Raw genomic sequence first — 56,972 nt, 5'->3', positions numbered from 1 at the left:
AGACCTTTCTTATCTGCTCGATCCCCTCGATCGATGTGGAGCGTCTGGCTGCAAGCACCGTCATCTCCAACATGCCGGCAGAACTGTTGAACAAGTATGACAGCCTGTCGATGCTGCGCTTCAGCACCGGCGTGCGCCGGCTGCGTGAGACGACGACGCCGTTCCAGGTCACGCTCGCAGACTGGGAGGGCGAGGGCGGCAAGCCGGAATCGGCGGCCGAATATATCGCAATGCTGCGCGAAAACGGCATCTTCCAGGCGAGCTACTTCCCGGTCCACGATGCCGAAGGCGGGCGCGGTGCTGTCATCTTGATGGGACCTCTGGTCGAGCTGCCGATGACGGTCACCATGGAACTGCAGATGATCGCGATCCATGTCTACAACCGTCTCGCCGAGATCGGCTCCGTATGGAAGAGCAGCGGTGCCGCCCTTTCGGAACGCGAGATCCAGTGTTTGAGCTGGACGGCCGCCGGAAAGACCAGCGCCGAGATCGCCGGCATCCTCGGGCTCTCCGAGCATACGGTCAATCACTACCTCAATCACGTGACCAAGAAGCTTGACGCCGTCAACCGCACCCAGGCGGTCGTGAAGGCGATGAAAAAGGGCTACATCAGCTAAGCCCCAAGGTTCCCGCTTTCGCCGTTGCCTCGGCGACGGCCGGGCCGATTGCCGTGCGGCTGTGCAGTTGCGATGCAGGTCGCGCGCCAGCTCTATTCTGGCGCGTCCCGTTCTCATGGTGAAACGACCGCGAGCGAAAGGTTTTCCCGCGCTCTCAGTGCGTTCAGAACGAACGCGCGATGTGGCGAAATGCTCCAAAGCTGAGCGATTTCTCAGGCGATGCTCAGAAACTGGGCACCTATTGTCAGCGCCGGGCCAGAGCCTAGGCAGGCTATCTGATTGAATCTTCTATCTATATCTGTGTTCAGCGAAGTTGGCACGCATCCTGCATTTCTATTGGCATGTCCAGAGGGGACTAAAAAGAAGACAGCGCCCACGAAGGTCGCGAAGAAAAGGGCCACTGCTCGCCTCCAGGTGATCCCGGATGTACGGACACCAGGGCGAGTGGTGGCCCTTCCTTTTTCCGTTATGTCGCATTGGCGAAGCGCCCCGCCTCGACTATCTAAGGAATTAAGAAAAGAATGAGAGGGCGCGATGCCGGAAGTCACCAGAGAAGTGGTTCTTGAGAAGCTGCGGGCGGTTCGCGGCCCGGACATGGAAGGCAACATTGTCGACCTTGGGCTCGTGTCGGACGTCTTCATTTCCGACGGCAAGGCCTATTTCTCGATTACCGTGCCGGCCGACCGCGCCAAGGAACTGGAGCCGATGCGGGCCGCGGCCGAGCGCGTGGTGCGCGAAATCCCGGGAATCACGGCGGCCATGGTGGCATTGACCGCCGACCGCAAGGCGGCTCCCGGCGGCGCGCCGGTCCAGCGTCCGCAACCCTCGGCGCCATCTCATGCCGGCCACTCCCATGCCCAGCGTCCCGCAGGCGGGCCTCCCGCCAAGGCCGGAATCCCGGGTGTCGGTGCGATCATCGCGGTTGCTTCGGGTAAGGGGGGCGTCGGCAAGTCGACGACGTCGGTCAATCTGGCGCTGGCGCTGAAGGCAAACGGCTTGAAGGTCGGTTTGCTCGATGCCGATATCTACGGCCCGTCGATGCCGCGTCTGTTGAAGATTTCCGGCCGGCCGCAGCAGATCGAAGGCCGCCTCATCCGCCCGATGGAAAACTACGGCCTCAAGGTCATGTCCATGGGCTTCCTCGTCGACGAGGAGGTGGCGATGATCTGGCGCGGCCCGATGATCCAGTCGGCGCTATTGCAGATGCTGCGCGAAGTCGCCTGGGGCGATCTCGACGTCCTGGTTGTCGACATGCCGCCGGGTACCGGCGACGCACAGTTGACCATGGCCCAGCAGGTCCCGCTTGCCGGTGCCGTCATCGTCTCGACGCCCCAGGACCTGGCGCTGATCGATGCCCGCAAGGGCCTGGCGATGTTCCGAAAGGTTGAGGTTCCGGTTCTCGGCATCGTCGAGAACATGAGCTACTTCATCGCCCCGGATACGGGCAACCGCTACGATATCTTCGGCCATGGCGGCGCCCGCAAGGAGGCCGAACGCATCGGCGTCCCGTTCCTCGGCGAAGTGCCGCTCACCATGGGCATTCGCGAAACATCGGATGCGGGCACGCCCCTGGTCGCATCGGATCCGACTGGCGAAGTCGCGCGGGTCTATCGGGATATCGCGTCCAAGGTCTGGGAACAGCTGTCTGCCCAGCAGCAAGACAAGAGCCGCGCGGCACCGACCATCGTCTTCGAATGATCGCCCCCGCGGCGATCCTTATCGGCGTTGCTCGGCTCGATTCGTTTTGCCCTTGAATCGGTTTTGATTTAAGCGAACATGGGATAGGGTGGCGGCGGAGCGGCCGTGTGCGCCCGCGTGTCGACAAGCAAGAGGGCATTGATTTTGCGTCTGCGTTGCGCCATATGCCTTGCCTCACTTACGAAGGTGCCCAACCTCACGCCTTCTCGCCGGAGATTTCGGCCTCTCGCGATGACTGAGTTGAAGACTTTGTCCTGACTGGCGGAACGCTGCATCCGATGGATTTCTATTGTGGGTATTTTGTGGCGCACGACCTTTCGCCTTCGCTGTTCGGCACTAAGGTTTGCATGACGAGGACGGTTGCATGATCACCGGCTATTGCGCCGATGGGACTGCCGTCGCCCCGCCGACCCTGGTTGCCTCGGTCTATGGCATGAACTTCCGCGTCATGCCCGAACTGGAATGGCAACGCGCCTATCCCTGGGCACTCGCGGCGATGCTGACATCGGCTGTGATCCCCTTCTTCTTTTCCGCTGGAAAGGCTGGCTTTGATGGCCAGTAGGTTTGCATGACCCAATCGCATGCCCCCTCTCACGAGCCGAAGGATCTGCGCCGCCTGCTGATCCTCGGGCTTGGCTCGATCGGTGTCGTCTACGGCGATATCGGCACCAGCCCGCTCTACGCCTTTCGCGAAGCGCTGCGCCCGGTTTCCCATGACGGCTTGACCGACGTGGAGATCATCGGCCTGATCTCGCTGATGATCTGGACGCTGACGATCATCGTCACGATCAAGTATGTGCTGTTTCTGTTGCGCGCCGACAACCAGGGGGAGGGTGGCACGCTGTCGTTGCTCGCTCTTCTGATGAAGTCCGCCAACGGACACGCATCGATCCTCTTTTTCATGGGCATCGCCGGTGCAGCCCTCTTCATCGGTGACGCGATGATCACACCGGCTCTGTCGGTTCTTTCAGCCGTCGAAGGTCTCAAACTGGTGACGCCAGCGCTATCGGAATATGTGGTTCCAATCGCGGTGGTGATCCTGCTCATGCTCTTTGCCGTGCAGTCAAAGGGAACGGCGGCCGTCTCCAACTTCTTCGGGCCGATCACGCTCGTCTGGTTCCTGGTGATGGGCGGCATCGGCCTCGTCCACATCGCCGACGACATGGCGATCTTCAAGGCCTTCAACCCCTACTATGCCGTGAGCTTCATGCTGACCGAAGGCTATGTCGGCATCATCGTGCTCGGCGCCGTCTTCCTGACGGTGACGGGGGCCGAGGCGCTCTACGCCGACCTTGGCCATTTTGGTCGCCGCCCGATCCAGTGGGCCTGGTTCCTGATCGTCTTTCCGGCGCTGACGCTCAACTATCTCGGTCAGGGCGCCTTCGTGTTGAGGAACCCGGAAGCCATGTCCGATCCGTTCTTTCTGATGTTCCCGAAATGGGCGCTGTTGCCGGTGGTTATTCTGGCGACGGCGGCGACCATCATCGCCAGCCAGGCCGTGATTACCGGCGCCTTCTCGCTGACACGTCAGGCGATCCACCTCGGCTTCCTGCCGCGCATGGCGATCTTCCATACATCCGAAACCCACACCGGCCAGATCTACCTGCCCAACGTCAACACGCTGTTGATGTTCGGCGTCATGGCGCTGGTCTTCGTCTTTGGCTCTTCCGAATCGCTGGCGACCGCCTACGGCATCTCGGTGACCGGCGCGATGGTGGTGACGACCGTGCTTTCCTTCGAGTTCCTGCGCATGCGCTGGAACTGGTCGGCACTTGCGGCAGCGGCAGTGCTGGTGCCGCTTTTTGCGCTGGAGTTCATCTTTCTTGGCGCCAACATGCTGAAGGTCCACGACGGTGGTTATGTGCCGGTGCTGATCGCCGCCACATTTATCATCATCATGTGGACCTGGAGGCGCGGCACCGAGATCCTGCACGCCAAGACCCGCCATATCGACATACCGCTGGCGAGCTTCATCAAGTCGATCGAGCGCAAGAGCGAACACGCGCCGGTCGCTGTGCCCGGTACGGCAGTGTTCCTGACGAGCGATCCGGAATCGACCCCGGCGGCGCTCTTGCACAACATCAAGCACAATCACGTGCTGCATAATCAGAACTTCATTTTGACGATCCGCACGGCGAATACCCCGAAAGTGCCGAAATCAGAGCGGGTGAGCATGCAGCCCCTATCGGATCGCTTCACGCTGCTCGAAATGCGCTTTGGTTTCATGGAGACGCAGAACGTCTCGCAGGCGCTTGGCCTTTTCCGCAAGTCGGGTCTGAAGTTCGACATCATGTCGACGTCGTTCTATCTCGGGCGCCGCAAGCTCGTGCCGGATGCCGAATCCGGTATGCCGCACTGGCAGGACCGGCTGTTCATCGCGCTTGCCAATGCCGCGATCGATCCTTCGGACTATTTCCGACTGCCGACCAACCGCGTCGTCGAACTCGGGTCGCACGTCATCATCTGACGTCGCAACGCCGATCATCGGGCAGGGCGGCCGACAATCGCTTTCAACGGGGCCGCTTCGAAACCGAGGCGGTCCCGTTTGCATTTGCGAGGCAGGTGTTCTTCAGCCAGGCTGCATTAACCAAACATCAAGGTTAATGCTTCATTTTCAAGGCTCGAACGGAGCGGTGCCGGCGGAGTGTCCGGCTGCTTGATTGTCTAAGCTTCCCCGCGCGGAATCCCTGACGCTGGCCTCTCGCCGGCGCTGGCGAAGCCGTGCCGCCTGTTAGCGTTGCGTGGAGTCGGTTGGTGCGTAAGAGTCGGAACCTGCGTCAAAAGTCTCGCCTGAACGTTTCTGCGTGGACGGCGCCTGCGATCATCGGTCTTGCCCTTTATCTCGGGTTTCCCTCCGTTGCCGCCTATGCGGACCTCGCAACCTTTCTGTCCGGGATCAATCGTGGCGGCGAGCGCTGGCGCATGTACATGACGCCGTCGCCGGCAGGCTCGATCCACGAGGTCGAGATGGTCTTTTCCGACCCGATCACCACAGGCGCGCTCGATGGCGGCGCCGGCATCAACATGCCTGATGGCAGCCGCGTGGCCCTGACCTCCGAAACCAAGCATTCGGGCACCCCTGATGAGGATCGCGTCAACCGCAATGCCAAGAAGGGCCGCATCGTCGCTGTGACCCCAGTGACGCCGCCCAAGGATTTCACCGCCGGCTCCATCCTGCAGCGAACGAGTTCCTTGACGGAGCCGCGCTTCGAGGAGGGGGAGAAGATGGTTTTTGCCAAGTCCCGCCTCAAGGGCAAGGAGATCGAGATCGCCACGGCCTTCTATCGGAAGAAGCCGCCAAAAGCAGATCCCGGTGTTTCACCGATGCTGGCCAAGCTCGTCACCAACGACAGGCCCGACATTCTTGCGACTGCTTACGTCCGGCCCGAGCCGGACTATGCGCGTGAATCGCCCTTTGATTCGATTCTGCGCGAAGACAAGAACGCCGGCCGCTTCATCCCCGAGATCGCGCCGGACGATCACGCCTGGGCCGCCACCCCGCTGCCGGCGTCGGCTTTCAGCAAGGAAGAACAGACCTGCCTCGCCGAAGGCATTTATTTCGAAGCGCGCAGCGAGCCGCTCAAGGGCCAGGCCGCGGTCGCGCAGGTGATTCTCAATCGTGTCCGCAACCCCACCTATCCAAAAAGCATCTGTGGCGTCGTCTATCAGAACAAGAGCTGGCGCAACCGCTGCCAGTTTTCCTTCGCCTGCGACATGATCCGCGACCTCATCTATTCGCGCTCGCACTGGAAGACGGCCAAGGAAGTGGCTATGGCAGTCACCGCCGGCAAGATCTGGCTGCCGGAAGTGGGCTCGGCGACCCATTACCACGCAACCTACGTCAATCCGCCCTGGGCGAAGACGATGAAGCGTGTCGGCAAGATTGGCCTGCACATCTTCTACCGGACCTATGGCGGCGGCTGGAGCTGATCGGCGTCCGACGCGATTCCGCCGTCTTTCGTTTCTTCTGAGCGAATGAAGATTCCCGCCGGCCAAATGGCAGGATTCCTGCGCGGAGCATGCGCCGGAACAGGTGGAATGAGCATATCCATTTGAATTCATTGTAAAATATTGTCCACGCTCAAGCGGTCCGCATGCCTTGACTATGCGGGTGCCTAAAACTATGTTGCGCGCGACTTCAAATGGGGCCGAAACGTGGCTTGAACGGCAGCTTATTGTGTGGCCGAAATCGCGGTCGAAGACCCCGGTGAGGACGACAAGGGAGTAGCCACGTGGCGGAGAAACCTGAAGACAGTCTGGAAGCACGGCTGAAGCAGCTCGGCGATAAGATTGAGGCCAAGAGGCCTCATGCGCCTGATGTAGCGGAGGCACGAGCCGCCGAAAGCCGCAAGGGCTATGCGGCGGCGATGAAGCTCTCGAGCGAGTTCATCGCCGGCATCGTTGTCGGGGCGTTTCTGGGCTATCTTTTGGACCACTTTGCGGGTACAGGGCCGTGGGGCATGATCATTTTCCTGCTCCTTGGCTTTTGTGCCGGTGTGTTGAATGTACTGCGTTCGGCGGGGATGGTGGCAACACTCGACTCGGTCAAGCGCAGTTCAGGAAATGACAAGACGGACGGAGATGACGCCTGAGGCGTCGCCCGAAAAACACGGTATCCGCTCTCAAGGCGGGCAGAACGAAAGAGAAGCGCGGTGTCAAACGATCCGACCCACCAGTTCCTGGTCAATAAGATTGTCCCGATCGAAATTGGCGGAATTGACTTTTCCTTCACCAATGCGTCGCTGTTCATGGTTGCGACCGTGGGTGCCGCGGCCGGTTTCCTCTACCTGACGACATCGCAGCGCGGGCTGGTCCCGACGCGCCTGCAGTCGGTTTCGGAAATGTCCTATGAATTCATCGCTTCGATGCTGCGCGAAGGTGCGGGCAACGGCGGCATGAAGTTCTTCCCGATGGTGTTCTCGCTGTTCATGTTCATCCTGACGGCGAACCTGCTCGGCATGTTCCCTTACTTCTTCACCATCACCAGCCAGATCATCGTTACGTTCGCGCTTGCGCTGTTCGTCATCGGTACGGTGGTGTTTTATGGTTTCTACAAGCACGGCTTCGGCTTCCTGAAGCTCTTCGTGCCTCACGGCGTGCCGGGTGTGCTGTTGCCGCTGGTCGTGGCGATTGAAATCATCTCGTTCCTTTCCCGTCCCATCAGCCTCTCGGTCCGTCTCTTTGCCAATATGTTGGCCGGCCACATCACGCTGAAGGTTTTCGCTGGCTTCGTCACCTCGCTGAGCGCTCTTGGAGCGCTGGGTATCGGTGGTGCGATCCTGCCGCTCATCATGACCGTCGCCATCACCGGTCTTGAATTCCTCGTCTGCTTCCTCCAGGCCTATGTCTTCGCGGTACTGACCTGCATGTACCTCAACGACGCTGTGCATCCCGGAAGCCACTAAGGAATAACAGTCGCTTGCTTCCGGCCGGCTCTCCGCCGGAAGCACAATCCTAAGCCGCAACACCATTCGAAGGAGTTCAATCATGGAAGCGGAAGCAGCAAAGTACATCGGCGCAGGTCTCGCTTGCCTCGGTATGGCCGGCACGGCTCTCGGCCTCGGCAACATCTTCGGCAGCTACCTGTCCGGCGCACTGCGCAATCCGTCGGCTGCTGACGGTCAGTTCGGCCGCCTCGTATTCGGCTTCGCCGTTACGGAAGCTCTGGGCATCTTCTCGCTGCTCGTAGCCCTGCTCCTCCTCTTCGCCGTCTAATAACGGCTGGAGTTTCGGCCGCGGCCCGTCAAAAGGCCGCGGCCGCGCATATTCTTGAGTGCACCTGGAGGTGAGCATGTTTGTGACCGCGGCCTATGCCCAGCAGTCAACCACCACTGAAGGCGCCGAAGCACACGATGCCGCTGCGGCCGGTGAGGTGCACACCGAAACGGGTGTGGCCCACGAAGGCGAGGCTGGCTCCGGCGTGTTCCCGCCCTTCGATTCGACCCATTTCGCATCGCAGCTGCTTTGGCTCGCGATCACGTTTGGCCTCTTCTATCTTTTGATGTCGAAGGTCATCATTCCGCGTATCGGCGGAATTCTTGAAACCCGTCACGACCGGATCGCTCAGGATCTCGACGAAGCGTCGCGCCTGAAGGGCGAAGCCGACGCCGCCATCGCATCCTATGAGCAGGAATTGGCAACGGCCAAGGCCAAGGGTCATCAGATTGCCGACGGTGCGCGCGAGGCTGCCAAGTCCAAGGCTGTCGCCGATCGCAACGCTGTCGAAGCCGATCTTTCCAAGAAGATCGCCGCTGCGGAAGACCGTATCGCCGACATCAAGACCAAGGCACTCGCGGACGTCGGCGCGATCGCCGAGGAAACTGCGACCGCCGTCGTCAAGCAGCTCATTGGCGGCACCGTCACCAAGGCTGAGATCGTCGCTGCCGTCAAGGCATCGGCCGGTAACTGAGGAGCACTGAACCATGCATCTTGATGCGACCTTCTATGCCCTCGTCGGCTTGATCCTGTTCTTCGTCCTGATCGCCTATCTCAAGGTTCCGGGCATGATGGGCAAGGCGCTAGACGCCCGTGCCGACAAGATCACCAACGAACTGGCCGAAGCCAAGCGCCTGCGCGAAGAAGCCCAGGCCCTCGTTGCCGAATACCAGCGCAAGCGCAAGGATGCCGAAGCGGAAGCTGCCGGTATCGTTGCCGCCGCTCAGCGCGAAGCCGAAATGCTGACCGCAGAAGCCAAGCAGAAGACGGAGGAATTCGTCGCCCGCCGGACCGCGCTGTCGGAGCAGAAGATCAAGCAGGCCGAAAGCGACGCGATCAACGCCGTTCGTTCGGCCGCCGTCGATCTGGCTATCAGCGCTGCCGAAAAGGTTGTTGCCGCCAAGGCTGACGCCGGTGCCCAGAGCGAATTGTTCAAAAAGGCGCTTGGCGAAGTCAAGGCACGCCTGAACTAACAAATTCGGACATTCCGATTGAAGAGCCCCGCCTTGCGCGGGGCTTTTTGTTTGTAGGTCGACCCGTGCGAGGGGTGCGCTTTCTGTCGCGCTGAAGCGGCAAAACGCCGTGGCGCTGTGGAAAGTCGCGTTGGCAGGGCCGCAGAGCATACGGCGCGACGTCCGCGCGGCGGATCGAAAACTACCTTCAAGATTTGGCGCTGTACGGTTCCTGCAGCGTTCTGCGTGCACGTGAAACCACCGGCCGCGGAAGATGGCCAGGCACACCGAGCATCCCTAGGTGCGCTTATAGGAACGCTCGGTGCTTCAGTCCTGGCGTAGGGGCCGGAAGCTCATGCGATGGAGTGCGCAGGGCCCTTGAGCCTCAATGGCGCGGCGATGCGTCACCGTCGCGTAGCCCGCATGCAGCGCGAAGCCGTAGCCCGGATGCGCCAAGTCGGCGCGCGCCATCATGCGGTCACGCGTCACCTTGGCCACGATCGACGCCGCGGCGATCGACAGCGAGCGAGCATCGCCCTTCACGGCGGCTTTGGCGCGGAAGGATCGCCTAGGCACACAGTGCGTCCCTTGGTGCGCTTATAGGAACGCTCGGCGCTTCAGTCCTGGCGCAGGGGCCGGAAGCTCATGCGATGGAGTGCGCAGGGCCCTTGGGCCTCAATGGCGCGGCGATGCGTCACCGTCGCGTAGCCCGCATGCAGCGCGAAGCCGTAGCCCGGATGCGCCAGGTCGGCGCGCGCCATCATGCGGTCACGCGTCACCTTGGCCACGATCGACGCCGCGGCAATCGACAGCGAGCGAGCATCGCCCTTCACCACGGCTTTGGCATGGCAGGACAGTCCCGGCGGCACGTCGCGGCCGTCAACGAGCACGAAGCGGGCGGTTGAGGGGAGGCCGGCCACGGCGCGGCGCATCGCTTCCAGGCTTGCCTTGCGAATATCGGTGGAATCGATCGTGCCGGCCGAGGCCGACGCGATCGACACATCCGCAGTGGCAAGGATTTTCTCAAAGAGCGTCTCGCGGGCCTGAGAGCTGAGCTTCTTGCTATCGTCGAGCCCGTCCGGAATGGCATCTGGATCGAGAATGACAGCGGCGGCAACGACCGGCCCCGCGAGCGGTCCGCGGCCGGCCTCATCAGCGCCGGCGACCGGCCAGAAACCGTCGCGCTTGGCCGAAAGTTCAAAACTGAAATCGGGCGCTTCGATGATATCGGGAAAAAGGGGAGAATCGGGCGATCTGCGAGACATACGTCAAATTCGCACGATCGACCGATTCTCTTCAAGCCCCCAAGTCCGAGTGCGGCGGCGGACGGGGGGATGGCCGGTGCCCTGAACGGGGGACGGGGCACCGGAACTGCGATATGGCTTCAGACACTTTGGGCCAGCAGGCCTGTAGGTGATCTCACGTCGCCGTCGGCATATCCTGCTTCTGGCCGGTCACGCGCTTCGGCAGCCTTGCGTGGCCACGCGGGGAAGCTTTCAAAGAAGCGAGAGCTGCACCCCCGTTCCAAGCGGCGGCACGAACAGATCGTCACGCAACTGCCGGCGTGTCGGATTGAAGCCCAGCCGCTTGACCGCCAGATCGAAGCGGCGTCCGATCTGCCAGGCATAGGGACCGGCACCCTTCATGCGCTTGCCGAATTCGGCGTCGTAATCCTTGCCACCGCGCATCGAGCGGACGAGCGACATGACATGCCGGTAACGGTCCGGGTAACTGCGCAGCAGCCAGTCGCGAAAGAGTGGGCTCACCTCCAGCGGCAGCCGCAAAAGAACGTAGCTCGCCTCCGTCGCGCCGGCCGTCCTTGCCGCTTCGAGAACCCTTTCGATCTCGTGATCGTTCAGCGCCGGGATGATCGGAGAAACGAGAACGCCGGTCGGGATGCCGGCCTCGGCGATTGCACGCATGGCATCGAGTCGCTTGGGCGGGGTCGCCGCGCGCGGCTCCATGGTCCGAGCCATCTTCCGGTCGAGCGTCGTGACCGAGATGCCGACCCGCACCAAGCCCTTTTCAGCCATCGGCGCCAGGATGTCGATGTCGCGGGTGACCATCGCTGACTTGGTGACGATCATGACCGGGTGATTGGCGTCCCGCAGCACCTCAAGGATCTGACGCATGACGCGCCATTCCTTCTCGATCGGCTGGTAGGGGTCGGTGTTGGTGCCGATGGCGATCGGCCTCACCTTGTAATCCGGCCGCGCCAGCTCGCGCTCCAGGAGCCGCGGGGCATCCGGCTTGGCAAAGAGCTTCGCTTCGAAGTCAAGTCCGGCGGACAGGCCCATATAGGCGTGGGTTGGCCGGGCGAAGCAGTAGATGCAGCCATGTTCGCAGCCGCGATAGGGGTTGATCGAACGGTCGAAGGAGATATCCGGCGACTCGTTCCTGGTGATCACCGAACGTGGTTTCTCGACCTGGACTTCGGTTTTGAACGGCGGCAGATCCTCAAGGCTTTCCCAACCATCGTCGAAAGTTTCGCGCGATTGCGGTTCGAACCGGCCGGACATGTTCATCCCGGCGCCGCGTCCCCGGCGACGGTCGATGTCGATCCGGAGGCCCGTTGCGCTCATCATCGCTTCGGCCACATCTGCCGTGTTGGCGGGCGCAAGCGCGCCCTGCCTGATCTGAGACAGCTCGGTCATTGGAATCTCCCCGGAATCAGATATCTGATCCCGTTTTGTTCTGATTGTTTTCCTATCGCGAAAACGAGAACAATACAAGAACAAAAAATGAGTCTTCGGCCCTGTGCCGTCTTTCGAGCTGCGCGCGCGGAGCGGGAGGGGCGAGGATGTAGCAATCCCGGCCTTGATGCGGTAGGAGAGACCATGCTGACCATCATCATGGAAACACGGGACAACGAAGCCGAGCTGGCACAAACGCTTTCGGTGCTGGTCGCCGGTGCGGTGGAGGGGCTCGTCAGCGACGTGATTATTCTTGATCACGGATCCAAAGACGGCTCATCGCACGTCGCGGACGCGGCCGGATGCCGCTTCTGTCAGGATTGGGACCTGGCTGACGTGGTCCGTTCTGCGCGTGGTGAATGGGTGATGTTGCTGGAGCCGGGCGCCCGCCTGCTCGGCCGTTGGGTCGACGAACTGGCCGAATATGTCTCGCTCAACAAGGCCCCGGCACGCTTCTCCCATTCCAGAATGCACCGAAAGCCGTTCCTCCGTCGCCTGGCGGGGCGAAAGAAGCCGTTGGAGACTGGCTTCCTCATGCACAAGCACGATGCACTTGCGGCGGCACGCGGCAACATGTGCCTTGGTGACATGACGAATGTTCGGGCGGTCCGCAAACTTTCGACCGAGCTCGTTCCGGCTTGGGTCGCGCTTGAGGGCAGACAGGTGGCAGTGCGCTCCTGAGCGCATCGACAAACAAAAAAGGTGCCAGTCCGGGGACGGCACCTCCAAGCGGCTCTCAAATCACTTTGTTTGATAGATTTCTTGCCGGGCAGCATTCTGGCTGCACGTCGTATCCTACAGTTCTCCCCGCTTAGGGACATAGGCGGAAAGGCGTCTTTGCAGTGCGAAGAGTGGATGGTGCGGCGTTGGTTCTTCGCTGGCTGACGGTCAGAAGCTAACGGGACGAAAAGCAGCTGTCAGTTACAAAGGTAACAGGGACGGCTGCGCCAGAATGCCTGCCATCATCAGCCGCGTTTCAGGTGTTCGTCGAGCCTCGGCATGATCTCGACGAAGTTGCAGGGCATGTGCCGGTAGTCGAGCTGCTGTTTCAATATGCCGTCCCACGCGTCGCGGCAGGCGCCGGGTGAGCCGGGCAGAACGAAGATGAAGGTGGCGTTGGCAACGCCACCGGTCGCGCGCGACTGAATGGTCGAGGTGCCGATCTTCTCGTAGGAGATCCGGTGAAACACCTCGGAGAACCCGTCCATGCGTTTTTCGAAGAGAGGTTCCAGCGCCTCCGGTGTCACGTCGCGGCCGGTAAATCCCGTGCCTCCTGTGGTGATCACCACGTCGATGGCCGGATCGAGCGTCCAGGCCTTCACCTGATCATGGACCTTGGTTTTGTCGTCGGGAACGATCGTGCGCGCCTCCAGCCGGTGTCCCGCGTCGCGGACCCGCGCTTCCAGCGTGTCGCCGGATTTGTCGTCGGCAAGCGTGCGCGTGTCTGACACGGTGAGGATGGCGATGCCGACCGGAATGAAGGAGCGGTTCTCGTCGATGCCAGCCATTTTATGCTCCTTTTCCTGTCGTCTTGCAGGCGAGAACGTACCATCCGGGATGTGCGACAGAAAGAGCGCCCGCCGCGCGCTCAGCGCCTTCGTCGTTCTCGAAAATGCCGAAGCACGTGGCGCCCGAACCGGACATCCGCGCGAGCGCTGCACCGGTTTCCCCGAGGGCCTGGCAAACCGCCCCAATGACGGGCTCCAGGCTCTCGGCTGGTGGCTGCAGGTCGTTGCGCATCGAGGCCATGGCAGAGAGCCATTCGCTTCCCGTCTCTGGAGCGCGGGGCAGGGCGAGCCGTGGGTTGGTCTTGTTCTTGAGCGTCCGGAAGACCACGGGCGTCGAGACTGCGACCAGCGGATTGACGAGGACCATTGCCAGCGAGGGAAAGTCGCTGAGCGGGGAAATTTCTTCGCCAATCCCTTTCGCCAGAAGAGGGCTGCCGTTGAGGCACATCGGCACATCGGCCCCAAGTCTCAGCGCGATAGCATCGAGACGCGAAGGTTCGATCGCCGCTCCCCAGAGTTCAAGAAGCGCGCGAAGTGTCGCTGCCGCATCGGCAGAGCCGCCGCCGATGCCCGAGGCGAGAGGCAGGTTCTTTTCCAGATGCAAATGGACGGGGCCGGCGGCTGCCGGATCAAGCAAACGCAGCTCCGCGCGCAGCAGGTCCCGGGCCTTCAGAACCAGATTGCCGCCTTGGGCGCTGGCATCCAATGGCAGCTCGGCCGCAAAGGGTCCGGACACCGTGAAGCGATCCGCGACGGCCGGCGAAAGGCCGATCCGGTCGCCGCGATCGGCAAACGTGACGAGACTTTCGAGAAGATGGTGGCCGTCGGCCCGCTGGCCGACGACGTGCAGTGCCAGGTTGATCTTGGCGGGTGCTGCGCGCGTCAGCGCGAAGCCCGCAATGCCGCCTTCCGACATGGGATCGTCAGGACTTCTTGTCCGGTGCGGGGGCTTCCGGGGTCACTTTCTTCGGCGCCGTCTCCTTGGCGTCGGCCGAGGCAGGAACCGTTTCCTTCAGCGGCGGCAGACCGTTCTCGATCTTTGCCTTGATCTTCGGGATCTCAGCTTCCTCGGGCTTCAGCTCAAGCGTCTGGGTCCACTGGAACACGGCCTCGAGCTTGCGGCCCACACGCCAGTAGGCATCACCAAGGTGATCGTTGATCGTCGGATCGCCGGCCATGAGCTCGGCCGCCTTTTCCAGCTCAACGACGGCCTCATCGAAGCGGTTCATGCGGAAATAGGCCCAGCCGAGCGAATCGACGATGTAGCCGTCATCAGGCTTGAGCTCGACCGCCTTGCGGATCATCTCGAGGCCTTCGTCGAGATTGGTGTTCATGTCGACCCAGGAATAGCCGAGGTAGTTCAGCACCTGCGGTTGGTCCGGGTTGAGCTCCAGCGCCTTGCGGAAGTTCGGCTCGGCCTTCTCCCAGAGCTTCTGGCGCTCGTAGGCGATGCCGCGCTGGAAGAATACGGTCCAGTCGCTGCGCTTCGGCACCGGCCCGATCTGGTCGACGGCCCGGTCGTAGAGTTCGCCCATCTCCTTGTAGTCCTTGGCGTCGGAGAGCACGCTGCCATAGGCGAGATAATTGCGGATGTTCTTCGGATCGACGTCGATCAGCGCCTTCAGGTGCTTCTTCGCCTCGTCGACCTTGCCGATGCTCGCCAGGCTGAGGCCAAGCTGCAGTTCGGAGACCCGCCGCATCGGTGAGTTCTCCGGAATAGCCTTGTAAAGCTCGATCGCCTCATCCGGCTTCTTCAGGTTTTCGGCAATGCCGCCGAGCATGACCAGGATGTCGGCGCTGTCGGGGTCGAGCCGGCGCGCGGTCTGCAGATAGAGCGAGACAATATCTTCGGCGCCCTCGCGGTTGAGCGCGGCGCCGATCGAGAAGAGCACCGCTGCGGCACCCTGAGTGGCGTTCTTGACCTGCTGTTCCTGCGGTACACCGTTTTCGATGTTGGTCCGGAGCGCCTGCAGCGGCGTGTAGTTGTTGACCATGTTTTCGCCGACGGCGATGGTGTCGAGCGCTTTCTGCTTGTTGTTTTCGCGCGCCTCGAAGCGGGCGAGTGCCTCGACCGCCCGCATGAAGGTGTCAGGCGCGGCACTTCCGCCTTCGCGATCCAGAATGGCGTCGTTGAGCCTCGTCCGCGCCGTCTGCTTATCGCCCGCGGCAACGGCGATCGCTCCCGCGTGATAGTTCTTGAACACCCGGAACCATTCGGGGCCATCCAGCCCGTTGATCTGCGCCAGCGCTTCCTTCGGCTTGCCCTGACCGAACTTTGCCCAGGCGGAAAGCAGGCCGTTCATCAGCCGGTCAAGGTCGTTGGGGCCCTGGTAGTTCAGGAGTTTCTGCGCATTGCGATACTCACGCTTGCGGATCGCTTCGATCGCGCGGATGACCGTGGTGATGCGCTCGACAGCCGGGTCGGATTTGAGCTGCTCGGCAATTTTTGCGCCGTCGTCGAACTGACCGGCCATCAGCAGCGTGATCATCAGCCGCTGCTTGACGTCATTGTTGTTGGGCTCGAACTGCAGCGCGATCTTGTACAGTTCGGTGGCCGAGGCGAAATCGCGATCCGTGTCGGCGGTGCGGGCGGCAAGGAATGCGCCGGCGAAGGTGTTCACCGTCTTGATGTCGAAGGGTTCGCTTTCCTCGGTGGCGGCAGCCTTCTCCTCGGCGAAAGCCGGGTAGCTGGTGCTGACCGCGGCAAGAGCCAGCAGTGCAGCGCCGCTGAGGAGGCGGAGGATCGTCATTTGCCGCATGTCAAACCTTTCGTGCCGATCGCTCGGCCTTGCGCACCACTGAGGGTTGTTTTCGGAGTCAGCCGCATTGGCCAGCACAACTCTTGAGGAACAGAATGGCTTTTTTGGCGCAACGCGGCAAGAAAATCCTGTCGTCTGTCCTGGCCCGGCTGGCGTCCCGTCAGCTCACCCGGTCGATGCAGAAGTCGATGACTTCCGTCAGCGCCGATTTCCAGGGAGAAGCCGGTAGCGGCGCCAGCGCGTCGCGGGCAATCGTGCCGTAGTGCTGGGCCCGCGCGATGGTGTCGCTGAGGCCACCGTAGCGCTTGATCAGGCCGAGCGCCTTGTCGAGGTTCGCATCGCTGCTGTCGCCGCCTTCGATCGCCTCGCGCCAGAAGGCGCGGTCTTCCGCCGTGCCGCGGCGGTAGGAAAGGATCACCGGAAGCGTGATCTTGCCCTCGCGGAAGTCGTCGCCGACGTTCTTGCCGAGATCGCTCGACGAGCCGCCATAGTCGAGCACGTCGTCGACGAGCTGGAAGGCGAGGCCGAGATTCATGCCGTAGGATTTCAGCGCATTGCGGTCGGATTTGCTGGTCTGGGCGACGATCGGCCCGACTTCGGCGGCGGCGGCAAAGAGCGCTGCCGTCTTGGCACGGATCACCTGGAGATAGTCGTCCTCGGTGGTCTCCATGTTCTTGGCGACCGACAGCTGCAGCACTTCGCCCTCGGCGATGACGGAAGCGGCCGTCGACAGCACGTCGAGCGCGTCGAGCGAGCCGACGTCGACCATCATGCGGAACGCCTGCCCGAGCAGAAAGTCGCCGACGAGCACGCTCGCCTGGTTGCCCCAGATCGTGCGCGCAGTGGACTTGCCGCGGCGAAGGTCGCTTTCGTCGACGACGTCATCATGCAGAAGGGTCGCCGTATGCATGAACTCGACGCTGGTGGCGAGCTTGACGTGGGCGTCGCCCTCGTAGCCGAACATCGAGGCGGAGGCGAGCGTCAGCATCGGGCGCAGACGCTTGCCGCCGGAAGAAATCAGGTGGTTGGCGACCTCGGGAATCATCTGAACGTCGGAGCCGGCCTTCGACAGGATGAGCTGGTTGACGCGCTCCATGTCCGCTGCTGTCAGGTCAACGAGAGGCTTTACGGACGCCTGTTTGTTTTTGCTGTCTTCCAGCGGTATCACTACGCCCACACCGGGACTCCTGTTTTCATTGTCGCTTTCGACAATAGGAAGGGGTGTCCCGTGCGGCAAGAGGCGAATTGTCCCGCTTGCTGAAATAGGACAGGAAAAACCGCCGGATGAAGGAATTGATTCGTACCAACGATGTCGTCGTGCTCTCCTTTGCCGAGAGCCTGATGAAGGATGCCGGTATCGCCAGCCTCATTGCTGATCAGGGGATGAGCATTCTCGAAGGTTCGCTTGGCCTGCTGCCGCGCCGTTTTCTGGTTGCGGAAGAGGACGCGGACGCTGCGCGCCGGATCCTGATCGACGCCGGTCTCGAGGCGGAGCTGCGGCCGTGAATCCGCATGCAAGGTGGGTGGGCACCACAGGCTTCCTGCGGATGCTGCGGGCAACTGCGCTATGACCGCTGCGGCAACCGAAACCGTCGATGCCTTCCATCGCGGCAAGTTCCATGTCGTGCAGCCGCTGGGGCAGGGGCATCGGTCCGGCATGGACGCGATGCTGCTGGCATCGCTCGTTTCTTCGGACCGTCTTCCCTGCCGCGTCGCCGATCTTGGCGCCGGTGCGGGGGCAGCCGGCATGGCCGTGGCCTCGCGAATGGATGGTGCGGAGGTGGTCCTGGTGGAGCGCTCGCCGATCATGGCGGACTATGCCCGCCGCAGCCTGAAGCTCATCGAAAACGCCCGCTTTGCGGCGCGGGTCTCGGTGCTGGAGGTGGATGTGTCGCTGGCAGGCAAGGTGCGCGTGGCAGCCGGCCTTGCGGACGACAGCTTTGACCATGTGATCATGAATCCGCCCTTCAACGACGCGTCCGACCGCAAGACTCCTGACAGCCTCAAGGCCGAGGCCCACGCGATGAGCGACGGGCTCTTCGAGGTCTGGGTGAAGACCGCCGGCGCGATCATGAAACCGGGCGGGCAATTGTCGCTGATCGCCCGGCCGGAATCGATCGCCGAGATTATCGCCGCCTGTGGCCGCCGCTTCGGTGGTATCGAGATCACGGCGCTCCACCCGCGGGTTGGCGAAAACGCCGTGCGCATCCTGGTGACCGCGATCAAGCAGAGCCGCAAACGGCTGGTACTGCGCGCACCGCTCGTCATGCATGAAGAGGGGCATCGGTTCGCGGATCATGTCGATGATCTCAACAATGGCCGGGCGGCCTATCGTCGCCGCTGATTTACCGTATGTGGCATTGCGTTTGCCACGTCAGTGCATACATGGGCATGGACGGGTCAGAACACGTGGCCATCGGAGTGGATGAGGAAAAGTGTATGCGGTTTGCCGCCAGAATCCCGCTCTGATTTATGAGAACCGATCGCGTTTGTGATTTTGGTCGATCGGACCCAAAATCATCGTGATCTAGCAGGCAGGAGTTGAAATGAAGGCGTTCCTGAGACGGATGTTGCCCAAGCGTTTTCGCAAGGAGGGGGTGACGATCCCCGTTGTCCGGCTTCACGGCGCGATCATGGCTGGCGGCGGGCAGTTTCGGCCGGCGCTCAACCTGGCAACGGCAGCACCTCTGCTTGAAAAGGCCTTTGCGCTGAAGGAGGCTCCCGCGGTCGCGATTTCTGTCAATTCGCCCGGCGGTTCCCCGGTGCAGTCGCGACTGATCTACCAGCGCATCCGAGACCTCGCTCAGGAGAAGAAGAAGCGCGTCCTCATTTTCGTCGAGGACGTCGCGGCCTCGGGCGGCTACATGATTGCCCTTGCCGGCGATGAGATCATCGCCGATCCGACCTCGATCGTCGGCTCGATCGGCGTCGTCTCCGGCGGCTTCGGTTTTCCGGAACTGCTGAAGAAAATCGGTGTCGAGCGGCGCGTCTATACCGCCGGCGAAAACAAGGTGATGCTCGATCCGTTCCAGCCGGAAAAGGAACAGGACATCGCGTTTCTGAAGAACCTGCAGCTCGATATCCATGATACTTTCATCCAGATGGTCAAGGCGCGGCGCGGGCAAATGCTCGCCGACGATCCGGATATCTTCTCCGGACTTTTCTGGACCGGTCGACGTGGGTTGGAGCTGGGGCTCATCGATGGGCTTGGCGACTTGCGTGGCGAGGTGAAGAAGCGCTATGGCGAGAAAGCACGGCTCGAACTCATCCAGCCGGTGCGAAGCCTTTTTGGCCGCCGGCAGACCGGTACAGCCGTCGCTGGCGGCATTGCCGCGCCTCTGGCCGCATCGGCAGCGGCGGGACTTGCCGAAGCAATCGAGGAGAGGGCATTGTGGGCGCGGTTCGGGCTCTAAGCCCCAAGCAATTCCGGCGAAAATGCCGCACGGTTTCGCGTCCGGAAATTGCGTAAGACAAATGAGATAGGGCGCCCGACGACGTCATTGTGATCGGAAACGCCCTCGCGCGCGCCCTGGGAGGAAAAATGCCGCAACTTATCCTGCTCCTGATCGCAGGTTTCATCTTCTGGCTCGGCTACCGCAAGTTCGTGTCCGATGCGCAACGGCTGACGCGCCAGCGCGAACAGGCACGCCGTCAGGAGCAGACCGGTGCGCAAGGGACGCTGGTTCAGGATCCGGAAACCGGTGAATACAGGCTGAAGCGCGACGACGAGTAGGCAACGCACGTATCCTGCGAATTGAAGGGCGGCGGACTGCTGCGCGCCTATTTGGCATCGCGGCGCCGTAGCGCTTGACCCTCGTCATCAGGCATGGCACCTGTCCGGCTCATTTTTTGGAAGAATTCGGACGCGATCCATGACCACTCTGCCCGATCATATGAACCCGAAGCGCTCGTTTCAGGCTCTGATCCTGACATTGCACAACTACTGGGCCGATAAGGGTTGCGCCGTGCTGCAGCCCTACGACATGGAAGTGGGCGCCGGCACGTTCCATCCGGCAACGACCTTGCGTGCGCTCGGGCCGCGTCCCTGGCGCGCGGCCTATGTGCAGCCGTCGCGCCGCCCGACCGATGGCCGCTACGGCGAAAACCCCAACAGGCTGCAGCACTACTATCAGTACCAGGTGCTGCTGAAGCCGAATCCGTCCAATCTGCAGGAGCTCTATCTCGGCTCGCTGGAGGCGATCGGTCTCGATCCGCTGCTGCACGATATCCGCTTTGTCGAGGACGACTGGGAAAGCCCGACGCTCGGCGCCTGGGGCCTTGGCTGGGAGTGCTGGTGCGACGGTATGGAAGTGTCGCAGTTCACCTATTTCCAACAGGTCTGCGGTATCGAATGCTCGCCGGTCTCCGGTGAACTGACCTATGGTCTCGAACGCCTCGCCATGTATGTGCAGGGCGTCGACAACGTTTACGACCTGAACTTCAACGGCCGCGAGGGCGCCGAGAAGATCAGCTATGGCGATGTCTTCCTGCAGGCCGAGCAGGAGTACTCGCGCTACAATTTCGAATACGCCAACACCGCCATGCTGCATCAGCATTTCATCGATGCGGAAGCCGAGTGCCAGGCGCTGCTTGCGGCCGGCGCGCCGGGCGATCACAGCAACAACCACCTGCACAAGTGCGTCTTCCCCGCCTATGACCAGTGCATCAAGGCGAGCCATGTGTTCAACCTGCTCGATGCCCGTGGCGTCATCTCGGTCACGGAACGCCAGAGCTACATCCTGCGTGTGCGCACCTTGGCGAAGGCCTGTGGCGAAGCTTTCCTGCTGACCGATGCAGGCGGCGCGAACCTTAACCGGGACGCCGCTTGAGCGCACAGCCAACGAGCCTCGTCGTTCACATCAACGGCTGGCCGGGCACCGGCAAGCTGACGATCGCGCGCCATCTGGCCGAAAGGCTCGGCGCGCGGCTCGCCGACAACCACACGCTGATCAACCCTGCCGAGGCTCTGTTTGCGCGCAGTGACCCGCTCTATCGCTCGCTGCGGTCTGCGGTCCGCGCAAGCGTGTTCGAGCATCTGGCGATGGCGTCGTTCAAGCAGTCCTTCGTCTTCACCGACGCGCTCTCCGATGACGTCGCCGATACCCGCGCCTTCGAAGACTGCGCCGAGCTCGCGCGAGAGCGTGGCGCCCGCTTCGTTGCGGTCGTGGTCGATTGCGATGTCGCGGAAAATCTCAAGCGTCTGACACGTGCGGGCCGAAGCAAACTGCACAAGCTGACCGATCCCGATGTGCTTCTGGGCTTGCGCGGAAGACATCGCCTGTTGCGTGGCAGCAGTGACCAGCTGATCGAAATCGACGTGACTGCGCTTGGTGCGGATGCGGCGGCCGAAGCGATCGCGGCACGGATCGCTGACCCATCGGCGGTCAGATGATCAGGGTTACGCCGGCGTTCCTCTTGCAGACCGGCTTCAGCGTGGGATAGGCACCGGTATAGACTTGGCCGGAATAGGTCTGCAGAGCGCGGCGAACCCCGGTCGGCCGCTCAGCGGAAGCAGCGCTCGCATAGGCAACGAAGAGCGCCGTAAAGGCGATCACGTTGATGAGAGTTACGAGCGTTTTCATGGTCTTCACTTCGTTTCCGGGTTTGTTCGATGGATCGACTATCGCCGATCATCGGTCCGGCCGCCGTTCCCGATGGAACAGGAATCGAGGTGTTTGGGTCTGAGTGCGTCTCGCGGCGGTGAACAGTGCGTTCACGAAGCGCGCGACAGTTGGGGAGGAGAGCGTTTCTCCGGCCGAATGCTGCAGAAAGCGCTTTGAAGCTGAGAGGCGAATGCTAATCTCTGCGCGAGTTTTTTGGAGGGTACCCTATGATCGGCCTGGCAATCGGCGTCGTCGTGATCCTGTATCTGGTTTTCGTCTATAACGGCCTCGTCAAGGCGCGTCAGGTTGCCGAGGAGGCCTGGTCCGGCATCGACGTGCAGCTGAAGCGCCGCGCCGATCTCATCCCCAACCTGATCGAAACGGTGAAGGGTTACGCAGCGCACGAGAAGTCGACGCTCGAAGAGGTGATCGCCATGCGCAATCGGGCGCAGGCGGTTCCGGCAGGTGATGTCGAAGGTCGCGCCCAGGCGGAAGGGGCACTGTCCCAGGCGCTCGGCAAGCTGTTTGCGCTCGCAGAAGCCTATCCGGACCTGAAGGCGAACGAGAATTTCGCTGAGCTGCAGCGCTCGCTGGAGACGATCGAAGGCGAGATCCAGATGTCGCGCCGCTATTACAATGGCGCTGCCCGCGATCTCAACGTCAAGGTCGAGAGCTTCCCGTCGAACCTGATCGCCAACACCTTCCGCTTTGTCAAAGCCGGCTATTTCGAGATCACCAACGAAGCCGATCGTGCCGTACCGCAGGTCAGGTTCTGATCCTGTATACGTAGCACGCCTCCCGAGTATTCCGCGCCGCGGGTTCCCGCTGCGGCGCCCTTCGCATCAAGAGACCCAAGCCATGACCTCCGATACCATGAAGAAGCTGACCATCCTGCCGATCGATCACCCACTCCGCGGCCATGTGCGCCCGCCGGGCTCGAAGTCGATCACCAACCGGGCGCTGCTCTTGGCCGGTCTTGCGAAAGGCACGAGCCGGCTGACCGGCGCGCTGAAGAGCGACGACACCCGCTACATGGCGGAAGCGCTCCGGGCGATGGGTGTCGAGGTCAGCGAGCCCGACGACACGACTTTTGTCGTGACAAGCACGGGCAAACTCCTGCCGCCGGCGGCCCCCTTGTTCCTCGGCAATGCGGGAACCGCGACGCGCTTTCTGGCGGCGGCCGCCGCCCTTGTCGACGGCACTGTTGTGGTCGACGGCGACCAGCATATGCGCAAGCGACCGATCAAGCCGCTGGTCGAGGCTCTCGGTACCCTCGGCGTCGAAGTCACCTCCGAAACCGGCTGCCCGCCGGTGACGGTCAAGGGGACGGGCGGCTTCCCGGCCGGTCGCGTCGTCATCGACGCCGGCCTTTCCAGCCAATACGTTTCGGCATTGCTGATGGCGGCCCCGGGCGCCAAAGGACCTGTTAGCATCGAGCTTGCCGGCGACGAGATCGGCGCCCGCGGTTACATCGACCTGACGGTTGCGGCCATGCGGGCCTTCGGCGCCGAAGTGGAGCAGGTGAGCCCGTCGGTCTGGCAGGTTGCGCCGACCGGATATCGCGCGGCGGACTATGTCATCGAGCCGGACGCGTCGGCTGCGACCTATCTCTGGGCGGCCGAAGTGCTGACCGGCGGTGCCATCGATCTCGGCGTTCCGGCGACGGCCTTCTCGCAGCCGGATGCGCGCGCCCATGCGGTGATCTCAAGCTTCCCGAACCTGCCTGATGTCATCGACGGTTCGCAGATGCAGGACGCGATCCCGACGATCGCCGTGCTCGCCGCCTTCAACAAGACCCCGGTGCGCTTCGTCGGCCTCGCCAACCTGCGCGTCAAGGAGTGCGATCGCGTGCGTGCGCTTTCGCTGGGTCTCAGCGCGATCCGGCCCGGACTGGCCCATGAGGAAGGCGACGACCTGATCGTCTCGTCCGATCCTGCGCTTGCGGGGCAGACCTTGCCTGCTTCGATCGACACCTTTGCCGATCACCGCATCGCCATGAGCTTCGCGCTTGCCGGCTTGAAAATCCATGGCATCACGATCGAGGATCCGGGCTGCGTCGCCAAAACCTACCCGGCCTACTGGGACGCGCTCGCCTCCCTCGGCGTCGAATTTACCGGCGACCGGCCGTGAGCGAGAGCGGGATGAGGAAAAGTACATGCGGTTTTGCGCCGGCATCCCGCTCTGACCGATCAAATCGCCGCGCCTTGATCCTCAACCGGAAGAAAGCTTGATCCGCATGGCCCGTCTCGCTGCCGCATTTGCCTTTTTGGTGTTTTTGCTGGCGACGGCGGGCATCGGGCGGGCGGAGGAAGCCTTCTCCGCCTATCGCTCCGTCATCGATCTTGGCAAGGACGGCACGATGACGGTGACCGAGACGATCACGGCGACGGTCGAAGGCAACAAGATCCGTCGCGGCATCTATCGCGACCTGCCCATGACCTTCACCGATGCGAAGGGCAAGCGCAGCAAGGTGGACTTCACGCTGCTATCGGTCGAGCGCGACGGCGCGGAGGAGCCCTACCGCACGGAATCGATCAGCGGCGGCATCCGCATTTACACCGGTTCGGCCGAGGTCTTTCTCGAGCCGGGCGAACACACCTTCCAGTTCACCTATGAGACTGGCCGCCAGATCCGCTTCTTCGACGACCACGACGAACTCTACTGGAACGTCACCGGCACCGAGTGGGACTTTCCGATCGACGAGGCGAGCGCAACGGTGACGCTGCCGGAGGGCGTCAGGGCGGAGGCGCTCGATTATTTCACCGGCGGCTATGGCGCGACCGGCAAGGACGCCCGCGCATCGCGGGACGGCAGCGAGATTTTCTTCGCCACCACCCGCCGTCTCGATCCGCGCGAAGGGCTGACGATCGCCATCAAGATGCCGAAGGGCAGTATCGACCGGCCGTCCTCCAGCCAGGAGAACGCCTGGTGGCTGCGCGACCATCTCGCACTCGTCATCGCCGGTGCGGGGCTTGCGCTCGTCCTGCTCTACTACAGCCAGGCCTGGCTGCGGGTCGGGCGAGACCCGGACCGCGGCGTCATGGTGCCGCGCTGGGATCCGCCTGAGGGGATCTCTCCGGCGCTGGTCAACTATATCGACAACAAGGGCTTTTCCGGCGAGGGCTGGACCGCGCTGTCGGCGGCAGCACTTAACCTGGCGGTCAAGGGCCACGTCGTCCTCGACGATCTGAAGAGCGCCATCGTCATCGCCGCGACGGGCAAGAAGAGTGACGAAAAGCTGCCGACCGGCGAAGCGGCCGTGATGAAGGCGGTCAATACTGCCGGCGGCAAGCTCACGATCGATCGCGCCCACGGCACGCGGGTGCAGGCGACCGGCGCGGATTTTCGAAATGCGATGGAGCGCGAGCATCGCGGCAAGTACTACCACGCCAACAGCGGTTACATCATTGCCGGCGTCATCCTGTCGGTGCTGTCGATCGCGGCGGTCTTCCTCTTCGGCGATCTCAGCGAGGACAGCCTGCCTCTGGTAATCGTTCCTGTTTTCATCGCCTTCTTCGTTTCGATCCTTGCGGTCTCCGTCGGCAAGTCCCTTCGCCGAGAGAAGAGCCTGATGATCCGGATCATGTCGATCGTGGTGGTCGCCTTCATCGGCTTTGTCGCGTTCACGATCTTCTCGGCGATCCTTGCCGCCGTCTTCTATTCGGCGGCCGAAACCGACGAACTGCCGCTGTTGTTCGTGATCGGTGCCATCGTGCTGGCCAACGTGCTGTTCTTCTTCCTGATGGGCGCACCCACGCCGCTTGGTACCCGGATGATGGATGGCATCGACGGGCTCCGCCAGTACATGACGCTCGCCGAAAAGGACCGGATGAACATGCAGGGCGCGCCGGAGATGTCGCCCCGGCATTTCGAAACGCTTCTGCCCTATGCCGTGGCGCTCGGCGTAGAGAAACCCTGGACCGAGACCTTCGATCGCTGGCTGCTTGCTGCGGCGGCCGGTGCGGCCGCGGCCGCCGCCTATCAGCCGAGCTGGTACCAGGGCGATGGTTTCGGCTCGAGCACATTTGGAGACCGCATCGGCGGCTTCGCTGGTTCCATGGCCGACACGATGACCTCGGCACTGCCGCCCCCGCCCAAATCGTCTTCGTCAGGGTTTTCGACCGGCGGCGGCTTTTCCGGCGGCGGTGGCGGTGGTGGCGGCGGCGGCGGCTGGTGAAACCGCCTGCGGGCCCGCGCATAGACAGCCAAATTCATCATCGGGCTTGGTGACATTCTTGCCAGAGATTGCTAAGTCCGCCGCAACCGTCAGGAACAGAAAAAGTCAGTGCCATGCCCGATCTTCTTATCGAACTCCGCTCCGAGGAAATTCCTGCCCGCCTGCAGCGCAAGGCGGCCGGCGACCTCAAGAAGCTGCTGACCGATGCATTGGTCGAGGCGGGCCTGACCTATGAGGGTGCGCGCGAATATTGGACGCCGCGCCGGCTGACGCTCGACGTGCGCGGCCTCAACGCCCGTTCCGCCGATGTCCGCGAAGAGCGCAAGGGACCGCGCACCGACGCCAACGAAAAGGCGATCGAAGGCTTCCTGCGTGGCGCCGGCCTTTCGTCGATCAGTGAGGCGCATGTCCACAGCGACCCGAAAAAGGGCGATTTCTACGTCGCCCATATCGTCAAGCCGGGGCGTCCTGCCGAAGAGATCGTCGCCGAAGCGATGCCTGATATCATCCGCAATTTCCCTTGGCCGAAGCCGATGCGCTCCGGCGTGGCATCGGCCAAGCCGGGTGCGCTGCGCTGGGTCCGCCCGCTGCAGTCGATCGTCTGCACCTTCGGCTCGGAAACCGATGAGACCAAGGTCATCCCGTTCGAAGTCGATGGTATCGTTGCCTCGAATGTCACCTACGGCCATCGTTTCCATGCGCCGGAGGCGATCACCGTTCGCCGCTTTGCCGACTACGCCGAAAAGCTTGAAAAGGCGAAGGTCGTTCTCGACGGCGAACGCCGCAAGGAGATGATCGTTGCCGATGCGCGCAACATCGCCTTTGCCAATGGTCTGGAACTCGTGGAAGACGAGGGCCTGCTCGAAGAAGTCTCCGGCCTCGTCGAATGGCCGCAGGTGTTGATGGGCAGCTTCGAGGACGCCTATCTCGAAATCCCCTCGGAAATCATCCGCCTGACGATCAAGACCAACCAGAAGTGCTTCGTCACCCGCGCGCCGGGCGCCGAAACGCTCTCCAACAAGTTCATCCTCGTTTCGAACATCGAGGCGAAGGACGGCGGCAAGGAGATCGTGCACGGCAATGGCAAAGTGGTGCGCGCCCGCCTTTCGGACGCGGCGCATTTCTGGCACCGTGACCAGGGCAACCTGCCGGATCTCGAAACGCTGGAAGCGTCGGCGGAGAAGTTCGGCCTCGATCTCAAGAAGCCGCTCGACCAGCGCATGGCCAAGCTCGATGCGCTGAACGTCACCTTCCACGCCAAGCTCGGCACGCAGGGCGAGCGTGTCGCCCGCATCCGGGCGCTGGCCGGTGAACTCGCCAAGGTGACCGGCGCGGATCCTGATCTCGTCGACCGTGCCGTCGTGCTCGCCAAGGCTGACCTGCGCACCGAAGCCGTCGGTGAATTCCCCGAACTTCAGGGCATCATGGGCCGCAAGTATGCCTTGCTCCAGGGCGAGAACGATTCTGTCGCCACCGCGATCGAAGACCACTGGAAGCCGAATGGCCCCTCGGACCGCGCGCCGACCGATCCGGTCGCCGTCACCGTCGCGCTCGCCGACAAGCTCGACACGCTGGTCGGCTTCTGGGCAATCGACGAAAAGCCGACCGGCTCGAAGGACCCTTTTGCGCTGCGCCGTGCCGCGCTCGGCGTCATCCGTTTGATTCTGGAAGGCAAGGCGCGCCTCGCGCTGCTGCCCGCTTTTGAAACGGCACTGATTGCCCTTCGCGCGCAGAAGCCGGCACTTTCGGCCGATGTCTCGGCTGACCTGCTTTCCTTCTTCCATGACCGTCTCAAGGTCTATCTGCGCGACCTCGGTGCCCGTTACGACCTGATCGACGCAGTGCTGACGCCGGACGCGGACGACCTTTTGATGATCGCTCGTCGTGTCGAGGCGCTGACGGCCTTCATCACCGATGAGGAGGGCCGCAACTTGCTCGCCGGCACCAAGCGCGCGACCCAGATCCTGGCTGCCGAAGAGAAGAAGGGAACGACTGTCGCCGACGGCGTCGATGCCGGTCTCTTCCGTCTCGACGCCGAAAAGGCGTTGCATCAGGCTGTTAAGGTCGGTTCCGGTGAAGCGCGCGACGCTATCGCCAAGGAAGATTTCCGTTCGGCGATGCAGGCATTGGCCAAGCTGCGCGAGCCGGTCGACCAGTTCTTCAACGACGTGCTCGTCAATGACGATGATGCCGCGATCCGCGCAAACCGTCTGGCGCTGCTCGGCCTCATCCGCTCGGCCACCGGCACGGTTGCCGACTTCTCCAAGATCGCCGGATAAGGGGCGCGGCTGCCTGCGGCCGGCTGAAGCTCCCGCTTGCACAAACGTTCAAGCGGGGCACCTCCCGGCGCTCTATATGCTGTCCCCATCAAACCGATGGAGACAGCCGATGGATACCGCGACGAAGACCCACAAGCCGATCAATTTCGCCGAGAAGCTCTCGCTCTTCAGCGATCAATGGCAACCGCGTGTGATTGCCGAACTCAACGACTACCAGTTCAAGATCGTGCGCATCGAGGGTGATTTCATCTGGCATGATCACAAGGACACCGACGAGGCGTTCATCGTGCTCGAAGGCACGCTGCGCATCGATTTTCGCGATGGCGCGGTAACGCTCGGCCCAGGTGAAATGTACGTCGTGCCGAAGGGCGTCGAGCACAAACCCTATGCCGAAAGCGAGGTGAAGATGCTGCTGATAGAGCCGCGCGGCACGCTCAACACCGGCCACGAGGGTGGTGCGCGCACCGCGGAAAATGACCGCTGGGTCTGATGCGACGCTGCGGCCGCCTGATCGCGCTTGATGACGGGACGAGGTCGGGGTAGGAGAGGTCCATGCCCGCAAAAATCCTCGTCAGCGCCTGTCTCATGGGCCATGCCGTCCGCTATGACGGCCAGTCGAAGCCGCTGCTTCACCCGGCGGTCGATCGTTGGCGCGCTGAGGGCCGTCTTGTGACCATCTGTCCGGAAATGTCCGCCGGCATGCCGGTGCCGCGTCCGCCGGCAGAGATTGCCGCCGGCGCCGTCGGCAGTGATGTGCTCGCTGGCAGTGCCGGAGTGATCGAGATCAACGGCCGCGATGTGACGGAGGATTTCGTCCGTGCGGCGGAAAATGCCCTGTCGCTGGCGCAGGAGACCAACTGTCGCTTCGCGCTGCTGATCGACGGCAGCCCGTCCTGCGGGCCCGGTTTCGTCTATGACGGCAGTTTCTCCGGAGCGCGTCATCCGGGCGCAGGGGTGACGGCCGCGCTGCTCGCCACACATGGCGTAGAAGTCTATTCGGACAAGCAGATCGACGCGTTGGTCGCGCGGATCGAAGGATTGGAAGAGCCCCGATAAAAAGATTGCGCCCCCGCTTCTCTCAGGGGCGCAATCTCTCGCTGTGCAGCGAAACGCCCGTCAGCCTTGTATGCAGGGGGACGGCTGAGCGGGGCAGGGAACTTTCCCGATAGAGGGTCAGTTTAGCCGAAGTTCGAAGGTGGACGGATCAAAATGCTGTGAGCCCTCTTCGACCACGGGCGCACCAGCCACCGACGCGCCGATCGGTGTGACGGCAGCGGTCTTTGCCGTCTGATCGATCGAGAGCATGTGTGGGTCATCGGCTTCGGCGTTCTCGACGTCGGCGTTCGACGAGACGGTTACGGTCGGCGAAGGGGCGCTTTCGGCGGCCGCCGTTTTGATAACCTCTTGCGAGGGCTTGCTAACGAAGACGACCGGTGAGCCACCGAGCCAGGCCTCGGTGCGCACCATCTTCATTTCGCCGTTGATCTTCTTGAGTTCGATGGTTTCGTCGCCCGCAGCGATCGTGGGCACGACATAGGTCACCTTCTTTTTCGATTGCAGCGGCGGGCATGCGGCGCAAGAGACCGTCGAAACACTGGCGTTGTCGGTCGTGCCGGATGCGACCGTGTCGATCGATGACGCCTGAGCGTTGCCCGCAGCAAGCCCGAGTACGGTGGTGATCAGCAACAGGCGCATAGATTTTCTCCCGCATTGTTAGCGCGAGAATATGTGCTCTCCCTTACTTTCCCGTCAGGAGAATTGGTAAAAATAGAATGATCCGGGACGAGTTCGGTTCGCCCCGCCGTGGATCAGGCTTTTTCGCGCGCAACCGCGCGCCAGCCGATGTCATTCCGGTAGAAGCCATTGTCCCAGGAGACAGCAGACACCGCGGCATAGGCCCTGTCCTTGGCCGCACTGACACTTGTCCCCGTTGCGGTGATGTTGAGGACGCGGCCGCCGGTTGCAACCAGTGCGCCGTCCTTCATCGCCGTGCCGGCGTGAAACACCTTGGTGGTGTCGGACGCTGTGGGAAGGGCATCGATCGGCGTGTTCTTGGCGTAGCTCCCCGGATAACCCTTGGAGGCCATGACCACGGTCAGCGCCGTCTCGTCGCGCCATTCGGCCGACATGCCGTCAAGCGTGCCGGTCGCGGCCGCGTAGAGCAGCGGCAGCAGGTCGCTCTTCATTCGCATCATCAGCACCTGGCATTCCGGGTCGCCGAAACGGACATTGTATTCGATGAGTTCCGGTCCCTTGGCCGTGATCATCAGCCCGGCAAAGAAGACGCCGGAGAAGGGATGGCCGCTTTCCGCCATGCCGCGCATCGTCGGCTCGATGATTTCCTTCATCGTGCGTTCGATCACTTCCGCCGTCATGACCGGCGCGGGCGAATAGGCACCCATGCCGCCGGTGTTCGGCCCGGTATCGCCGTCGCCGACACGCTTGTGATCCTGCGCGGAGGCAAGCGCCAGCGCCGTCTTGCCGTCTGAGAGGCAGAAGAAGCTTGCTTCCTCGCCGTCGAGATAGGCCTCGACCACCACTTCGGCGCCGGCAGCGCCAAAGGCGCCGGAAAAACAGTCGTCGACGGCGGCGAGCGCCTCGTCGAGGCTCATGGCAACAGTTACGCCCTTGCCGGCGGCCAGACCATCGGCCTTGATGACGATCGGCGCGCCCTGGGCGCGCACATAGGCCTTGGCGTTGTCGGCATCGGTGAACCGGCCATAGGCTCCAGTCGGAATGTCGTAGCGGGCGCAGAGGTCCTTGGTGAAGCCCTTGGAGCCTTCAAGCTGGGCAGCGGCGGCCGACGGGCCGAAAACGGCGATGCCGGCTGAGCGCAGCACGTCGGCGAGACCTGCAACCAGTGGTCCTTCCGGGCCGACGACAACGAAATCGATCGCTTCGCTGCGGCAGAAGTCGGCGACAGCCGCATGATCTTCGGTGTCGAGCGCAACGATGGTCGCTTCTTCGGCGATGCCGGGATTGCCCGGCGCCGCATAGAGCTTCGTCAGCTTGGGCGACTGCGCGATCTTCCATGCAAGAGCGTGTTCGCGCCCACCCGAACCGATCAGAAGAACCTTCATTGCAGCCCCCGATATCCCGAAATTGCTGCGCTGCGGTTAGGACGACAGGGCGGCGAGGTCAAGCGGAAACGGGACTTCAGGCTGCGATTCCCGCAATTGGCGCCGTTCAGGCGATGGCTTGCCGGCTTGGCAGGTCGTCGTGGCCCTCATCGTTTGCGTAGCGGGCGGTGCGCGTTAGCGCCCAGATTGCCAGGTCTTCGATCGGCAACGGCTTGCTGATGAGATAGCCCTGGAACAGATCGCAACCGGCCGCGGTCAGCATCGAGAGCTTCTCCGGCGTGTCGATGCCTTCGCCGACGACCGCGACATCCTTGGCGTGGCAGAGCGCGATCAGAGCCTTCAGCACCGGCAGCGACTGCGACGCCGTGAGGTTCGACACGAGCGCCCGGTCGAGTTTGATCGTGTCGGCGGTGTATTCGATGATCTGCTGGACGGAGGTGTAGCCGGCGCCGAAATCATCGATCGAAAGGCGGAACCCTCTCTGGCGTAGGGCATCGATGTTGCGGCGCAGCTGGTCGCTGAACTTGACGGCGAAGGTTTCGGTGAGTTCGATTTCGATCGAGCGCGCTTCAAGCCCGTGCCGCTCCAGGCACTCCGAGAAATGCTCGGCTATCGCCTTGGAGTGCAGTTCGGCAGAGGAGATGTTGATCGCGAGCACCGTTTCCGGCCCGAAGAGCGCCTTGAGCTGCCCACAGTCCGACATCGCCTTGTTGATCACCCACCAGTCGATCTTGGTGAAGAGGCCGGAGCTTTCGGCAATCGGCACAAATTCGTCAGGCGTGACGTTGCCGAGAACCGGCGAGTACCAGCGCAGCAACGCCTCGCAACCGGTCACGCGGCCTTCGGCATTGACCATCGGCATATAGACGAGATGGAACTGTTCGTCCGGATCAAGCGAGCGCAGCTCATCCTGGATCTGGCGCAGCCGCGTGCGTTTGTCGTGAAGGGCGCGCGAGAAACGGGAAGACCGGTTCTTTCCGCTCACCTTGGCCTGATACATCGCCGCATCGGCGTTCGAGATCAGCTCGGCGAGATTGGTCGCATCATCCGGGCAGATCGCCGCGCCGATGCTTGCGGTGACCGGGTAACGCTTATCGGAGACCTCGAAGCCGTCCTCGAACAGCGAAAGAATGGCGGCCGAGATTTCTCTGACCGTCCCGTCGCCCGGCCGCGAACGCACCAGCACGGCGAATTCGTCGCCGGACAGGCGCGCGAGAATGGCGGGTTTCTGTTCGCGCCGCTCGGTGATGGCGTCAACGTGCTCGGCGATGCGGGTCGCCAGCGTTTTCAAAAGTTCGTCGCCGATCTCGTGGCCATGTTTGTCGTTGACGAACTTGAAGTTGTCGATGTCGATGAAGAGCAGGCTGCATTTTTCGCCGGCCGCGATCGCCTCGCGCACGGCGCCGGCGGCAAGCGCATTGAAATGTCCGCGGTTGCTGATCCCGGTCAGGGTGTCGGTCCAGGAACTGCGCTGCACCAGCTTGAGCGATTGCACGGACTGGCGGTGCAACTCGCGGATGTTTTCGGTGAGGCGCCCGATCTCACCCTTTTCTTCCATATCGCGGATCTCGTCACGTGCCCCGACCATCACCGCCATGACGTTGGCGTCGAGGGTCGCGATCGGATCGGTGATGAAACGGCGGATCAGCATGATGATCAGCCAGATCGAAAACAGGCTCATGGCGACGGCGCCGAGCGCCAGCAGGAATCTCTGCCGAGCCATGAGTGCTTCGAAATGGTCGCTTGAAACGGTCAGCGTAGCATAGAGCGAAGGGCCGAGATGAACACTCGCCGAAAGGTCGTCTGTGATTGCCAGCGGCCAGGGCTGGAGGAGGATGTCGGAGCCGTATTCCTTCTTCAGTGCCTGCTGCATGTCGAGGAAGCGGTCCGGCTGGATCGCGACTTGCACGAGCAGCGCACTCGATTTCTTGCTCGGCAGCGGCCGGGTGAAGGCAACCGGATCGAGGAAGAAGGAATAGACGATGCGCGGTCTTTGTCCGGCTTCGTAAAGATAGGTCCAGTCGGTGAGCGTGTCTTCGCGGATCAGCCTGCGGGCGAGGTTGAGCTGGGCGTCGTCGATCTCAGCGAAGGGATCCCGGCTGTTCTCGAAGTAGTATTCGGATTGCAGATCGGAGCTTAGAAGCGCCAGCGAGACGTAGCCGGTCGGATCATCGAGCAGCGACTTGACGCTTTCCTGCAACCGGACGCCGAGCGCATTGGCCCGGTAGCTCGCATCCGTTTCAGAAACGTACTGGCGCAGCGAATTGCCATTCAAAAGCGCGTTGAGAAAACCTTTGCTGCGGCCGATCTCGTTCTGGAAGACGGCGGCCGCATGCTCGAGGCGCTGCGACAGCTTGGCATGTTCAAGCGCCCGGATGGAGCGGCTTTGCGTGACGTGGACCGAGACCGCCGCCAGCAGATAGCCGGCAAGCACCACGGGAAAGATCAGGATGAGCGCGCGTTTGCCGAGGTTCACTGGAAATTCGCCAATGTGCTGATGATGCGTCGGCGCAGCTGCACCGACTCTGTGGACAGTTCCTGTTGATACTGGCTCTTGGCCAGGATGTCGGGCGAGGGGTAGATCGCGGGGTCTGAGCGGACGGCTTCCGGCAGAAGCGCATAGGCGGCCTTGCTTGCCGTCGGCATGTTGAGGGCGAGTGCATTGGCGGCAGCGCTTCCCGGCGAACCGAGATAATCGAGCAGCGCCAGCGCCCGATCCTTGTTTTGCGATTTGGCAACGACCGACATGCAGTCAAGCCAGGAAAGCGTGCCTTCCTTGGGAACCGTGTAGCGCCAGACACCCGGAGTGCCGGCCTTGCCGTTGAGGACGTGCTGGTCGCCGCTATACCCAAGCGCCATGTAGATGTCCTTGCTCACCGCCGGGTTCTGGATAGAGCTGATGATGTACTCGTAGGTGAGGACTGAAGGCGCCTGTTCCTTCATCATCGTGAAGGCGGCTTTGAGTGTCGCGCTGTCGTTCGTGTTGATCGATTGACCGAGCAGCATGAGCGGCGCGACGAAGGCCTCGTTGTGGTCGTCGTACATGGCGACATGCTTGGCAAGCGACGGAGCCGGACGCATGAGGTCTTGCCAGGATGTCGGCGCGTCGGACACGACGTCCGATCGGTAGAGAATGCCCATCGTGCCCCAGAGATAGGGCAAGCCGCGGCCCGAGCAGCGCTTGCGCCAGCTTTCGTCGTAATCTCTGAGTGAAGCGACGTTGCTCTCATCGAGCTTTTCCAGAACGCCCTTGCGCCCGAAGAGGGCGGCGCTGTTTTCGCCTGTTACCACGAGGTCGACGCGGCTGTTCGGATCGGCCAGCACCTCGTCGCGGGTGTCGCCGCTGTCGTAGTAGACCTGATGCACCGCGACGCCTGTTATCGACGTCCAGCGGTCAAGGATCTTCTGGTCGATGTAGGATTCCCAGATCAGGAGGTTCAGCGTCTCGGCCTTTACCGCCGTCGCAAGAAGCAACGTCGCCAGAAAGGCGGGAATCGCCGATCGCCCCTGCATAATACACCCCTGCCCAAGCCCTTCGAACGACCGTAGCGCGCAAAAATTGATGAATGATTACGTAGGGCTGCGACCGCGACGACGGGTTTTGATCGCCGCTTGCGAAACGGACGCAAAACCGGGCGCCGCATGGCGGCGCCCGGTGGAATTCATGCGGATTTTGGCAGGAAACGCTACTTCGCCGGGAGTCTCGGCAGCAGGATTGTGAGGATCCCGAGCAGCGGCAGATAGGAGCAGATGGTGTAGACGAACTCGATGCCCTGTCGGTCGGCGAAGATGCCGAGCACGGCCGCGCCCATGCCGCCGAAACCGAAGGCGAAACCGAAGAACACGCCGGCAATCAGCCCGACCCGACCCGGTACCAGCTCCTGGGCGAAGACGACGATCGCCGAGAACGCCGAGGAGAAGATCAGGCCGATGATGACGGAGAGGACGCCGGTCCAGAAGAGGTTCGCATAGGGCAGCATCAAGGCGAAGGGGATGACGCCGAGGATCGAAAACCAGATGACGAAGCGGGCGCCATAGCGGTCGCCGATCGGGCCGCCGAGGAAGGTTCCGGCCGCCGCTGCGCCAAGGAACAGGAACAACATCAGCTGCGCCTGTTGCACGTCGACCCCGAACTTCTCGATGACGAAGAAGGTGAAGTAGCTGGAGATGCTCGCCATGTAGACATTCTTGGTGGCCGTCAGCAATACGAGCACGGCGACCGCCCAGATCACCCGGCCCTTCGGCAGGGGCAGGGCACGGCTCGGTGCCGGCCGGCTCATCGTCGTGCGGCGATGGCGAACGTACCAGGTGCTGACCCAGGAAAGCACGAAGAAGCCGATGATCGCGACGATCGAGAACCAGCTGAGGCTGCCCTGGCCGAAGGGAATGACGATGAAGGCGGCGAGCAGCGGTCCCATGGCGCTGCCGGCATTGCCGCCCACCTGGAACAGCGATTGCGCCAGACCGTGGCGGCCGCCTGAAGCGAGGCGGGCGATGCGTGAGGATTCCGGATGGAAGATCGCCGAGCCGACGCCGATCAGGCTTGCCGCGATGAGCAGCACCCAGAAATGTTGGGCATTCGCAAGCAGGATCAGGCCGCTGCAGGTCGACAGCATGGCAAGCGGCAGCGAATAGGGAAGTGCCCAGCGATCGGTAATGATGCCAACCGCCGGCTGCAGCATCGAAGCCGTCAGCTGGAAGGTGAAGGTCAAGAGGCCGATCTGCACGAAATCGAGCGAATAGTTCGCCTTGAGCAGCGGGTAGAGTGCCGTCAGAAGCGACTGCATGATGTCGTTCAGCATATGGCAGAAGCTGACGGCGAGGATGACGGAGAAGGCCGTCTTTTCCGGGGTGATCCCCGTGGTTGAAGTCACTGATGACATGGGTGTTTCCCTGCCGTGTCGATGGTTGTGTGCGGCGTGGCTATCTGTACTGGGGTTGCGGTTGGCCTGCTTTTGTGATGTGGTCGATTTCTTTCGTGAGTGGGCCAAATGTCGATCCGCCGGTTTCCCTTGCCTCAACTGCCGGACGAAGATCATTTCCGGAACCTCGACTGGATCGAGACCGGAAATGCTCCCGTGCTGGCCCTCGGGCGCGACTACAACGCGGGTCTCCTGGTTCCTTTCCATAGCCATACGCGCACCCAGCTCTGGTGGGCGCGCGGCGGCGTGGTGCTGATGCGCACCGAGCGCGGACGCTGGATGGTGCCGCCCGGCCACGCCCTGTTGATCCCGGCAGGCATGGAACATTCGGCCGAAATGATCAGCGACGTGCGCATGCACTCGATCTATTTTGCGCCGGAGCTGCTGCGCGCCGAGCGGCCGATGGTGATGGAAATCAATCCGCTGGCCGGAAGCCTTGTCGATGCGCTCGTCAGCGTTGAAAACGAGACGATGTCGGCGCGGCGCGAGCAGCTGGTCACGGATCTGTTGCTCGAGGAAATTGGCCGATTGCAGGAGCGCCCGCTCGGCCTGCCGTTCCCGCGCGACGAAAAGCTTGCCTCGCTCTGCCGCCAGTTCCTTCAAGCGCCGTCGGCGGCAGCGAGCATCGACCAATGGGCGGATCGGATGGGTCTCAGCCGGCGATCGTTCACGCGGCTGTTTCGCAACGAGACGGGGGTCAGCTTCGTCACCTGGCGGCAGCAGGCCTGTATCTTCGCCTCGCTGCCGCTTCTGGCCGACGGCGAGCCGATCACCAATGTCGCGCTCGATGCCGGATATGAGAACGTGGCGGCCTTTACGACCATGTTCCGCCGCATGCTCGGCAGCCCGCCGAGCGCCTATCTCAAGACCTATCTGGGGCAGTAGTCGGCGTTGACGATCGGGTATGGCAAAGGAAGGCTGAATTGACCTGGTTAACGGAATCGTAGGAACAAGCCGCAATAACTCGCCCTCGTGTCGTTCCTGCCCACATCCCTCCCTCGGCGCAGCGGCACGGTCAAACTTCGCCCCGGCGAATGATTCTTCCGGAGTTGTTTCTTGCGTATCCGTTCTCTTTTTCTCCTTTCTGGAACCCTTTTGCTGTCGGCGAATGCCGCGTCGGCCGGTGACGGCCAGCATTTCTGGTCCGGCGACTGGTATCTGAAGGTTGGAGCCACCGGCTTTTTCGGCCCGAAATACGAGGGCGCCTCGAAGCGCATGTTTCAGGCCGCACCGCTGATCTCGCTCGGCAAGAGCGGTAGCACCGTCCGTTTCTCCTCGCGCAACGACAACATGTCCTATGCGTTGGTCGATCAGGGGAGTTTCCGCGCCGGTCTCGTCGGCAAGCTGATCTTCGAACGCGACGCCGGCACGTCGAGCGACCTGAGCGGGCTCGACCCGGTCAAGTTCGGCGGTGAACTCGGCGGCTTCGCGGAAGTCTACCCGACCGATTGGCTGCGCGTGCGCGGCGAAGTCCGGCAGGGCATTCGCAGTCACCACGGTGTCGTGGCCGATGTTGCGGCCGATGCCTTTGCCGATGTCAGCAGCAATGTCCGCATTTCCGGCGGCCCGCGGCTCACCGCCGCCACCAGCGGCTATTACACGGCTTACTACGGCGTGAACGGTAGCGAGGCTGCTGCATCCGGCCTCAGCACCTACAGCCCGCATGGCGGCGTCGGTTCCGCCGGTGTCGGTGCCGCGATCACCTGGCAGGCGACGGAAAAGCTCGAGACCAGCGCCTACGCCGAATACAAGCGCCTGCTTGGCCCCGCCGCCGATTCCAGCCTCGTTCGGGAGCGTGGCAGCCGTAACCAGGTGCTCGTCGGTCTGTCGGCGACCTACCGGTTCGACTTCAGCCTTCCCTGATCTGGCACCTGTCCCCAAGGTCTGCGGCGATCTCGCCGCTTGACCGGCCGGGCGCCCGGCGTCAAACAGAGACATGAACACGTTCTCCGCCGATTCCGGGCGCGTGCATGACGCGCCGTCCAACAACTGGGTCTATCGCGTGCTGCCGCGCGCGCTCTGGCCCTATGCGCAGCTTGCCCGCTGGGATCGTCCGATCGGCTGGCAGTTGCTGCTGTTGCCCTGCCTGTGGTCCGTGGCGCTGGCCTCGGGTGCGGCGGTTGGTACCGGCCAGTTCTCGTTCGGCCGCTTCCTGTTCCATTGTTTCCTGTTCGCGGCCGGCGCCATTGCCATGCGCGGTGCCGGCTGCACCTACAATGACATCGTCGATCACGACATCGACATGGAGGTGGCCCGTACCCGCTCGCGGCCGCTGCCGTCGGGACGCGTCTCGCGTCTCCAGGCGAAGGTGTTCATGGTGTTGCAGGCGCTTGTCGGCCTTGTTGTGCTGCTCCAGTTCAACACGTTCTCGATCGCGCTCGGTATCCTGTCGCTGGCGATCGTCGCGATCTATCCCTTTGCCAAACGTTTTACCGACTGGCCGCAGTTCTTCCTGGGCCTGGCCTTTTCCTGGGGCGCCTTGATGGGGTGGTCGGTCGAATTTGGCACGTTGTCCTTGGCGTCGGTGCTGCTTTACGGCGCGGCCATCGCCTGGACGATCGGCTACGATACGATCTATGCCTATCAGGACAAGGAGGATGACGAACTGATCGGCGTGCGTTCGACGGCACGGCGCTTCGGCGAAAATCCGCGGCCGTGGCTGATCGGTCTCTACGGTATCGCGACGCTGCTCATCTTCCTGTCGTTCATCGCAGCCGGTGCGGGTGCCGTCGCCTATGTCGGCCTTTTGATCGCCGCGGCGTTGTTGACCTACCAGATCCTCGTCCTGAACATCCACGATGCGGCGCAGTGCCTGGCACTGTTCAAGTTCAACGGGATCGTCGGTCTGATTGTCTTTGCCGGATTGGTGCTGGCGTTGTTTCTGCGCCTGATATGAAAAATCCTCCGTCGCTGCGGAGGATCGTCTTCATGCGTTCTGTCGCCCGCGCCATGGCGGGCCGATAGACCTCACGCCCAGCTGATCTCGCGGGCAGCCTTGCGCTTCTTCGCCTCGTGACGCGCACGGAAGCTGGACAGGATGACGGCAACGGCTGAGGCGATATGCTTGCGCATCGGGTTTCTCCTTCTTTCGTGGTCTTGGCTATGGAGCCGATATGGCACGAAGAAGGCGAGGCTGCTGTTTCCGCGGGAACATCTCGAGCAATTCCAGGAAAAGTGGGAACCGGTTTTCCGTTCGGAATTGCGTAAAGGAGCGGGCCAATTCCGGGAAAAGTGTGAAACCGCTTCCCGTCCGCAATTGTGTCCGTGAGGGCTGGAGCGGAGCAGGCAAAAAACCGTGCAAACTCATGGTAGATACAATAGCTCAAACGCCGACAGCCGGCCGCAGGGAACGGCCGGCTGTCGCGCTGGAGGTATGCAGAGAATTCAGCTTCGGGCGATGATTTCGCGCCCGTCGATTTTCATGTGAACGCCAAGTGTGCCGGTGGAGCGGCGCACGAGGAAGCGCGGCCGGCGCTCCGCGAAAAAGGAGTGGCGGCGCCGCGGCTTGACGGGCGCCGTGCGCACGTCGCCCAGATGCTCTTCGAGCGGCCTTGCCACGCCATCGGCTTCGACCATCAACATCGGAATGCGGTATGCCTCTGCCCAGGCGCGCCAGTCGGCGGCAATGTCGGACAGGTCGTGTGCGACGAGCAGCGGAACGCAGAGGTCCGGGTCGTCGTGATGAAGTTCCAGCGTCACTGTAACGTCTCCGTCGCCGTGATCGATCGCGCGAGCCGCGACCCCTTTGAATGCCCGCGCCGGCAGTGCGATCGAAAGCGGCAGGCCGCTCGATGGTAGCACCTTGCGCAGAACTGCGCCACGCTCGTCCAGGCTGATCGTGACATTACCCGTGTGATCGCGCAAAGCGTAGCTTGCTTGCTGTGGAAAGCGCTTCGGATCAAGACGGAGCGTGTTTTCGACCCATGCGGGTTGAGAGAGTGTGTTGCGCATTTCAATCGCCCTTGTTTTCCTTGAGAGCCGGTATCCGGTCTTCTCGTCGGGACTTTTCGTCCTCTATGGCGGGAGAATAGGCGGCCCCCTTTCCGAACGGCTTAAAAATCGCGGTTAAGAAAACTTTGCGTTTTTCGATGGTTAGCAAAAGCCGACCGGCCAGGGTTTCCGTTTCGTCAACGGCGCTGGCAGTTCTGTTCCGATCCGGGCATCGTGGCGCGGATGAGGGGACCCGGCAAAAGCCACACACAAGCCAGTCCTGCAATCATAGCGCGTCAGAATTCTGTTTCGGGGGCCGGTCAAACCTTCCCCGCGTAATCCGGGGCGCCAGGCATGGTATCGACCTATCTCGACTTCAGTCGCATCACACGGGACTTGAGGAGCAGCCTCAACCGGATCGCCCAGCAGCCACAGATCGCGCGCGAGATCGAGTATTATAAAGAGAACATCGGCAAGGTGAAAACTGCCGAGGAGTTTCTCGACGACTACCGTCTCTACTCCTACGCGATGAAGGCGCATGGTCTCGAGGATATGACCTATGCCAAAGCCTTCATGCGCAAGGTCCTGGAAAGCGACCTCTCGGACGATAACAGCTTCGCCAACCGTCTCAACGATGAACGCTACCGTAATTTCGCAGCCGCCTTCAGCTTCAGTTCGTCGAAGCCGGTGGCCCAAACCAGCGCACAGTTGGACGCGCTGATCGGTCTTTACAACGATCGCATCAACAACCTCGACACGGTCATGCGCGGCGAGATGGCTTATTTTGGCGCGGCGATGGATCTGGTCACCGATGTCGATCAGTTTCTCGGTAACGAAAGGCTTCGGGAGTTTGCCTTCCCGCTGTTCGATCTGGACCCCAAGACGTACTCCCACGCAGAAATTCGCAGTGCCTTGACCCGCGAACCAGCGGACCTGATCGCGGACCGAATGGCTGCCGTGGCGAGACAGGACGAAGCGACCAAACTGCGGACGGATCTCGGCAATCGGATTACGGCCCTTCGGGAAATTGACAGCCTCACCGCCCAACTGGCTGACGCGCCCGCTGCCGACAAGCCGGCGATCCAAGCGAAAATCGACGAGCAGAACGCGATCGTTGCCGATCTCGACGCGAGATTGCCGCCACGCGATCAGGCACCAGCGCTGATGGCATCGCTCAAGGACGAACTTGATACGCTCGCCCGCCGTATCCGCGGTGTCGAAACCTACATCAAACTGGCCGAGACCTTCAATTTCAATAGCGATGGCACTGTGCCGGCCGGTGAGAAGGCGATAAGCGACGCAAAGAAGACGATGCTTAACGAGCGCTATGTGTTCACCCGGCCCGGGACTACGCCGCTCGGCTCAGATCGTCTGACCGGGGCTGGAGCGCTTCTCAACAAGGATTACTACGAAGGGAAGATCGGCAGCATCACCAATGTCTCGGACCTCGTCAACGACAGCCGGATATTCACCTACCTCGTGACCGCCTTCGGCTTGTCGTCGACGACGACGGTCAGGTCGACCATCGAAAACATCCTTACCAGCGACATCAATGACCCAAACAGCTACGTCAACAAATTTGGCGTCGGAGATAATGCCGCTTACAAGGACTTGCACGCCGCCTTCAACTTCCAAGCGGACGGCACGCTGCAGCCCGGTAAGACGGCGCAGGACGCCGACCAGATGAAGAAGACGTCCGACGGCTACATGGTGCGCTACAACGACAAGGGCGACGCCGAGGACGCGGCCCAGGCCAAGAGCTTCAAGCTCCTGGTCAATACGATGACGTCGATCGACAGCCTGCTCAACAACAGCAGCATGCGGCAATTCATGCTGCGCGCCTTCGGACTCGAAAACGAGGAGTTGAGCTCGCGAACGCTGAAACGGATTCTGACCAGCGACCTCAATGATCCCAGGAGCTACGCCAATACGCTTCGCGACGAGCGCTACGTGAAGCTCGTCAAGGCGTTCAACTTCAACCCCGACGGTACCCTTGGCGCGCCGAAGCTGGCGCAGAGCCAACCCGATATCATGAACACGGCCAAATCCTATGTCATCGCCATGTCGCGTTTCGGCACGGATGACGAGAAGAAGGCCGCCAAGGAGAAGGCACAGGCGGAAGCGAAGTACTACGCCACCGAGATCGAGAAGGTCGAGACGCTCGACGCCTTTCTCAAAAACCGGCGGCTGGTCGATTTCGCTCTTGTGAGCAGAGGTATTGATCCTGAAACGGTCAAGGTCGGCTATCTCAAGGACATGTTCACGTCCGATCTCAACGATCCCAAGAGTTTCATCAACACCGACCCGGACGGACTGAAGTATCGCGAACTCGTATCGTCGTTCAATTTCGACAAGGACGGCAAGATCGTCCGCGGCGAAGCCGGCCAGATCCAGACCCGGCGCGGCCTCGTCACCACGGCCGATCTCTTCCTCAACCAATCGCTCGAAGAAAGCGAAGGCGCCGACAATGGCGGCATCCGCCTGGCGCTCTATTTCAAGCGCAAGGCCCCGGAGATCAACACGGCCTACGATATCCTGGCCGATCGGGCGCTGTTCGAAGTCATCAAGACGGCCTACAGCATGCCCGAGGGCCTTCAGAACGCCAAGATCGATGCGCAGGCCGCTTATCTTGAGCGCGCCGTCAACATCAAGGATCTGCAGGACCCGGAAAAGCTCGAAAAGCTCTTGCAGCGCTTTACCGCGCTTTATGACGTTGAAAACAACACGGATGTCTCACCCGGCCTGGCGATCCTGACCGGTGCTGGCGGCGGCGGAGTGAGTGCCGAGACGCTCCTGTCGCTCTCGCAACTGCGCACCGGCGGCCGCTAGAGCGGAAGAAGGCTCTAGGTTCAAAGTTCGAGTGCGTCCTTTGTGCGTTCTCTTGAACGCGCAACTCTGGCCAGGGCGCGGTGGGGAGGATTGCGCGCAAACGTCAGTCTGCGCGTAGCACCTTGTCCGGGTTCATGATGTCCGCCGGATCGAAGGCATGCTTGATCCTTTGCATCAGTGCGATCTCGATCGGCGCCCGGACTTCGGCGAGCTCGTCGCGCTTCAGCTGGCCGATACCGTGTTCGGCCGAGATCGAGCCGTTGTAGCTGAGAACGATGCCATGGACGATGGCGTTGATCTCGCGCCAGCGGTCGAGGAAGGCCTGCTTGTCGGCGCCAACAGGCTGCGAGATGTTGTAGTGGATATTGCCGTCGCCCATGTGGCCGAAGGAGCAGATGCGCGCGCCAGGTATCGCTTCCATGACGGCGGCATCCGCCTCTTGCATGAAGGCGGGAATGCTGGAGATGGGCACGGAGACGTCGTGCTTGATCGAGCCACCCTCCGGCTTCTGGGCCGGCGACATGCTCTCGCGCATATGCCAGAGCGCCTTGCCTTGCGCCTCGTTGGCGGCGATCACGGCGTTTTCGATGAGGCCGGCGGCAAAGCCCTGCTCCATCAGATCCTGCACCATCTGCGCGGCGCGTTCGGCAGAATCGGACGTCGAGATATCGATGAGCGTGTACCAGGGGTGGGTCGTCTCCATCGGGTCGCGAACGCCGGGAATGTGTTTCGTCGTGAACTCGACGCCCAGCCGCGGCATCAACTCGAAGCCGGTCAGCGCCGGCCCGCAAAGGCTGGACGCCTTGTCGAAGAGTGCCAGCGCATGCTCGACGCTGCCCACGCCGGCGAAAGCCACCTGGTGTCCGAGCGGCTTTGGAAAAAGCTTGAGCACCGCGCCGGTGATGACACCGAGCGTGCCCTCGGCGCCGATGAAAAGGTCGCGCAGATCGTAGCCGGTATTGTCCTTCTTCAGCCGGCGCAATCCATCCCAGATCTCGCCGGTCGGCAGCACGACCTCGAGGCCGAGGCAGAGCTGGCGCATGTTGCCGTAGGCAAGCACGGCGGTGCCGCCGGCATTGGTGGAGAGATTGCCGCCGATCCGGGCGGAGCCCTCCGAGCCCAGCGACAGCGGAAACAGTCGGTTGTGATCGTCCGCCGCCTTCTGGATGTCGGCGAGGATGCAGCCGGCGTCCGCGACGATGACGTTGCCGACCGGATCGATGTCGCGGATGCGGTTCAACCGTTCGAGCGAAAGCACGATGTCGGCCTTGCCTTCGCGCGGGATCTGCCCGGCGACGTGGCCGGTGTTGCCGCCCTGCGGTACGATCGCCGTGTGTGTCGCGCTGGCGAGCTTCATGATGCGCGCGACCTCGTCGACCGATCCCGGTCGAAGCACCAGCGGCGTCGTGCCGCGGTAAAGCCCTCGGGATTCGACCAGGTAGCGCGCCTTGTCCGCCTCGGCGGTAAACGCGTTGGCGCTGCCGACGATCTCGACGAAAGAGGCGATGAGTTCGGGAGAGGGGAGGGTCGTCATGGGCCTGCCTTCGCGCTGCGCCTTCGGCGCTCTATCCGGTCGGGATCACGATGATCCGCGGACCAATCGCCACGATCATAATGGTGATCGTGGCTGTTGGGACTGGACGCGCGCAAGTTAGCGCGCGCCCTATTCTCGCGGGGCGGCCGCTCTTTGCAGCCGGTCGATAATCGCCTCGCCCAATCCGTCCGAGGGGATCGGCCCGAAGGCAATCGTCGCGGCGCCGCTGGCATCCGCCCGCTTCATGTAGTCGAAAAGGTTGGCAGCGGCTTCCCGGAGATTGCCGGTCGGGCTGAGGTCAAGCACGATCGTCGCCTGTGCCTCGCCGGTGATCCGGCCGCCACCGAAGCGGACCAGTGCCTCGCCTGCGCGCACCTCGACGGCATCGAGCCGCACAGCGGCGCCGGGGGCATAATGAGAGGCGAGCATGCCCGGCGCTTCGATGGTTGCGCCGGCGGTTTCGGGGCGCATCACAGGGAGCCCGAGCAGAGTTTCGATTTCGGCCGCATCAAGCCCGCCGGGCCGAAGCAGGCGGATCTCGTCGCCGTCGACCTTGATGATCGTCGACTCCAGCCCGATCTGAGCTGGACCGGCATCGAGGATCAGTCTCAGCTTGTTGCCGAGATCGGCTTCGACGTGAGCGGCGCTGGTCGGGCTGATTTTGCCAGACGTGTTGGCGCTTGGGGCGGCGAGGGGCCGCGCGAAACGGGCGATCACCCGGCGCGAAAAGCCGTCGGGCATGCGGATGCCGAGCGTGTCGAGACCGGCCGAAGCGAGCGCGTGAACGGTGCTGTCGGCGCGTTGCGGCAGGATCAGCGTCAACGGGCCTGGCCAGAAGGCCTCCGCCAAGCGTCGGGAAATCGGATCAAAGCGCACATGGACTTCAGCCATCGCCATGTCGGAAACATGCGAGATGAGCGGATTGAAGCGGGGCCGTCCCTTCATCTCGTAGATGCGGCTGATTGCATCCGGATTGGTCGCGTCAGCGGCAAGCCCGTAGACCGTCTCGGTCGGAATGGCGACCGGTTCGCCTTCGGCAAGAACGGTGCAGGCACGCTCGATCGCGCGCTCCGGTTCTCTGCCTGTGTCGATGATGTCAGCCATGCCGTTTCCTTTCCGTCGCTTCCTTAACGGACGCGCCGGGAAAACAGAACGATTTTCTTCGCGTGACCGGGGCTCAGGGCTCAGAGGCTGCGAATGATGCGGCGCAGCGCGGCGTCCCGGGCGCCGAGCATCAGCACGTTCTTCAGTGCGACCTTGGGGTCGTCAGTGCGGAACAGGAGCCCATTGTCGCGGACGTTGCGGTTGATGACCATCTGCCCGCCTTCGCTGTCCGGCTCGATGGCGACGGCGAAGTACATGCGCGAGTAGCCGCTCTGGATGCGGTCGAAGAAGTGCGTTTCGTCGCCGAGGTCGCTGAAGAAATTGGCGAAGTAGAAGGACCAGGTGATGTCCTTGGACGGCGTGACGGGCGTTCGCGCGGCGGTCACGTGACAATAGCCAAGGTGCGGCCGCCCGGCGAGGGTGCGGTGGAAGATCATCTTGGGAAACTGGATCGAGGTGTGGAAACCGTTGATCCGCTTGTGCGTGGTGTCGCCGGCAGTCGTGAGCTTCTTGCCCGTCCTGTCTGCGACCTCCTCATAGCTCAAGTAGCGGCGTTCGCTCGCAACCCATTGGCGGCGAGTGATCCGTCCTGTGCGCAGGAACTCGGTGTGAACTGCCGTTTTCGGCATGACTGCCGGCGGCTTCTCGGCCGCCGCATCGTAGTATCTGAACTTTGCCATGATCGTCAGCGCGCCATCTGCCTGCCTGCCGGACCTGTCGTCCGCCGCGCAAGGCTAATGGTTTATGGTTAATGAAAGATTTCCTTTCGGCGCTCGGCCAATTCATCCCGCTGTTGGACGGTATGTCGCAAACGGGCGAAACTCTTCCGTGCCCGCGGCATGCCTGGCCTAAAACGCGGCAAATGCTCAAGCTTTAATCTATCTGTCTGTTTACAAAAGAAAATATCTGCGAGTTCGGCTCTGGAAAAGAGTTTTTTCCGTGTCGCCATTCTGGAATTGGATGTCGCTATTCGGCAGCTCCCGGAAGGCCTTCCGCGCTTACATATCGCTACTCAAGGTGCCGCCTTTAGGGAGGGCGGAGAATTGGGAAGCCGGTCAAATCCCGGCGCTGCCCCCGCAACGGTGGTGGAGCGAAAGCCTCGGCAGAAGGCCACTGGACGGTTTCGTCCGGGAAGGCGCCGGGCTGGTCCGCAAAGGACGGCTCCTGAGCCCGGAAACCAGCCTTGACGGACATAACCGTAACGGGTTGCGGCGGGCAGCCGGATCGGAGCCTCAAACGCATGGGCGTGCGCCTGTGTGGGTTCCTGTCCTGCCTCTCCGAAACATGGCGCATGAGGACAGGACATGGACACCAGGAACGATATGCTTCGCAAGCTCAAGGGCAAGCGAGACGGCTACAGCCTCGATCGGGCCTTCTACATCGATCCCGATTACTACCGGCAGGATCTGGAAAACATCTGGTACAGGGATTGGCTGTTCATTGGCCATGACTGCGAGATCCCGCGGGCCGGCAACTATTTCACCGTTCAGGTCGGCGACTTTCCCGTCGTGATAACCCGTGATCGTCAGGGCACGGTCCGCGCATTGCACAACTCCTGCCGTCACCGCGGCTCGCGTGTCTGCACGCAAGCAAAGGGTTCGTCGGCAAAGCTTGTCTGTCCCTACCACCAGTGGACCTATGAGCTTGACGGCTCACTGCTCTTTGCGCGCCAAATGGGCGAGGATTTCGACAAGGCGGCCCACAGCCTGAAGCCGATTCATTGCGAAACGGTCGGCGGCTACATCTTCATCAACCTGTCGGAAAAGCCGGCGGATTTCGCGGCGTTTCGTGAGTTGGCATTGCCCTATCTTGCGCCGCATCGCCTCGGCGAAACCAAGGTCGCCTTCGAAAGCACGATCGTCGAAAAGGGCAACTGGAAGCTCGTCTGGGAAAATAACCGCGAGTGCTACCATTGTGCCGCCAACCATCCTGAACTCTGCCGGACCTATCCCGAGGCGCCGACCGCGACCGGCGTTCAGGGCGCCAAGGACGATCCGGTCATCGCCGCCCACTGGGCAAAATGCGAGGCGGACGGGCTGCCGAGCGAGTTCCGGATGTCGCCGACTGGCCAGTTCCGCGCCGCCCGGATGCCGCTGATCGACAATGCCGAAAGCTACACCATGTCGGGCGCGCGCGCCGTCAGGCAGGCGCTGTCGGCCGATGTGCATCAAAAGCAGATCGGCACGCTCCTGATGTTCCACTATCCGACGACCTGGAACCATGTGCTTGCCGACCACGCCATCACCTTCCGGGTGTTGCCGCTTGGGCCTGAACTAACGCAGGTGACGACAAAGTGGCTGGTCCACAAGGATGCGGTCGAGGGTGTCGACTACAACCTCGAAGACCTGACGCATGTCTGGACCGAGACCAATGACCAGGATCGCCAGATCGTCGAGGAAAACGCCTTCGGCATCCGCTCACCGGCCTATGAGCCTGGCCCCTATTCGCCCGAGCACGAGGGTGGCGTGATGCAGTTCGTCGAATGGTACTGCAAGTTCATGGAGCAGCGCCTTGAGGGCGATGCGGCTCCGCTTTCAAGGGTCGCCTGACATGCAGATGGCATCCTCCTTCCACCATTTCGACGCGCTGCATGTCTGGATCGACCGGCAGCAGATGCTGGAATGCACATCGGCTGTCGTCGAGACCGCCGATGTCATGACCTTCACCTTCCGCGCCGAAAAGCCGGCCTGGTTCCGCTACCTGCCCGGCCAGTTCGTCACCCTCGAACTGCCGGTCGCCGACGAGCCGGTCATGCGCACCTACACGCTGTCGTCGACGCCTTCGCGGCCGCTGTCGATCGCCGTGACGGTGAAGGCGCAGGCCGACAGCATCGGTACCCGCTGGATGTTCGATCATCTGAAGCCCGGAATGACGCTCCGCGCCTTCGGCCCGCTCGGCGATTTCAGCTTCGTCCGACATCCGGGCGACAAGTATCTGTTCATCTCCGCCGGCTCTGGCATCACCCCGATGATGTCGATGACGCGCTGGATGGCCGACTGTGTGCCGGAAACCGATGTCACCTTCATCTCCTGTGCCCGCCGGCCGGAGGATCTGCTGTTCCGCTCCGAACTCGAGGTGCTGGCCACCCAGATGTCCGGGCTGAACCTCGGCTTCATCGTCGAGGGACATGAAGCGCGCCACGGCTGGCATGGCCTGCGCGGTCGCATCGACGGCGCGAAGCTGCCGCTGCTTGCGCCGGATTTCATGGAGCGCACCGTGTTTTGCTGCGGTCCGGAACCGTTCATGCGCGGCGTGCGCGAAATGCTGAAGACGGCTGGTTTCGACATGAGCCGCTATCACGAGGAGAGCTTTCAGCCGGCGGCGGCTCCGGCGGCCGAAGAGATCGCCGTGCGCGCCGGCGCGAGCGACGACGGCGAGGTCCAGGCGGCCAAGATCGCCTTCACCATGAGCGGCAAGGAGATTGAGGCCAAGCCTGGCCAGACGATCCTGCAGGCGGCACGCGCCAACGGTGTGCGCATCGGCGCCGCCTGCGAAGGCGGTATCTGCGGCACCTGCCGGGTGATGAAGGTCGCCGGCGAGGTGGAGATGAACCACAATGGCGGCATTCTCGATGACGAGATCGACGAAGGCTACATCCTTGCCTGCTGCTCGCGGCCGCTCGGAGATGTGCAGATCGAGGCCTGAACGTCGATCTGCGTAGGGGTAGCGTCAGGGTTTCAGGGGCACGTTATTGCGCATTGCTGCATAGGGGCAGCTTGACCGCGACGCGCCGCAGGCTGTCGGTAAGGGCAGCCGCTTCGGCGCATCCGCGCCGGGTGACGTCATCGGCAGCGGTTGCCACGTGCAGGGCGCGCTCCTGGCGGGCAAAATCGATCGAGCCGGTGACCATGCTGTCGACGCCGCTGCCGGCGCCGCCTGTCGCTTCCGCGCGGCTGACGAGCAATGGCGCCTGTTCGATTGTTGCCGTCGCGCGGGCGGTCGCACGCGCACCGGTTCCTTCTTCGACCTTCGCGACGAGGATCAGCGGAAGCGGTTTTTCCGGAAGCAGCGCGCCCTGCGCCCAGATCGCCTTCAGAGCGAGCGGCGACATCGCCGCGACATTGACATCAATATCGTCAAGCGTGCCCGGCACCCGATAGGGGCAGCGCCTCTTGCCGCAGTTGATGCCCGAGGAGAACTGCCAAAGCGCATAGCTCTCCCAGTTGCCCATCGGGAAGACCTGGCGGATATCGGGCTTATAGCGCGCATACCAGAGCGGCAGGCGCGACAAAAGCCGGTGCTTGGCGCGGTGCGTCGCAATATATTTGGCGGTGATGTGATTGGTGTAGAGGATAGGGTAGCGCCCGGTCCGGGTCTTGATGTGGCCGGCGAAGACGGCAGCATCCTCGAGCGACATGTATTTGTCCGGATCGAGGCCCTCGACATCGAGCACCATCAACTCGTCGTCACGCGGCTCGGCATAGTCGAGGAAGTGGTTCGCCTGATCTACGGGATTGCCTGGCCGAGCGAGGTGATAGGCGCCCCAGAGCAGCTTGTGCGAGCGGGCGATCATGCGGCGTGTCTGGTAAAGCTCGCGGCTGACGGCGTATTTGCGCCACATGGTCTTGCAGTGGGCGAACGTGTCGCCATTGTGGTCGCCGGTGCAGGAGAAGCTTTCGGGCAGGCCGTCGGAGGCCTTGGCGATGAAGCCGGAAACGCGCTTATCCGAAAGCATCGTTTCCCAGTCGATGCTGTTCATCTCGTAGGCATCGACGACGATGGCGTTCGATTTGGTCTTCCATGGCTCCAGTTCACCGGCGCGAGCGATCGTCGCCGCGAAAGCCAGACCTAGAAAGGTCGCGAGGCGCAGAATCATCCGTGTCGTGGAGATACACCGCTTTGCCATTCTCTGAGATTGCCGACAGTATCGTTAACGCATCGTAAATCCCAGCCCCCGTGCGCGACTGTGCGGGAGCCGGGCGCGAATGTATACCGATCTGCGGCTGTATATGAGTGATGTCTTACATGATGGCGTTGTATCGATCCGCCGATCTCTGCCGACGTGTGGGCGACGCGAGGCAGAAGCCCTTCTTTGCCAACCCGCTGACATCCGTGCGCCTGCGATGTGACGCGGCTCCGGTCGAACGAGACCGGAAGATGGAACAAAACCGGTGTCTTATGCGTTGTCGAGCGATTTCGGATTTCCCGGCTGAGGGGCATCTCGGGAACCGCGTTTGATCCCGGTGAAATCATGCTGAGGTTGAAATGGCAGTTGCGGCACGGATTTCTCGGGCCCTGTTCGAGCGTGCTTTCGGTGATGGAGGGATTGACGAAGAGTTTCTTGAAGACCGGGACGAAAAGGTGGCTTTGCTCGATGATAGCCGCCGCGGCGCTGGTGACGTCGGCCGCACCGTCGCTGGCGTTTATGCCGGCACCGCCGCGGGTGGAGCAGCAGAGCGAGGCGGTGAACGTCCAGTATCGCCGTCCGGGCATGGAGCGTCGCGGCGGCTATTACTATTACAACGGCTATCGCGGCTATAACTATCGCCGCCCCGGCTATCGTTACTATAACGGCTGGTGGTATCCGATGGCGGCGTTTGGCGCCGGCGTGATCATCGGTGGGGCGATCGCCCAGCCGCCGCGTTACACGCGTCCCGCTCCTGCCTATGGCAGCCGCCATGTGCAGTGGTGCTACGATCGCTATCGCTCCTACAGGGCCTCAGACAATACCTACCAGCCCTATGGCGGCCCGCGCCAGCAGTGCTACTCGCCCTATAGCTGAGGTCGACAAGGGCCGGGGCTTCCGCTTCCGGCCCTTTCTCTGACAATCAGAGTATGCCGATCCGCCTCAGGATCCACCAGGCAAGTCCCATGGAAAGCGCGATGAACAGCGCTGCATAGAGCGTGCCGGTGCCATCGGCGAAGGGCAGGGCGCCGGTGTTCATGCCGAAGAAGCCGGTGACGAGGGTCGGCGGCAACAAGAAGGCGGTCATCAGCGACAGGATATAGAGGTGCCGGTTGGTCTCCGAGGAGATCTTGCTGTCGATTTCCTCGTGCAGCAGTCGCGCCCGCTCCTGGAGTGCGAAGACGTCGCGGTCGACCGCTTCGAGCCGGTCGGACAGTCGCTCGGCCGCATCGATGAAACCCGGCGGCACCTCGTCCTCGTCCGACGCGGCGGCGCGCCTCAACAAGGCGAGAATCGTGCGCAGATGCCGGTGAAGCCTGACGACCGTGCGCCGCAACGGCGCCAGGCCCGGCTGCTGGCGATGCCCGGCTTCGCCATAGACGTGATCCTCGATGACGTTCAGATCCTCGGTCAGTTCGAGAACCAGCGAGATCAGCGTGCGCTGGAACTCGACCACGATCATCTCGAAGAGATCGATCGGGCGCGCGCATTTTGAGCTCTTTTCCACCGCCGCCTTGACCCGGTCGATGCTGCGCAAGGGATGCAGTCGGGTGGTAATGATGATCCGGTCGCTGACGGCGAAATGCAGCCAGCCGATCGTCTTCGTCACCGCATCGAAGGTGCGCTCGAAGTCGACGAGCGTCCCGTGTACGATATCGTCCGAAACGGTGATCGCGGCCTGGGTGTCGTGGCTGGTCAGCGTCGCGACCGCGAGCGGCGGCAGGTTGCTGATCCGCTCGATGAGAGCCGGCGTTCGCGCATCGGAGAGCGCCAGATGAACCCACACCCATCCTTCACCGGACTGCAGGCTGTCGATCGAAGCGTCCGTGGCGATGCGCTGGCAGCGGCTTTCGCCGGGCAGGAAACGATAGGCCCAGACGATGCCGGGTATTTCGGGGGAAATCAGGTTCATCGGAACGCCTTGGCAAAAGCCTTATGCCTTGGCTTCTATGCGCCGTTGATGACAGTTTTGTTACAGTCGGACACGGCGTCGCGTTCCTAAAGGCGTGCGGGATTGACGTTGACGTTTACGTAAAAATCAATAGTGTTCGGCGCAACGAGGATGCGCTCTCGCGCGACCTGGCTATCTGGGAGGATCATCATGTACAAGGCACCCGTCGACGAGATCGCGTTCACGCTGAAACACGTGGCAGGCATGGGCGACGCGCTGCAATCGGGCGCGCTTGGCGACCTCGGCGAGGACCTTGTTGATGCCATCCTCTCGGAAGCCGGCCGGTTCGCAACCGACGAGGTCGCGCCGCTCGGTGACGTCGGCGACAAGCAGGGCTCGCGGCTCGTCGGAGGCAAGGTTGAGACCCCGGATGGCTGGCGCGACCTTTATCACAACTGGATCGGCGGCGGCTGGAACGGGCTGACGGCGCCGGAAGAGTTTGGTGGCCAGAACCTGCCGCACATGCTGCACGTCGCCGCCATGGAAATGTGGAACGCCGGCTCCATGGCCTTTGCGCTCGGGCCCACGCTCACCATGGGCGCGGTCGAAGCGTTGGAAAAGCATGGCTCCGAGACGCTGAAGGCCACCTATCTGCCGAAGATGGTTTCCGGCGAATGGACCGGCACGATGAACCTCACGGAGCCGCATGCCGGCTCCGACCTCGGTGTGCTCAAAACCCGCGCCGAGCGTCGTGACGATGGCAGCTACCGCATCTTCGGCCAGAAGATCTTCATCACCTGGGGCGAGCACGACTTCACCGATAACATCGTCCATCTGGTCCTGGCGCGGCTTCCCGATGCGCCGGCCGGCACCCGGGGCATTTCGCTGTTCCTCGTTCCGAAGTTCCTGGTCAATGCGGATGGATCGCTCGGGGAGCGCAACGACCTCTTCTGCCACTCGCTCGAACACAAGCTCGGCATCCACGGTTCTCCGACCTGCACGATGATCTATGGCGACGGCAAGTTCGGCACTGAAAAGGGCGCGATCGGTTACCTGATCGGCGAGGAAAACCGTGGCCTCGCCTGCATGTTCACGATGATGAACAACGCCCGCCTTGCCGTCGGCATGCAGGGCGTCGCCATCGCTGACGCCGCCACCCAGAAGGCGATCGCTTTCGCCAAGGAACGGACCCAGGGCAAGGCGCCCGGCTGGGCCGGGCAGGGCATGAGCCCGATCATCGAGCACCCCGATGTCGCCCGCACGCTTTTGACGATGAAGGCGCTGACGCAAGGCTCGCGTGCGATCTCCTACGCCTGTGCCCACGCCGTCGACATGGCGCAAGCGGCCGAAGGCGAGAAAGCAAAATACTGGCAGGAGCGCTCCAGCCTGCTGACGCCGATCGCCAAATCCTTCTCGACCGATGCCGGCGTCGACGTCGCCTCGATGGGCATCCAGGTCCATGGCGGCATGGGTTTCATCGAGGAAACCGGTGCCGCCCGCTACCTGCGCGACGCTCGCATCGCCCCGATTTATGAAGGCACCAACGGCATCCAGGCGATCGACCTTGTCACTCGCAAGCTGCCGCTCTCGGACGGTGGGCATGTGCGCGGCTTCATCGCAGAACTGCGAGAGCTTGGCGATGCCGTGCGAGCGTCGAACCGGAGTGGCTTCGGCGAGACGGCAGTTCGCCTCGATGCGGCGCTTGACGACCTCTCCGAGGCCACAGAATGGCTGATCGCAGCCGTCGCTGGCGGGAAGCTCACCGAAGCGCTCGCTGGCGCCACCGCCTACCAGCGCCTGTTCGGCCTGGCGCTGACTGGCGCCTATCTCGCCAAGGGTGGTCTGGCCGAAGCGGCCGACGGTAAGGAAGATCAGCGCATCGCGCTTTGCCGCTTCACCGCGGAAAACCTTCTGGCGGAAACCGCTGCCTTGAAGGATCGTGTCGTCAACGGCGCCGACAGCCTGGCCGTCGCCCGCGCCGTTCTCGCTTGAGAGGAATTGTCATGACCGACCACGTGCTCATCGAGCGACCGGAAGCCTATCCCGGTGTCCAGGTGATCCGCTTCAACCGACCGGAAAAGAAGAACGCCATCACCCGCGACATGTACGCGAAGATGACCAATGCGCTGACGGTCGCCTCAAGCGATCCGGCCGTGCGCGCCACCGCTTTCCTGGGTACGGACGGCTGTTTCTCGGCTGGCAACGACATGGCGGATTTTCTTGCTTTCGCCATGGGCGGCTCCATGGGCGTGGAGGTGATCGAGTTTCTGAAGGCGCTCGCGACCGCAGCCAAGCCCATCGTCTCGGGCGTCGATGGCCTCGCGATCGGCATCGGCACGACGATCCATCTCCATTGCGACCTGACGATTTCCTCCGAACGCTCGCTGTTTAAGACGCCCTTCGTCGACCTGGCGCTGGTGCCTGAGGCCGCCTCGAGCCTGATCGCCCCTCGCATCATGGGCCACCAGCGCGCCTTTGCATTGTTGGCCGCGGGCGAACCACTCGACGCCAGGGGCGCGCTGGATGCGGGGCTGATTTGGAAGATCGTCGACCAGGATGCCGTGGAGAGTGAAACGCTGGCGCTTGCTGCCCGTCTTGCCAAGAAGCCGCCGGAGGCGCTTCGCATCGCCCGCGATCTCGTCCGCGGCGACCGCAGCGATGTCCTGGCACGCATCGACGAGGAGGCGAAACACTTCGCAGCGCAGTTGAAAAGCGCCGAAGCGCGTGCGGCCTTCGAGGCCTTCATGCGCCGCTGACACATTCGCTCCGCACATTTGCGAGGTGAGATACGGGTGCCCTTGTGGCGCCCGTTTGCGTTCGGGGGCAATGTCCTAGCCTCCGGAGGGTAAAGATCGCGTTGCCGCCGGCATCGCGAACTTGCATAGATCAATTTTAATTTGTTCTTAAATAGCGATCGCTAGCGTGCGGCGCGATAGGCCTATCCTCATTTCGAGTGGCCCCAGCCGCATGAAGCATGGCTGGCTCCGCCTTCTGGCATGTTCAACGTTTTCCGTAGACATCTGCGCGCCGTCATCCTGACGGACGAGGGATGCTGCGCGAAAATCATTAAGAGCTCATGTCCGGCGGCCACCGCCGGCACCCATTGGGAGCCCATCTTGTCCAAGCGATCGAACCTCATGACGCGCATTCTGGTTGCCGCGTCCTGTGTCGTCGTCGGCGCCTTTGCCGGCTTTTCCGTTTACATCGACACGCTGCAGCGTGGCACCACCACCAAGGCCGTCGAGGAGAACATTGCCTCCTCCGGCACGCAGGCCGCCCAGAGCGTCGCCAAGTGGCTGAACGGCCGCGTCACGCTGACGGCGATGGTGGCCGACGCCACCGGCAACCTCGCAGACGACGGCGCTATCCAGCCGATCCTGAAGAATGACGTTCTCACCAGCGAATTCATGTCGACCTACGTCGGCAACGAGAGCGGCAAGTTCATCACCTGGCCCGACAATCCGATGCCGGCCGGCTACGACCCGCGCCAGCGTCCCTGGTATCAGCAGGCGGTCAAGGCCGACGCCCGCGTGCTGACCGAGCCCTATGTCGACGCCTCCAGCGGCGCGCTGATCATCAGCGCCGCCGTGCCGGTCAAGCGCGACGGCAAGCTCTATGGCGTTGCCGCCAGCGACTTTTCGCTCGATACGCTGGTGTCGATGATCAAGGGCGTCGACGTCGGCGGCGAAGGTTTTGCCTTCCTCGCCAGCAAGGACGGCCAGATCCTCGTCCACCCGGATGCCAAGCTCGTCACCAAGTCGCTCGCCGACGCTTTCCCGGTCGACACGCCGACGATTGGCTCGGGTATCATGAACACCGAGCTCGGCGGCAAGCCGATGCTGGTGAGCTTCGTTCCGGTGCAGGGCCTTCCCTCGGTCGAATGGTATGTCGGCTTCGTCATCGACGCCGACGCTGCCTATTCCGCAATCGACCAGTTCCGCATCGCAGCCACCATCGCCACGATCCTCGCCGTCGGCGTGATGCTCGTCTTCCTCGCGACCTTCCTCAACCGCCTCGTCATTCGTCCGGTGACGGACATGACCGGTGCGATGGAGAAGCTTGCGGCCGGCAACCACCACGTCGAGATCCCCGGCGAAGACCGTCGCGACCAGATCGGCTCGATGGCCGCCGCCGTCGCCGTCTTCAAGGCCAATGCCGTCGAACGCGCCCGTCTCGAAAGCGAAGCGGACGCGAACCGTTCGCTGTCGGAGCGCGAACGCCTGGAGCGCGAGGCGCAGAAGGCGCGTGATGCCGCCGAAGTGCAGCAGGCCGTCGATGGTCTCGCGGCCGGTCTTGGCCGTCTTGCCGAAGGCGATCTCGCCTACCGCATTGACAACCCGTTCTCCGACCGTCTCGACCGTCTGCGCGCCGACTTCAACAACTCGGTCGCCAAGCTGCATGACACGCTCTGCGCTGTTGGCGCCAATGCCCGCGGCATCGATGCCGGCGCGGCGGAAATCCGCTCGGCCGCCGACGATCTCGCCCGCCGCACCGAACAGCAGGCGGCCTCGGTCGAAGAGACGGCGGCAGCGCTTGAAGAGATCACCACGACCGTCAAGGACTCCGCCCGCCGGGCAGAAGAAGTCGGCGCGCTCGTTGCCCGCACCCGTGCGGG

50 protein-coding genes, 2 pseudogenes and 1 riboswitch (1 of these 53 running past the window's edge) are annotated in these 56,972 nt (G+C 62.5%); of the genes and pseudogenes, 33 read left to right on the top strand and 19 right to left on the bottom strand.

Translation table 11 applies throughout. From position 1 onward, the window contains the following. From BBX50_RS14425 to BBX50_RS14380, 10 genes and pseudogenes are all read left to right on the top strand, one after another. Window positions 1-617, top strand: partial view of a LuxR family transcriptional regulator gene (locus tag BBX50_RS14425; RefSeq protein ID WP_083213684.1) — the 3' portion only. 139 nt of this gene lie to the left of the window's left edge; 617 of the gene's 756 nt are visible here — the last part of the coding sequence; its start codon lies off the left edge, out of view; its stop codon occupies window positions 615-617. Between the two features lie 534 nt (window positions 618-1,151). Next, window positions 1,152-2,315: an Mrp/NBP35 family ATP-binding protein gene (locus BBX50_RS14420; RefSeq protein ID WP_065776017.1), complete on the top strand. Its 1,164-nt coding sequence runs from the start codon at window positions 1,152-1,154 to the stop codon at window positions 2,313-2,315. A gap of 397 nt (window positions 2,316-2,712) precedes the next feature. Continuing rightward, window positions 2,713-2,867, top strand: a pseudogene (locus BBX50_RS14415) (CorA family divalent cation transporter); the annotation flags it as partial. Window positions 2,868-2,883: 16 nt separating this feature from the next. Further along, window positions 2,884-4,782, top strand: coding sequence for a potassium transporter Kup (locus BBX50_RS14410; protein WP_065776015.1), 1,899 nt, complete (start codon window positions 2,884-2,886; stop codon window positions 4,780-4,782). Between the two features lie 287 nt (window positions 4,783-5,069). Beyond that, window positions 5,070-6,245 carry a cell wall hydrolase gene (locus tag BBX50_RS14405; RefSeq protein WP_065776014.1) on the top strand — a complete coding sequence of 392 codons (1,176 nt, stop codon included), beginning with the start codon at window positions 5,070-5,072 and terminating at the stop codon, window positions 6,243-6,245. Between the two features lie 302 nt (window positions 6,246-6,547). Beyond that, window positions 6,548-6,907 (top strand): AtpZ/AtpI family protein, encoded by a 360-nt coding sequence (locus tag BBX50_RS14400; RefSeq protein WP_065776013.1) that lies wholly within the window; start codon window positions 6,548-6,550, stop codon window positions 6,905-6,907. A gap of 60 nt (window positions 6,908-6,967) precedes the next feature. Next, window positions 6,968-7,720 carry a F0F1 ATP synthase subunit A gene (locus tag BBX50_RS14395; protein WP_065776012.1) on the top strand — a complete coding sequence of 251 codons (753 nt, stop codon included), beginning with the start codon at window positions 6,968-6,970 and terminating at the stop codon, window positions 7,718-7,720. Window positions 7,721-7,802: 82 nt separating this feature from the next. Then, entirely contained in the window at window positions 7,803-8,030 is a 228-nt protein-coding gene (locus tag BBX50_RS14390; protein WP_025426100.1) for a F0F1 ATP synthase subunit C, read from the top strand. 76 nt (window positions 8,031-8,106) lie between these two features. Next, entirely contained in the window at window positions 8,107-8,724 is a 618-nt protein-coding gene (locus BBX50_RS14385; RefSeq protein WP_053250827.1) for a F0F1 ATP synthase subunit B, read from the top strand. Between the two features lie 13 nt (window positions 8,725-8,737). Further along, complete coding sequence (locus BBX50_RS14380; RefSeq protein ID WP_065776011.1) at window positions 8,738-9,223, top strand: F0F1 ATP synthase subunit B; 486 nt, start codon at window positions 8,738-8,740, stop codon at window positions 9,221-9,223. Between the two features lie 306 nt (window positions 9,224-9,529). Here the strand turns inward: BBX50_RS14380 and BBX50_RS14375 are convergent. The 3 genes and pseudogenes from BBX50_RS14375 to BBX50_RS14365 form a co-directional block, all read right to left on the bottom strand. After that, window positions 9,530-9,757, bottom strand: a pseudogene (locus BBX50_RS14375) (ribonuclease HII); the annotation flags it as partial. 62 nt (window positions 9,758-9,819) lie between these two features. Next, window positions 9,820-10,467, bottom strand: coding sequence for a ribonuclease HII (locus BBX50_RS14370; protein ID WP_065776009.1), 648 nt, complete (start codon window positions 10,465-10,467; stop codon window positions 9,820-9,822). Between the two features lie 231 nt (window positions 10,468-10,698). Beyond that, entirely contained in the window at window positions 10,699-11,856 is a 1,158-nt protein-coding gene (locus tag BBX50_RS14365) for a PA0069 family radical SAM protein (protein ID WP_065776008.1), read from the bottom strand. Between the two features lie 183 nt (window positions 11,857-12,039). Between BBX50_RS14365 and BBX50_RS14360 the strand changes: the two genes are divergently transcribed. Next, window positions 12,040-12,576 carry a glycosyl transferase gene (locus BBX50_RS14360; protein WP_065776007.1) on the top strand — a complete coding sequence of 179 codons (537 nt, stop codon included), beginning with the start codon at window positions 12,040-12,042 and terminating at the stop codon, window positions 12,574-12,576. A 284-nt stretch (window positions 12,577-12,860) separates the two neighbouring features. Here BBX50_RS14360 and moaB read toward each other — a convergent pair whose 3' ends face one another. The 4 genes from moaB to BBX50_RS14340 form a co-directional block, all read right to left on the bottom strand. Continuing rightward, window positions 12,861-13,403 (bottom strand): molybdenum cofactor biosynthesis protein B, encoded by a 543-nt coding sequence (moaB, locus tag BBX50_RS14355; protein WP_065776006.1) that lies wholly within the window; start codon window positions 13,401-13,403, stop codon window positions 12,861-12,863. Window position 13,404: 1 nt separating this feature from the next. After that, a complete protein-coding gene (locus BBX50_RS14350; RefSeq protein ID WP_065776005.1) occupies window positions 13,405-14,319 on the bottom strand; it encodes a 4-(cytidine 5'-diphospho)-2-C-methyl-D-erythritol kinase in 915 nt (304 codons plus the stop codon). A 7-nt stretch (window positions 14,320-14,326) separates the two neighbouring features. Then, window positions 14,327-16,162 carry a tetratricopeptide repeat protein gene (locus BBX50_RS14345; RefSeq protein WP_065776004.1) on the bottom strand — a complete coding sequence of 612 codons (1,836 nt, stop codon included), beginning with the start codon at window positions 16,160-16,162 and terminating at the stop codon, window positions 14,327-14,329. Window positions 16,163-16,322: 160 nt separating this feature from the next. Then, window positions 16,323-17,339: a polyprenyl synthetase family protein gene (locus BBX50_RS14340; protein ID WP_065776003.1), complete on the bottom strand. Its 1,017-nt coding sequence runs from the start codon at window positions 17,337-17,339 to the stop codon at window positions 16,323-16,325. 107 nt (window positions 17,340-17,446) lie between these two features. On the opposite strand from BBX50_RS14340, the gene BBX50_RS14335 reads away from it, so the two are divergent. The 6 genes from BBX50_RS14335 to BBX50_RS14310 all read left to right on the top strand — a co-directional run bounded on the left by BBX50_RS14335 (window position 17,447) and on the right by BBX50_RS14310 (window position 21,554). Further along, window positions 17,447-17,668, top strand: a complete 222-nt coding sequence (locus BBX50_RS14335) for a DUF2007 domain-containing protein (protein ID WP_065776002.1) — start codon at window positions 17,447-17,449, stop codon at window positions 17,666-17,668. Window positions 17,669-17,729: 61 nt separating this feature from the next. Then, window positions 17,730-18,506, top strand: a complete 777-nt coding sequence (locus tag BBX50_RS14330) for a methyltransferase (protein ID WP_065776001.1) — start codon at window positions 17,730-17,732, stop codon at window positions 18,504-18,506. A 202-nt stretch (window positions 18,507-18,708) separates the two neighbouring features. After that, the gene (locus BBX50_RS14325) at window positions 18,709-19,575 is read left to right on the top strand and encodes a S49 family peptidase (RefSeq protein WP_065776000.1); all 867 of its coding nucleotides are present in this window, start codon (window positions 18,709-18,711) and stop codon (window positions 19,573-19,575) included. A gap of 128 nt (window positions 19,576-19,703) precedes the next feature. Continuing rightward, window positions 19,704-19,895, top strand: a complete 192-nt coding sequence (locus BBX50_RS14320; RefSeq protein ID WP_065775999.1) for a hypothetical protein — start codon at window positions 19,704-19,706, stop codon at window positions 19,893-19,895. A 139-nt stretch (window positions 19,896-20,034) separates the two neighbouring features. Beyond that, window positions 20,035-20,991 (top strand): glycine--tRNA ligase subunit alpha, encoded by a 957-nt coding sequence (locus BBX50_RS14315; protein ID WP_065775998.1) that lies wholly within the window; start codon window positions 20,035-20,037, stop codon window positions 20,989-20,991. Next, the gene (locus BBX50_RS14310; RefSeq protein ID WP_065775997.1) at window positions 20,988-21,554 is read left to right on the top strand and encodes an AAA family ATPase; all 567 of its coding nucleotides are present in this window, start codon (window positions 20,988-20,990) and stop codon (window positions 21,552-21,554) included. The genes BBX50_RS14315 and BBX50_RS14310 overlap by 4 nt, the downstream gene beginning before the upstream one ends. Here the strand turns inward: BBX50_RS14310 and BBX50_RS14305 are convergent. Further along, window positions 21,547-21,744: a hypothetical protein gene (locus BBX50_RS14305; protein WP_065776050.1), complete on the bottom strand. Its 198-nt coding sequence runs from the start codon at window positions 21,742-21,744 to the stop codon at window positions 21,547-21,549. The two genes, BBX50_RS14310 and BBX50_RS14305, sit on opposite strands and share 8 nt — an antisense overlap. A gap of 248 nt (window positions 21,745-21,992) precedes the next feature. Here BBX50_RS14305 and BBX50_RS14300 point away from each other — a divergent pair, with 248 nt between their 5' ends. The 6 genes from BBX50_RS14300 (at window position 21,993) to BBX50_RS14275 (ending at window position 29,277) form a co-directional block, all read left to right on the top strand. Continuing rightward, entirely contained in the window at window positions 21,993-22,541 is a 549-nt protein-coding gene (locus BBX50_RS14300) for a LemA family protein (RefSeq protein WP_065775996.1), read from the top strand. Between the two features lie 82 nt (window positions 22,542-22,623). Beyond that, the gene (locus tag BBX50_RS14295; protein ID WP_065775995.1) at window positions 22,624-23,895 is read left to right on the top strand and encodes a 3-phosphoshikimate 1-carboxyvinyltransferase; all 1,272 of its coding nucleotides are present in this window, start codon (window positions 22,624-22,626) and stop codon (window positions 23,893-23,895) included. Window positions 23,896-24,001: 106 nt separating this feature from the next. Then, window positions 24,002-25,942 carry a DUF2207 domain-containing protein gene (locus BBX50_RS14290; protein ID WP_065776049.1) on the top strand — a complete coding sequence of 647 codons (1,941 nt, stop codon included), beginning with the start codon at window positions 24,002-24,004 and terminating at the stop codon, window positions 25,940-25,942. A gap of 113 nt (window positions 25,943-26,055) precedes the next feature. Further along, window positions 26,056-28,221 carry a glycine--tRNA ligase subunit beta gene (gene glyS, locus BBX50_RS14285; protein ID WP_065775994.1) on the top strand — a complete coding sequence of 722 codons (2,166 nt, stop codon included), beginning with the start codon at window positions 26,056-26,058 and terminating at the stop codon, window positions 28,219-28,221. A gap of 109 nt (window positions 28,222-28,330) precedes the next feature. Then, window positions 28,331-28,711: a cupin domain-containing protein gene (locus BBX50_RS14280; protein ID WP_065775993.1), complete on the top strand. Its 381-nt coding sequence runs from the start codon at window positions 28,331-28,333 to the stop codon at window positions 28,709-28,711. Window positions 28,712-28,773: 62 nt separating this feature from the next. Continuing rightward, on the top strand, window positions 28,774-29,277 hold the full coding sequence (locus BBX50_RS14275; protein WP_065775992.1) for a DUF523 domain-containing protein: 504 nt from the start codon (window positions 28,774-28,776) through the stop codon (window positions 29,275-29,277). 117 nt (window positions 29,278-29,394) lie between these two features. Here the strand turns inward: BBX50_RS14275 and BBX50_RS14270 are convergent, their stop codons facing one another. The 5 genes from BBX50_RS14270 to BBX50_RS14250 all read right to left on the bottom strand — a co-directional run bounded on the left by BBX50_RS14270 (window position 29,395) and on the right by BBX50_RS14250 (window position 36,184). Then, entirely contained in the window at window positions 29,395-29,916 is a 522-nt protein-coding gene (locus BBX50_RS14270) for a plant virulence effector HPE1-like domain-containing protein (RefSeq protein ID WP_065775991.1), read from the bottom strand. A 113-nt stretch (window positions 29,917-30,029) separates the two neighbouring features. Next, window positions 30,030-31,301 carry a phosphoribosylamine--glycine ligase gene (purD, locus tag BBX50_RS14265; RefSeq protein WP_065775990.1) on the bottom strand — a complete coding sequence of 424 codons (1,272 nt, stop codon included), beginning with the start codon at window positions 31,299-31,301 and terminating at the stop codon, window positions 30,030-30,032. A 106-nt stretch (window positions 31,302-31,407) separates the two neighbouring features. Then, window positions 31,408-33,777, bottom strand: coding sequence for a GGDEF domain-containing phosphodiesterase (locus BBX50_RS14260; RefSeq protein ID WP_065775989.1), 2,370 nt, complete (start codon window positions 33,775-33,777; stop codon window positions 31,408-31,410). Further along, window positions 33,774-34,814 (bottom strand): spermidine/putrescine ABC transporter substrate-binding protein, encoded by a 1,041-nt coding sequence (locus tag BBX50_RS14255; protein WP_065775988.1) that lies wholly within the window; start codon window positions 34,812-34,814, stop codon window positions 33,774-33,776. Before BBX50_RS14255 ends, BBX50_RS14260 begins: the two co-directional genes overlap by 4 nt. Window positions 34,815-34,987: 173 nt before the next feature. Further along, entirely contained in the window at window positions 34,988-36,184 is a 1,197-nt protein-coding gene (locus BBX50_RS14250) for an MFS transporter (protein WP_065775987.1), read from the bottom strand. Window positions 36,185-36,292: 108 nt separating this feature from the next. Between BBX50_RS14250 and BBX50_RS14245 the strand changes: the two genes are divergently transcribed. The 3 genes from BBX50_RS14245 to ubiA all read left to right on the top strand — a co-directional run bounded on the left by BBX50_RS14245 (window position 36,293) and on the right by ubiA (window position 39,119). After that, complete coding sequence (locus BBX50_RS14245; RefSeq protein WP_065775986.1) at window positions 36,293-37,108, top strand: helix-turn-helix transcriptional regulator; 816 nt, start codon at window positions 36,293-36,295, stop codon at window positions 37,106-37,108. Window positions 37,109-37,279: 171 nt separating this feature from the next. Further along, window positions 37,280-38,086: a MipA/OmpV family protein gene (locus BBX50_RS14240; protein ID WP_065775985.1), complete on the top strand. Its 807-nt coding sequence runs from the start codon at window positions 37,280-37,282 to the stop codon at window positions 38,084-38,086. 73 nt (window positions 38,087-38,159) lie between these two features. Continuing rightward, window positions 38,160-39,119, top strand: a complete 960-nt coding sequence (gene ubiA, locus BBX50_RS14235) for a 4-hydroxybenzoate octaprenyltransferase (RefSeq protein ID WP_065775984.1) — start codon at window positions 38,160-38,162, stop codon at window positions 39,117-39,119. A 488-nt stretch (window positions 39,120-39,607) separates the two neighbouring features. On the opposite strand, the gene BBX50_RS14230 is transcribed toward ubiA, so the two are convergent. Next, entirely contained in the window at window positions 39,608-40,174 is a 567-nt protein-coding gene (locus BBX50_RS14230) for a DUF6101 family protein (protein WP_065775983.1), read from the bottom strand. Window positions 40,175-40,507: 333 nt separating this feature from the next. Here BBX50_RS14230 and BBX50_RS14225 point away from each other — a divergent pair, with 333 nt between their 5' ends. Next, a complete protein-coding gene (locus BBX50_RS14225) occupies window positions 40,508-42,982 on the top strand; it encodes a DUF1217 domain-containing protein (protein WP_065775982.1) in 2,475 nt (824 codons plus the stop codon). Between the two features lie 103 nt (window positions 42,983-43,085). Here BBX50_RS14225 and BBX50_RS14220 read toward each other — a convergent pair whose 3' ends face one another. The 3 genes from BBX50_RS14220 to BBX50_RS14210 form a co-directional block, all read right to left on the bottom strand. Continuing rightward, complete coding sequence (locus BBX50_RS14220) at window positions 43,086-44,516, bottom strand: FAD-binding oxidoreductase (protein WP_065775981.1); 1,431 nt, start codon at window positions 44,514-44,516, stop codon at window positions 43,086-43,088. A gap of 129 nt (window positions 44,517-44,645) precedes the next feature. Then, a complete protein-coding gene (locus tag BBX50_RS14215) occupies window positions 44,646-45,620 on the bottom strand; it encodes an L-threonylcarbamoyladenylate synthase (RefSeq protein ID WP_065775980.1) in 975 nt (324 codons plus the stop codon). 80 nt (window positions 45,621-45,700) lie between these two features. After that, on the bottom strand, window positions 45,701-46,300 hold the full coding sequence (locus BBX50_RS14210; RefSeq protein WP_065775979.1) for a DUF6656 family protein: 600 nt from the start codon (window positions 46,298-46,300) through the stop codon (window positions 45,701-45,703). Between the two features lie 318 nt (window positions 46,301-46,618). Beyond that, window positions 46,619-46,821, top strand: a riboswitch (cobalamin riboswitch). A gap of 103 nt (window positions 46,822-46,924) precedes the next feature. On the opposite strand from BBX50_RS14210, the gene BBX50_RS14205 reads away from it, so the two are divergent. Together BBX50_RS14205 and BBX50_RS14200 are read left to right on the top strand one after the other, a co-directional pair. Then, on the top strand, window positions 46,925-48,169 hold the full coding sequence (locus BBX50_RS14205; protein ID WP_065775978.1) for an aromatic ring-hydroxylating dioxygenase subunit alpha: 1,245 nt from the start codon (window positions 46,925-46,927) through the stop codon (window positions 48,167-48,169). A 1-nt stretch (window position 48,170) separates the two neighbouring features. Then, a complete protein-coding gene (locus tag BBX50_RS14200) occupies window positions 48,171-49,265 on the top strand; it encodes a hybrid-cluster NAD(P)-dependent oxidoreductase (RefSeq protein ID WP_065776048.1) in 1,095 nt (364 codons plus the stop codon). Window positions 49,266-49,308: 43 nt separating this feature from the next. Here BBX50_RS14200 and BBX50_RS14195 read toward each other — a convergent pair whose 3' ends face one another. Then, the gene (locus BBX50_RS14195; protein ID WP_083213686.1) at window positions 49,309-50,466 is read right to left on the bottom strand and encodes a GH25 family lysozyme; all 1,158 of its coding nucleotides are present in this window, start codon (window positions 50,464-50,466) and stop codon (window positions 49,309-49,311) included. Window positions 50,467-50,934: 468 nt separating this feature from the next. Here BBX50_RS14195 and BBX50_RS14190 point away from each other — a divergent pair, with 468 nt between their 5' ends. Further along, entirely contained in the window at window positions 50,935-51,342 is a 408-nt protein-coding gene (locus tag BBX50_RS14190; RefSeq protein WP_244513157.1) for a BA14K family protein, read from the top strand. A 46-nt stretch (window positions 51,343-51,388) separates the two neighbouring features. Here the strand turns inward: BBX50_RS14190 and BBX50_RS14185 are convergent, their stop codons facing one another. Beyond that, window positions 51,389-52,378 (bottom strand): transporter, encoded by a 990-nt coding sequence (locus BBX50_RS14185; protein ID WP_065775976.1) that lies wholly within the window; start codon window positions 52,376-52,378, stop codon window positions 51,389-51,391. 189 nt (window positions 52,379-52,567) lie between these two features. Between BBX50_RS14185 and BBX50_RS14180 the strand changes: the two genes are divergently transcribed. From BBX50_RS14180 to mcpU, 3 genes are all read left to right on the top strand, one after another. Next, window positions 52,568-54,349, top strand: a complete 1,782-nt coding sequence (locus tag BBX50_RS14180; protein WP_065775975.1) for an acyl-CoA dehydrogenase — start codon at window positions 52,568-52,570, stop codon at window positions 54,347-54,349. Window positions 54,350-54,360: 11 nt separating this feature from the next. Beyond that, complete coding sequence (locus BBX50_RS14175; RefSeq protein WP_065775974.1) at window positions 54,361-55,113, top strand: crotonase/enoyl-CoA hydratase family protein; 753 nt, start codon at window positions 54,361-54,363, stop codon at window positions 55,111-55,113. 381 nt (window positions 55,114-55,494) lie between these two features. Further along, window positions 55,495-56,972, top strand: a 1,478-nt coding sequence (gene mcpU / locus BBX50_RS14170) for a methyl-accepting chemotaxis protein McpU (RefSeq protein WP_244513159.1), incomplete at its 3' end; no start/stop codon positions are given.

Source organism: Ensifer sp. LC11 (assembly GCF_001695835.1).
GTDB lineage: Bacteria > Pseudomonadota > Alphaproteobacteria > Rhizobiales > Rhizobiaceae > Ensifer.
Note: the sequence above shows the minus strand (reverse complement) of the source record. Positions and strands in the feature narration are given on the sequence as shown.

Bases quoted from the DNA above. Each gene is read 5' to 3' on its own strand.
- BBX50_RS14325 (WP_065776000.1), top strand. From the start codon at position 18,709: ATGAAGGCGTTCCTGAGACGGATGTTGCCCAAGCGTTTTCGCAAGGAG.
- BBX50_RS14205 (WP_065775978.1), top strand. From the start codon at position 46,925: ATGGACACCAGGAACGATATGCTTCGCAAGCTCAAGGGCAAGCGAGAC.
- BBX50_RS14420 (WP_065776017.1), top strand. From the start codon at position 1,152: ATGCCGGAAGTCACCAGAGAAGTGGTTCTTGAGAAGCTGCGGGCGGTT.
- BBX50_RS14270 (WP_065775991.1), bottom strand. From the start codon at position 29,916: ATGCGCCTGTTGCTGATCACCACCGTACTCGGGCTTGCTGCGGGCAAC.
- BBX50_RS14315 (WP_065775998.1), top strand. From the start codon at position 20,035: ATGACCACTCTGCCCGATCATATGAACCCGAAGCGCTCGTTTCAGGCT.
- BBX50_RS14275 (WP_065775992.1), top strand. From the start codon at position 28,774: ATGCCCGCAAAAATCCTCGTCAGCGCCTGTCTCATGGGCCATGCCGTC.
- BBX50_RS14180 (WP_065775975.1), top strand. From the start codon at position 52,568: ATGTACAAGGCACCCGTCGACGAGATCGCGTTCACGCTGAAACACGTG.
- BBX50_RS14410 (WP_065776015.1), top strand. From the start codon at position 2,884: ATGACCCAATCGCATGCCCCCTCTCACGAGCCGAAGGATCTGCGCCGC.
- BBX50_RS14245 (WP_065775986.1), top strand. From the start codon at position 36,293: ATGTCGATCCGCCGGTTTCCCTTGCCTCAACTGCCGGACGAAGATCAT.
- glyS (WP_065775994.1), top strand. From the start codon at position 26,056: ATGCCCGATCTTCTTATCGAACTCCGCTCCGAGGAAATTCCTGCCCGC.
- BBX50_RS14230 (WP_065775983.1), bottom strand. From the start codon at position 40,174: ATGCGCAACACACTCTCTCAACCCGCATGGGTCGAAAACACGCTCCGT.
- BBX50_RS14305 (WP_065776050.1), bottom strand. From the start codon at position 21,744: ATGAAAACGCTCGTAACTCTCATCAACGTGATCGCCTTTACGGCGCTC.
- BBX50_RS14280 (WP_065775993.1), top strand. From the start codon at position 28,331: ATGGATACCGCGACGAAGACCCACAAGCCGATCAATTTCGCCGAGAAG.
- BBX50_RS14255 (WP_065775988.1), bottom strand. From the start codon at position 34,814: ATGCAGGGGCGATCGGCGATTCCCGCCTTTCTGGCGACGTTGCTTCTT.
- BBX50_RS14290 (WP_065776049.1), top strand. From the start codon at position 24,002: ATGGCCCGTCTCGCTGCCGCATTTGCCTTTTTGGTGTTTTTGCTGGCG.
- BBX50_RS14330 (WP_065776001.1), top strand. From the start codon at position 17,730: ATGACCGCTGCGGCAACCGAAACCGTCGATGCCTTCCATCGCGGCAAG.
- BBX50_RS14335 (WP_065776002.1), top strand. From the start codon at position 17,447: ATGAAGGAATTGATTCGTACCAACGATGTCGTCGTGCTCTCCTTTGCC.
- BBX50_RS14190 (WP_244513157.1), top strand. From the start codon at position 50,935: ATGATAGCCGCCGCGGCGCTGGTGACGTCGGCCGCACCGTCGCTGGCG.
- BBX50_RS14320 (WP_065775999.1), top strand. From the start codon at position 19,704: ATGCCGCAACTTATCCTGCTCCTGATCGCAGGTTTCATCTTCTGGCTC.
- BBX50_RS14225 (WP_065775982.1), top strand. From the start codon at position 40,508: ATGGTATCGACCTATCTCGACTTCAGTCGCATCACACGGGACTTGAGG.
- moaB (WP_065776006.1), bottom strand. From the start codon at position 13,403: ATGGCTGGCATCGACGAGAACCGCTCCTTCATTCCGGTCGGCATCGCC.
- BBX50_RS14215 (WP_065775980.1), bottom strand. From the start codon at position 45,620: ATGGCTGACATCATCGACACAGGCAGAGAACCGGAGCGCGCGATCGAG.
- BBX50_RS14360 (WP_065776007.1), top strand. From the start codon at position 12,040: ATGCTGACCATCATCATGGAAACACGGGACAACGAAGCCGAGCTGGCA.
- BBX50_RS14220 (WP_065775981.1), bottom strand. From the start codon at position 44,516: ATGACGACCCTCCCCTCTCCCGAACTCATCGCCTCTTTCGTCGAGATC.
- purD (WP_065775990.1), bottom strand. From the start codon at position 31,301: ATGAAGGTTCTTCTGATCGGTTCGGGTGGGCGCGAACACGCTCTTGCA.
- BBX50_RS14370 (WP_065776009.1), bottom strand. From the start codon at position 10,467: ATGTCTCGCAGATCGCCCGATTCTCCCCTTTTTCCCGATATCATCGAA.
- BBX50_RS14195 (WP_083213686.1), bottom strand. From the start codon at position 50,466: ATGGCAAAGCGGTGTATCTCCACGACACGGATGATTCTGCGCCTCGCG.
- ubiA (WP_065775984.1), top strand. From the start codon at position 38,160: ATGAACACGTTCTCCGCCGATTCCGGGCGCGTGCATGACGCGCCGTCC.
- BBX50_RS14175 (WP_065775974.1), top strand. From the start codon at position 54,361: ATGACCGACCACGTGCTCATCGAGCGACCGGAAGCCTATCCCGGTGTC.
- BBX50_RS14250 (WP_065775987.1), bottom strand. From the start codon at position 36,184: ATGTCATCAGTGACTTCAACCACGGGGATCACCCCGGAAAAGACGGCC.
- BBX50_RS14300 (WP_065775996.1), top strand. From the start codon at position 21,993: ATGATCGGCCTGGCAATCGGCGTCGTCGTGATCCTGTATCTGGTTTTC.
- BBX50_RS14380 (WP_065776011.1), top strand. From the start codon at position 8,738: ATGCATCTTGATGCGACCTTCTATGCCCTCGTCGGCTTGATCCTGTTC.
- BBX50_RS14390 (WP_025426100.1), top strand. From the start codon at position 7,803: ATGGAAGCGGAAGCAGCAAAGTACATCGGCGCAGGTCTCGCTTGCCTC.
- BBX50_RS14350 (WP_065776005.1), bottom strand. From the start codon at position 14,319: ATGTCGGAAGGCGGCATTGCGGGCTTCGCGCTGACGCGCGCAGCACCC.
- BBX50_RS14295 (WP_065775995.1), top strand. From the start codon at position 22,624: ATGACCTCCGATACCATGAAGAAGCTGACCATCCTGCCGATCGATCAC.
- BBX50_RS14345 (WP_065776004.1), bottom strand. From the start codon at position 16,162: ATGCGGCAAATGACGATCCTCCGCCTCCTCAGCGGCGCTGCACTGCTG.
- BBX50_RS14385 (WP_053250827.1), top strand. From the start codon at position 8,107: ATGTTTGTGACCGCGGCCTATGCCCAGCAGTCAACCACCACTGAAGGC.
- BBX50_RS14200 (WP_065776048.1), top strand. From the start codon at position 48,171: ATGCAGATGGCATCCTCCTTCCACCATTTCGACGCGCTGCATGTCTGG.
- BBX50_RS14365 (WP_065776008.1), bottom strand. From the start codon at position 11,856: ATGACCGAGCTGTCTCAGATCAGGCAGGGCGCGCTTGCGCCCGCCAAC.
- BBX50_RS14210 (WP_065775979.1), bottom strand. From the start codon at position 46,300: ATGGCAAAGTTCAGATACTACGATGCGGCGGCCGAGAAGCCGCCGGCA.
- BBX50_RS14185 (WP_065775976.1), bottom strand. From the start codon at position 52,378: ATGAACCTGATTTCCCCCGAAATACCCGGCATCGTCTGGGCCTATCGT.